Source organism: Enterobacter cloacae complex sp. IR5412 (genome assembly GCF_049237385.1).
Lineage (GTDB): Bacteria > Pseudomonadota > Gammaproteobacteria > Enterobacterales > Enterobacteriaceae > Enterobacter > Enterobacter intestinihominis.
Window position 1 is genome coordinate 1 of sequence record NZ_JBMKHQ010000009.1, and the last position, 56,140, is coordinate 56,140.

Consider the following 56,140-nt stretch of genomic DNA (forward strand, 5'->3'; position numbering starts at 1 on the left):
AGCGCCGATGGTAGTGTGGGGTCTCCCCATGTGAGAGTAGGGAACTGCCAGGCATCAATCAGGAAGAACCCCGTACCGGAAGGTGCGGGGTTTTTTGCTTTGTGCGTGGAAAAACATGCCGGATGGCGGCTTCCCGTTATCTGGCCTGCGGGTTTTGTAGGCCCGGTAAGCGCAGCGCCACCGGGCAATGCCGGCCGCACGACCTCATCGGGAAGAGATACAGGAATAAAATTTAGGTAAGGTTTTGATAAGCGCAGAAAAGCAAAAACCCAGCCATAGGCTGGGTTCTTTAAATAGTGGTGCCCGGACTCGGAATCGAACCAAGGACACGGGGATTTTCAATCCCCTGCTCTACCGACTGAGCTATCCGGGCAACGGAGCGCATTAAACCGCAATCGCGCGCGATCGTCAACATTATTTCGGGAAAAGCTGTTCAACTGCTTAAGTTTGCGGCAATCTGTCCGTTTGTGCGCTGAAAATGCACAAATCTTCCAGACAGTTCAGGCAAGATGTGACAATGCTGACGGTAAGAGGAGGGCAGTATGGCAAACGACTGGCTTGAGCTGCGTCAGCATGCAGAAACAGGTATTGAGACAATTAAGGCGCATTTCGAAGGACACGCCTTTGATCCCCACTGGCATGATAGCTATCTGGTCGGAATAACCCTTTCCGGTACGCAGCAGTTCCACTGTCGCCGTGAACGCCACCGTAGCCAGCCGGGCGATGCTTTTTTACTTGAGCCTGGTGAAATTCATGACGGTGATGCACCGGTAGAGGGTGGCTTTACTTATCTGACCTTTTATCTGGATGAACACTGGCTCACCCGTACGCTTCAAGGGCTGTATGACTCTACTCCCGGGAGTTACACCCTCCACTTTGCCCAAACGCTGACGCGAGAGCCTCAGCTGGTGCGCGCTATCGGTGATACATTTGCCTCGCTGCATAACGATGAGATGAAGATCGTACAACAGAGCACAATGGATAACCTGCTCACTAAGATTACAGCCCACTGCCACTGGCGGAAGAAACTCCCGTCGCAGTTACAAAGCTCCGCTGTGGCGCATCGTGCCCGCGACTATCTCTATGCGCATATCGGCGAGAACGTGGGGCTGTCAGACCTTGCGCGGGAGACGGGGACGGATCGCTTTACGCTCACCCGCTGCTTTAAGCGCGAATTTCACCTTGCGCCGCACGCCTGGCTTATCCAGCTGCGCCTGGCAAAGGCCCGACAGATGCTGGCGTATGGGGAACTGCCTGTTGATGTGGCGACGGCAGTAGGTTTTGCCGATCAAAGCCATCTTGGTCGCTGGTTCCAGCGGGCGTACCGTATTTCTCCGGCACACTACCGTCGGTTGTGCACAAACCTTCCAGACGTTTCCAGAAAATAACGGCACATTCATGGCTCTACTAAAAGGAGCCACCTGTGAATTTAATACCCTTCCTGCTGTTTGCATTTGTCGCCTCGATTACGCCGGGGCCAACCAATATTTTGGTACTGGCTAACAGTCAGCACTTTGGCGTAAAAAATACGATTCCTGCGATCCTGGGCGGGTGTATTGCCGCCAGCGCTATTGTTCTGGTTTCAGGCGCTGGGGCAGGAGAAGTGTTACGCCAGTATCCGCTGATACGTCAGGTGATGAGCTGGGCGGGCGTGCTGTGGCTTTCCTGGATGAGCTGGCAGCTGTTTAGCGCCCCGGCCGCGAATCTCTCCTCCAGGCGTCATGTTCGATTTACCGCGCGGGCGGCGGCGTTATTACAGGTTGTAAACCCAAAAACCTGGATGATGGCGCTGGCCGTCGTCAGCCTGTTTGCTCCGGCAAGCGACCATGCATTACGGGATATTTCGCTGATGGCGCTATGGTTTCTGGCGATCTCAGTGGTCTGTTTGTTGTGCTGGGCGTGGCTGGGGAAGGCGGTGAATCGGATTTTCCGCACCACCGTGGCGATGGTGCGATTTCAACGTGCAATGGCGCTGTGTTTGTTTATTTCCGCCTGGACGGGAATGCTGGCTTAGGTCAGTGCACCACCCATACGACACTGCGCAAACCGCAAAATATCTTCCGCCAGACGGTGCGCCGTATCCACATCCGCCTGGCTACGGTTCACCAGCATGCGGCTCAGGCAACCTTCCAGCACCAGCTCCATCTGCTTCGCGACCATTGCCGGATCATCCACTTCAAGTGTGGTCAGCAGCTCGTGTGTGAACTCGTGCGCGGCTCGTTTTTGCTGATCTGCCAGCTGATGGATGGGGTGTCCGGGATCGGGGAAGTAGGTGCAGGCGGCGATAAACAGACAGCCTGGGTAACGGTTGTTGGTGACACACTCCGTCAGTGCGGTATAGCGTGCCAGCAGCTTTTGCTCGGTGGTCAGCTCTTCATTCAGCATCAGTTGCCTGCGCCAGATATCCACCTGCTGGCTGAGATAGCGCAGGGCATCATACAGCAGCGCCTCTTTATCCGGCCAGAAGCGCTTAAGTTCATCCAGAGGGTAATCGATACGGTCGGCTACCATCTCAAGCGTGGTGCTGGCGATCCCTTGAATCTCAAGTAATTGCAGGGCTTGTCCCAGTACGTCTTCGCGTTGCACGGTTATCTCCTCCGCTATTCCCAACGGTTTGTCCCGTCTAAAGTGTTGTTTACGGTTGGCGATTGCGCAAATGCGCGTTGAATGCCGTCGCGTCCATAAACCCGGTTACACGCTGCGTCAGCTGTTCTTCCCCCTGTTCATTGAAGAACAGGATGGTAGGCAGCCCGAGAACGTTAAGTTGCTTCAGCAGAGCCTTATCCTGCGCGCTGTTGGCGGTAACGTTCGCCTGGAGCAGAACGGTATCGCTCAGCGCATGTTGTACCTGCGGATCGCTGAAGGTGTATTTTTCAAACTCTTTGCAGGCCACGCACCAGTCGGCATAGAGATCGAGCATGACCGGTTTGCCTTTCGCCTGCACCAGGGCGCGGTTAAGGTCATCCACGTTTTTAATCTGTATAAAATTCAGATGAGCCTGCGTCTGATCTGTCGGGGTGCCAAACGCCCAGTCCTGTAACGGACGGACGCTCACTAGCGCGGCCGCCAGCAGAAGGATCTGTAGCAGGCGCATCCACGGTTTCTTCGCACCCAGACTCACGATAAATGCCCAGCTGAAGAAGGCCACGCCGAGCATAGCCCACAGACGCGTACCCCACACATCACCGATGATGCGTTCCAGCAGGAAGACCGGTAGCGCCAGAATGACAAAACCAAACGCGGTTTTCACTGTCTCCATCCACGGGCCGCTCTTCGGCAGCAGACGATTGCCAAATACCGTCACAAGGATCAGCGGCAGACCCATGCCGAGCGCGTAAAGGTACAGCGTGCCGCCGCCGAGCCAAAGGTTGCCGCTCTGGGCAATGTATAACAGGATGGCGCTCAGCGGCGCGGTGGTGCAAGGGGAGCAAATCAGCCCGGCGATGGCACCCATGGCGAACACGCCGCCCGCAGAGCCCCCCTGCTGACGGTTGCTCATTAGCGTCAGACGGGTTTGCAGGGAAGAGGGCAGTTGCAGAGTGAACAGGCCAAACATCGACAGCGCCAGCAGAATAAACACTGCTGACAGTCCGATAAGCACATAGGGGTGCTGAAGGGCGGCCTGGAACTGCAACCCGGCAGCGGCGACCACGAGGCCGAGCGCCGTATAGGTTAACGCCATGCCCTGCACATAGATAAAGGCCAGCAACAGCGCGCGGGCGGTGGAAAGGCGTTGCTTACCACCCAGCACGATGCCAGAGATAAGCGGGTACATAGGCAGTACGCAGGGCGTAAAGGCGATGCCGATACCAATCAATAACGCCCAAAGCGCTGAGAACGGAAGGTCTGAAGCGGCTTCGCCTTCACCCCTCACACTGGCCATTTCCCCTGAGGGGAGAGGGGAGGCCGCCGCTTTCACTTCGCTAAGCGGAACGACCTTTGTTTCAGGGGGATAGCAGAAGCCCGCATCGGCGCAGCCCTGATACGTCACCGTCAGGGTAGCGCCTTTATCCGCCTGATTCACCGTGACGGGCACGCTTAAGCGCTGGCGATAAATTTCACTTTTACCGTAGAACTCGTCCTCGTGCCATTCGCCAGCGGGCATCTGCAATGCGCCGACGTCAGCCTTTGCCGGCGTGATGCTGACCTGCTTGCGATAGAGGTAATAACCCTCTTTCACCTGCCAGGTGAGGCTGAGATCGTGCTGGTTTTGCTGAAAGTCGAAAACGAATGCCTGGTCGGCAGGAATAAAGTTCGAACGGCCGGGCGCGTCAAACAACCCGGCAAAAACTGACGTGCTGCACAGCAGCAGGATCAGCGTAAAGAAGCGTTGAGCCATGAGAGATAATCGTTATCGCCGTGGACCACTGGCAGCACCAGCAGCTCCGGGGTTTGGTAAGGATGATGAGACTTGAGGCAGTCGAGGAGCGCCTGCTGGTTGGTCAGATTGGTTTTGAGCAACATCTGGACTTCGTACTCTTGCTCCAGCTTGCCTTCCCAGTAATAAAGGGAGGTGGCGCCGGGAAGTAGCGTGACGCAGGCAGCCAGTTTTTCGGCCAGCACTTTGGCGGCGAGATCCTGGGCAGAAGCTTCATCAGGGGCGGTACACAGTACAACAACAGCATCAGGCGTGCTCACGAGTCGACCTCCTCATCACGAAAGTCTTCACTATATCACGCCATGTGATTGGTCATTAATGAAACGGGCCGCAGCGCGGCCCGTTTTTAACTATTTTTACAACGGCTAACCGTTTACAGCACAATGCCGCCGATGATAAAGCCGAGGACCACGCAGAGCGTAATCGCCACCACGCCCGGGATGAGGAACGCGTGGTTAAACACGTATTTACCGATACGGGTCGAGCCGGTGTCATCCATCTCAACCGCGGCCAGCAGGGTTGGGTAGGTTGGCAGCACGAACAGGGCGGAAACCGCCGCGAAAGAGGCAATCGCCGTCAGCGGCGTCACGCCCAGCATCAGTGCCGCAGGCATTAGCGCTTTGGTGGTCGCAGCCTGGGAGTACAGCAGCGTTGCGGCAAAGAACAGCACCACCGCCAGTAGCCACGGATAGTTGTGCAGCAGGTCGCCTGCAACTGTCTGGATATCGCTGATGTGCGCTTTCACGAAGGTGTCACCGAGCCACGCCACACCCAGCACGCACACGCAGGCGCTCATACCGGATTTGAAGGTGCTGGCGTTCAGCACTTCGCTGGTGTCGATTTTACAGGTGATACTGATCAGCGTCGCGATGGTCAGCATAAATACCACAATCGCTTCGTTACGCGGCAGAACCGGGTTCTGGATCAGACCTACCGTATCGCTGATGGCGGTCGCGTAGAACATCACGGCGACGATACCAATCAGGAACAGCAGCACGGAGCGTTTTGCATGCGGCTTCAGCTCAAAGACCTGGCTACCGCGCAGGCTCACTTCACCTTTTGCCAGACGCTCCTGGTAAACCGGATCGTCTTTCAGCTCGGCGCCGAGGAAGTTACACAGCACGGCAGTGATCATTACCGCAATCAGCGTGACCGGAATACAGATCGCCAGCAGCGTCAGATAACTTACGCCCATCGGCTCGAGAATACCCGCGAAAAAGACCACTGCCGCGGAAATGGGCGAGGCGGTGATCGCAATCTGGGAGGCGACTACAGCAATAGAAAGAGGGCGAGACGGGCGAATACCCTGCTCTTTCGCCACTTCGGTGATGACCGGCAGCGTGGAGAAAGCGGTATGGCCAGTACCGGCGAGAATGGTCATAAACCAGGTCACCAGTGGGGCAAGGAAGGTGATGTATTTTGGATGACGACGCAGCATACGCTCCGCCAGGCTCACCAGGTAGTCCATACCGCCAGCGACCTGCATGGCCGCAATGGCAGCGATAACCGCCATGATGATTTCGATAACGTCAAAAGGGATTGCGCCGGGTTTAATCTGAAAGATCAGGGTAAGTACGAGCACGCCGAGACCGCCGGCAAAGCCGATGCCGATACCCCCGAGTCGTGCGCCCAAATAAATCGCCAACAGGACGATGACGAGTTCTGCTCCAAACATAAAGACCTGCCTTGCTTATTAACAAGTTGATATTGAATTGTTGTGTTTTGGTAACGGCCATAAAGAAAAAAGGCACGTCACAAGTGACGTGCCTTTCGGAAGCTTAGCCTGAACGGTTACTGTTCGCTTTCATCGGTATATCGTTTCGCTTTATATGCCGGGTGCATCAGGTTCTGGGCGGAGAAGATATCGTCCAGTTCGGCTTCGGTCAACAATCCTCGCTCGAGAACCACCTCGCGCACGCTCTTACCGGTTTCGGCACAAATCTTCCCGACGATATCGCCGTTGTGGTGGCCGATGAACGGGTTGAGGTAGGTGACGATGCCGATGGAGTTATAGACGTAGCCTTCACACACTTCTTTATTCGCGGTGATGCCGTTAATGCATTTTTCCAGCAGGTTGTAGCAGGCGTTGGTCAGAATGTGGATAGATTCAAACATCGCCTGGCCAATCACCGGCTCCATTACGTTCAGCTGGAGCTGACCGGCTTCGGAGGCCATGGTGACGGTCGTATCGTTACCAATCACCTTGAAGCAAACCTGGTTCACCACTTCTGGCACCACCGGGTTCACTTTAGCTGGCATGATGGATGAACCCGCCTGCAACTCTGGCAGGTTGATTTCATTCAGGCCAGCGCGCGGACCGGAGGAGAGCAGGCGCAGGTCGTTACAGATTTTGGACAGTTTCACCGCCAGACGTTTCAATGCGCTGTGCACCATCACGTAGGCGCCGCAGTCTGAGGTGGCTTCAATCAGGTCTTCTGCAGGCACAACCGGCAGGTTGGACACTTCAGCCAGCTTCTGTACCGCCAGCTGCTGATAGCCATCCGGGGTGTTCAGGCGTGTACCGATGGCGGTAGCGCCCAGGTTCACTTCCAGCAGCAGTTCGGACGTGCGCAGCAGGTTTTTGGTCTCTTCGTTCAACAGCACGTTAAACGCGTGGAACTCCTGGCCGAGGGTCATTGGCACCGCGTCCTGCAGCTGGGTACGACCCATTTTCAGGATGTCCTGGAACTCAACGGCTTTACGCTGGAAGCCATCACCCAGCTGATTAATCGCGTCGACCAGTTTGACGACAGAGGCATACACCGCGATGCGGAAGCCGGTTGGGTAGGCGTCGTTGGTGGACTGACATTTGTTAACGTGGTCGTTCGGGTTCAGGTACTGGTATTCACCTTTCTGATGACCCATCAGCTCCAGGCCGATGTTTGCCAGCACTTCGTTGGTGTTCATGTTGACGGAGGTGCCTGCGCCGCCCTGAAAGACGTCAACCGGGAACTGATCCATGCATTTGCCGTTGTTCAGCACTTCATCGCACGCGGCGATAATCGCATTTGCAGCGCTTTTAGGAATGGTTTGCAGCTCTTTGTTTGCCAGAGCCGCGGCTTTTTTTACCATCACCATGCCACGCACAAATTCAGGGATGTCGCTGATTTTGCTGTTGCTGATGTAGAAGTTTTCAATCGCTCTCAGAGTGTGAACACCATAGTAGGCATCCGCTGGAACTTCCCTGGTACCCAACAAATCTTCTTCGATACGAATGTTGTTTAACATGTGAACCTTCTTTTCAAGCTGCCGATGGATTGTACTAAACACACAGTAGATATGTGGTTTTGAATATTTTATGACCGACGATTATTCCCTCAATCGGCCAGATGTTCGAGATCATATGCTGATGATAGCGAATTGCCGTAAGCTGGATCACTTATTATCGACCCGATTTCATGATAATTATTAATCTGTGAAATATGTCACCGCTTTAATATTTCCAGAAAAAATATCCGTGCAAACCGATTGAATTTTGGCTAACCGTCACCATTTCTTATCTACGCGCTTCGCGAACACATTCAGTCAGGGGCCAGAAGGCACCTGCCACACAGGAGATGCCAGTGCGCTGGATACCATTTATTGCTTTCTTTCTTTATGTTTACATTGAGATTTCGATTTTCATCCAGGTTGCCCATGTGCTGGGCGTCCTGCTGACGCTGATTCTGGTGATCTTCACCTCCGTCATCGGCATGTCGCTGGTGCGCAATCAGGGTTTCAAAAATTTCCTGTTAATGCAGCAGAAGATGGCCGCAGGTGAAAGCCCGGCCGCCGAGATGATCAAAAGCGTGTCGCTGATTATTGCTGGCCTGCTGCTGATCCTGCCGGGCTTCTTTACAGACTTCCTCGGCCTGCTGTTGCTGTTGCCGCCGGTGCAGAAGCATCTGACCATGAAGCTGCTGCCGCATCTGCGTTTCAGCCGTATGCCAGGCGGTGGTTTCAGCACCGGCCCAGGCGATACCTTTGAAGGGGAATATCAGCGTAAGGATGAGCAGCGCGACCGGTTAGATCATAAAGACGATCGGTAAGTTTCTTGCCCGGTGGCGCTCGCTCACCGGGCCTGCGGATTTTGCCGCTTCGGTAAAAACACCCACAGCCCCGCCAGCATGACGATGGCGTACACACTCTTCCATCCCACCATCGCCAGCAGCAGCAGGCACAGGACACACCCGATAGCCGCCAGCGCCTTAAAGCGTCCTTTCAGTAGCCGACAGCCCGCCAGCATGCACAACAGATAGATCATGATGAAAATACCGTTGGCGTAGATAATCAGCGCGTCAAGGTTGATGTCGAGGAGATAAATGGCCAGGGAACTCACCACGCAGCAGCCCAGTACGGTATTCAGCGCATTCACCGGAAGCTGACGCTTTGACAGGCGTGAGAGGGGGCTATCCGGTTTATAAAGTGCCTGAGACCACACCAGCCGGGCGAAGCTCTGAATATAGATGTTGAGGCTGGCAAAGCAGGCGAGATAGCCAATCACGCAGGCTACCCACAGGGCTTTAACGCCAAACAGCTGCACCACGATGCCCGGCAGCGACGCGGCGGCGGCTTTCTCTTCACCGAACGCGTTGAAGTGCAGCACCAGTACGGTACAGGCCCAGTACACGGTGCCCGCCAGCAGCAGGCCAATCATCAGGGCGCGGGGAAAATCACGCTCGGGCTGTTTAAACTCGGATGCCAGATGAGCGAACGCCTCCAGACCGACGAAACACCAGAACATGACGGATAGTGCAGCGAAAAGCTGTGTGTGGTCGATGTCATTAATCGCGGGGAAAGGAATATCCGCCACCGTAATGTCACCCGCAAACCAGATGGCGACGATCAGCGCGACGATTAACACGGCGACCAGCGTTTGCAGGTTGGCGCTGGAACTGGCCCCGCGTGAGCCAACCCACCAGATAATCGCCAGCGTGCCGAGTTCAGCCAGCAGCAGCTGTTCATCGTGCCAGCCAAACAGCGCCTGTCCGAAGCCGGTTGCGATATGCAGGGCTGCCGGAAGGCCAACGGGTATCACCGACAAAAATAGCCAGCCGGTGACGCGTTCCATTCGCGGCCCAAACGCCATGCCGACAAAATGCGCTACGCCGCCTGCGCTCGGGAAGTGCCGCCCGAGTATGGCAAAGACAATCGCCACCGGAAACACCAGCACGATCAGCACCGGCCATGCCCAAAGACTGTTATTGCCGGCAACCAGCGCCGCCAGCGCGGGAACCGCAAAAACGCCCGTGCCTAACAAAGACGTTGAGAGTAAGCCAATGCCCTGAGCCAGCCCCAACTCCTGCCTGAGTCCACTCATTTACCTCGTCCCGCCACCATCAAAAGAGAGTGGATGGTAACACTTTCGCAAATTTTTTTTCGATTACCCCTTGAAGGGGTAAAAAGCTATCCCCATCTCTCAGGGCACTAGCCGGAAAACCGCATGCGGACCGGCGTCATCCATAACTGATAATGACTTTCTCAAAGGAGAGCTATCAATGAGTATTCGTCCGTTACATGATCGTGTGATCGTCAAACGTAAAGAAGTTGAAACCAAGTCTGCTGGCGGCATCGTTCTGACCGGTTCAGCAGCAGCAAAATCAACGCGTGGCGAAATCATCGCTGTCGGTAAGGGCCGCATCCTGGAAAACGGAACTGTGCAGCCACTGGACGTTAAAGTTGGTGACATCGTCATTTTCAACGATGGCTACGGCGTGAAATCCGAGAAGATCGACAATGAAGAAGTGTTGATCATGTCCGAGAGCGACATTCTGGCAATTGTTGAAGCGTAATTAACGCACGAAACTGTACGAATTTGAGGAAATAAGAACATGGCAGCTAAAGACGTAAAATTCGGTAACGACGCTCGTGTAAAAATGCTCCGCGGCGTAAACGTACTGGCAGACGCAGTGAAAGTCACTCTGGGCCCGAAAGGCCGTAACGTCGTGCTGGACAAATCCTTCGGCGCGCCAACCATCACTAAAGATGGTGTTTCTGTTGCACGTGAAATCGAGCTGGAAGACAAGTTCGAAAACATGGGCGCACAGATGGTGAAAGAAGTTGCCTCTAAAGCGAACGACGCTGCTGGTGACGGTACCACCACCGCGACCGTACTGGCGCAGGCGATCATCACCGAAGGCCTGAAAGCCGTTGCTGCGGGCATGAACCCAATGGATCTGAAACGTGGTATCGACAAAGCTGTCGCCTCTGCTGTTGAAGAGCTGAAAGCGCTGTCCGTACCGTGCTCTGACTCTAAAGCCATTGCTCAGGTTGGTACTATCTCCGCTAACTCCGACGAAACCGTAGGTAAACTGATCGCTGAAGCGATGGATAAAGTCGGTAAAGAAGGCGTGATCACCGTTGAAGACGGTACTGGTCTGGAAGACGAACTGGATGTGGTTGAAGGTATGCAGTTCGACCGCGGTTACCTGTCCCCATACTTCATCAACAAGCCAGAAACTGGCGCTGTTGAGCTGGAAAGCCCGTTCATCCTGCTGGCTGACAAGAAAATCTCCAACATCCGCGAAATGTTGCCAGTGCTGGAAGCCGTTGCGAAAGCAGGCAAGCCGCTGGTAATCATTGCTGAAGACGTTGAAGGCGAAGCGCTGGCGACTCTGGTGGTTAACACCATGCGTGGCATCGTGAAAGTGGCAGCGGTTAAAGCACCTGGCTTCGGCGATCGTCGTAAGGCGATGCTGCAGGATATCGCTACCCTGACCGGCGGTACCGTGATCTCTGAAGAGATTGGTATGGAGCTGGAAAAAGCGACCCTGGAAGACCTGGGCCAGGCGAAACGCGTTGTGATCAACAAAGACACTACCACCATCATCGACGGTGTGGGTGAAGAAGCCGCTATTCAGGGCCGTGTTGGTCAGATCCGTAAGCAGATCGAAGAAGCAACTTCCGATTACGACCGTGAAAAACTGCAGGAGCGCGTAGCGAAACTGGCAGGCGGCGTTGCGGTAATCAAAGTTGGTGCTGCGACCGAAGTTGAAATGAAAGAGAAGAAAGCACGCGTTGACGATGCCCTGCATGCGACACGTGCTGCGGTAGAAGAAGGCGTAGTTGCTGGTGGTGGTGTCGCGCTGGTGCGTGTAGCCGCTAAACTGGCTGGCCTGACCGCTCAGAACGAAGACCAGAACGTAGGTATCAAAGTTGCGCTTCGCGCAATGGAAGCCCCTCTGCGTCAGATCGTGTCCAACGCCGGTGAAGAGCCATCAGTAGTTGCGAACAACGTGAAAGCGGGCGAAGGTAACTACGGTTACAACGCAGCAACTGAAGAATACGGCAACATGATCGACTTCGGTATCCTGGACCCAACTAAAGTTACCCGTTCTGCTCTGCAGTACGCGGCATCTGTAGCTGGCCTGATGATCACGACCGAATGCATGGTAACCGACATGCCTAAAGGCGACGCGCCTGACTTAGGTGCTGCTGGTGGTATGGGCGGCATGGGTGGCATGGGCGGCATGATGTAATCATGTTGTTCTGAACCTCTCAGAATGAACCCCGGGCAGCGATGCCCGGGGTTTTTTATTGCCCGTCGAGCCGTTACTCAAACAAGATGTGCATGGCGGAAGAGATGCGGTTCCAGCACTGAAAAATCCATTTTTATCTCCTCAGAAGAGTAGCTGCATCACCCACATCGAGAGCAGGGCGTTGATGACGCAGACAGCGATGATGTGCGGGTAATATTTCGGGTTCACGCCCGCGGTGCCGAGGCAGCGGCCCGTGTTTTGCACCGGATTGCCCATCAGGTAGATGGCGGGCAGCAGGATGGTGGCATCATGGCCGCTGAGCGTGCCGGCGACGACCAGGCTGGCGCAAACCCCCACGCCGCCGCCCATGCTCATCACCGAGGCCAGAAGTACCGTTGCCGCCGCACCCGGAAGCCCCCACAGGGCCATGATGGGCTCGCATACCCTGCCGACAATATCCAGCAGGCCGGTCACCTTAAGCGCCTGAATGATGACAAACGCCATGACCACGTTCGGCAGCAGGCTGGTGGTGGCGATGGTAAAGCCGCGGCGGGCGCCATCGATAAACAAGTCCATGATATTTTTACGCGTCTGGGCGATCATTTTTCCTCCTGAACGCGACGAACTTCCATGTGGGCGATCCACAGTCGCAGGAAGTTCGCGCCAACGAATTTGAACACCAGAATGACCGCCAGCGGCGCGATCACCGGGACGGTAATAAAGGTAAAAAGTGCGGCACCGGAAGAAAAATAGTTGGTAATAATGGCGCTACCGCTGGTCTGGAAGGTGGCGAAAATGGCGCGTTCATGGTCAGTAATCGCCCCTTCGTCGGTCAACTCTTTGGTCATCCCTGCGGCTGCATCGGTATTTTGCAGGTTGGCGATAAGCGCCAGAGAGCAGATGCCCGGCACGCCGAGCAGCGGGCGCAGAATGGGCGTCATGAGCTGTTGTGCGGCGCGCAGCCCGCCCAGCCCCTCGGTAACGGCAATGATCCCGAGCGATAAAATGACTGAGGGCGCCAGTTCAAGGGCAAACAAAAAACCGTCTTTCGCTCCTGTGCCACCCTCGCCGCGAAACGTTAGGGCGCCGTTCACCGGTCCAAAGCTGCCGTTCAGAACGGTAAAATCCAGCACGCGCCACCATTCAGTACTTTTGGCGAAAAAACCTGAGAAAAATACGATGGTGAGCACGAACGCCAGATAGCCCACCCAGGTTACTTTTCCTCTCCTGAGGATGATGCACTCATGAAACCCCCTTTTTTTTAGTCCCGTACAAAAGTTGTACGTCGCATCACTAAAAACGATCGGGGGCTAAAACACGATATCCCAAAGGTTATTATCAGAATTCATTTAAGATGTCGGAGGAGTGCCAGCGGAATCTGGCTCGCAGAAATGCTCAGCATTTTTCTTTTGGTCATCTTTTTAGTATAAGGTTTACACGCGGACAACTACTGTCCAGCTTATTGAAAACGAGGAATAACATGCGCATAAAAGTCTGTGCAGGGATTGTAGGTGCAGCATTGCTGCTGGCGGGTTGTAGCACCAGCAATGAGCTGACGGCAGCGGGCCAGAGCGTTCGCTTTGTGGAAGATAAGCCGGGCAGCGAATGCCAGCTGTTAGGCACCGCCTCTGGCGAGCAAAGCAACTGGATGTCAGGGCAGCACGGCGAGGAGGGCGGCTCTATGCGCGGTGCGGCCAATGCCCTGCGTAATCAGGCTGCGGCAATGGGCGGCAACGTGATTTACGGGGTGAGCAGCCCGACGCAGGGTATGCTGTCCAGCTTTGTGCCAACCGCCAGCCAGATGAACGGCCAGGTCTATAAGTGCCCGAACTGATATAACATTTTGATGGCGCTGCCGCTTTACCTGTAGGCAGGTAAGCGTAGCGCCACCTGCTTTTTTTACTGCTGCCGCAGCTGCAAATCCAGCGGCGTCTTACTCGGCTCTCCGCCAATCTCACGTGCCAGCTTCGGCACCATATAACCTGAAACCAGCGTTAACAGCTCGCGCATAATCTTCCGGGCCTCTTCATCCGTCACCATGAAGTGCGCCGCGCCCTGGACGCGATCCAGAACATGCAGGTAATAGGGCATTACGCCCGCATCAAATAAGGCATTGCTGAGATCGGCCAACACGTGGGCGCTGTCGTTCACGCCGCGCAGTAATACGCTCTGGTTGAGCAGCGTCACGCCTGCCATTCGCAAACGCGTCATCGCCGCACGAAAGTCCGCGTCAATTTCATTTGCATGGTTGATATGGTTTACCAGCAGCACTTGTAAACGGGACTGCTCCAGGCGCGTGACCAGGGCGTCGGTGATACGCGCCGGGATGACGATCGGTAAACGGCTGTGAATGCGCAGACGCTTAATGTGCGGGATGGTCTCAAGTTGAGTCAGCAGCCAGTCCAGCTCATGATCTTTTGCCATCAGCGGGTCGCCGCCGGAAAAGATGATTTCATCCAGTTCCGGATGCGCTGCGATGTAGTCCAGCGCCACCTGCCAGTTGCGCTTATTGCCCTGGTTTTCGGCGTACGGGAAGTGGCGACGGAAGCAATAGCGGCAATTTACCGCGCACCCGCCCTTAACCAGCAGCAGGGCACGATTGCGGTATTTATGCAGTAAACCCGGTACAACACTGTTCTGCTCTTCCAGCGGATCGGTGCTGTATCCGGGGGCGGTAATAAACTCATCCTGAGAGGTCAGCGTTTGTTTTAATAATGGATCATCAGGGTTACCCTTTTCCATTCGGGCAACAAACGCGCGGGGAACGCGCAGGGCGAAAAGGCGCTTCGCCTCACGGCCTGCACGCAACGCTTCGTGCTGTTCGAGGTCTAAAAGACGCAGCAATTCATCAGGACTGGTGATTACATCGGCAAGTTGCGATAACCAATCTTCTCTGGACGGGGTGTTTAGGGTTACAATATGCGCCATTTTGTGGCTTAGCTACCAGTTAACAAATTTAGAGGGCCTTATGGCAACGTACTATAGCAACGATTTTCGTGCTGGTCTTAAAATCATGATGGACGGCGAACCGTACGCGGTTGAAGCCAGCGAATTCGTTAAACCAGGTAAAGGCCAGGCATTTGCGCGCGTTAAGCTGCGCCGCCTGCTGACCGGTACCCGTGTTGAGAAAACCTTCAAATCTACTGACTCCGCTGAAGGCGCTGATGTTGTCGATATGAACCTGACTTACCTGTACAACGACGGTGAGTTCTGGCACTTCATGAACAACGAAACCTTCGAGCAGCTGTCTGCGGACGCGAAAGCGATTGGCGACAACGCCAAGTGGCTGCTGGATCAGGCTGAGTGCATCGTGACCCTGTGGAACGGTCAGCCTATCGCGGTTACGCCGCCGAACTTCGTTGAGCTGGAAATCGTTGAAACCGATCCAGGTCTGAAAGGTGATACCGCAGGTACTGGCGGCAAGCCTGCCACCCTGTCTACCGGCGCTGTGGTGAAAGTGCCACTGTTCGTACAGATCGGTGAAGTGATCAAAGTGGATACCCGCTCCGGCGAATACGTATCCCGCGTGAAGTAATTTACGTCATGATTAAAGGCGCAGCGCCCGCTGCGCCTGATTTTGCAGGCAGGGAAGATGAAACGTACCGTTAAAATTCTGCTTCTGTTAGCGCTCTCCAGCGCAATTCTCTCCGGCTGCAACACCGCGCGTGGCGTGGGTGAAGATATCCAGGATCTCGGCCATATCATTTCCCATGCGGCCAGCTAATTCCGTCTAATTTTCCTAAAAATTCTTCCTTTTCCGTCAAACGGCAAGATTTTGTCTATTCTTAAGTTGCTATACACAAAATAACTTTGGCTATAAAAGGAAGATATTATGGTTAAGAAAACAATTGCAGCGATCTTTTCTGTTCTGGTGCTTTCTTCGGTACTGACTGCATGTAACACCACCCGTGGCGTAGGGGAAGATATCTCCGACGGTGGTAGCGCGATTTCTGGCGCAGCAACTAAAGCTCAGAACTAATGTAAGCGACGGTACGGCAAGTTATTACACCGTACCGTCAATTCTCCACTTCCTGTAGCGATAAAAACGGCGAGTAGCGCGTATCCATATGCAGCTTCATGCGGATATTGCGTTTGTACGTATATACCGTTTTTCCGTTAATGCGAAGATTGCTGGCAATTTTCTGGTTGCTCGCACCATCCATCCACAAGGTCAGAACTCTTTCTTCCTGACGCGTCAGCAACGGTGCCGCCATTTTCGGTAGCTCCGCGCTCGCGCATGACGTTAGCGCGTCGTTTATCACCGCCGCCAGTGCTTCCAGATCGGTATTTTTGGAGAGCGAAGACCATATCGGGAACTGCGCCAGATAATCAGTCATCTCCTGCTCCTGCCCTGATTGCAGCATAATAAAAGGCAGTGTTTCGCTGGCAATTAGCAGGGAGGAAAGCTGCTGAAAATGGTGTAAATCCTGCCGGAAGCCAGATAAATCAGCGATGACCAGCGCAGGTTTCCATTGCAGGATATGCTCTCTGGCGAGGAAAAGATTATTTACCCCGGTTACGACGAAATGACCCGAAAACAGGTCTGAATGATTGACCCAGGCTTCAAATCCCGCGCGGGTGAAGTGACAACGGTCAATCAAAAGAATTTTGAACATAAAATTTTCGCAGTCGGCTAGTGGTTTGGCTTCCTGCCATCAGAAAGCCTATCATCATAGAGAAGTCGGATGAGTCATAAATGCCTGAACTACGTGCCTTACTGAGGCTATTTCTTGCTTTAAGGTGTTCAGCAGAAAAAGTTTGAAAAAAAATTCCACGCTAACCAAAATATAAGGCGCAACTTCTGCCTTGCGGGACGACCCGTAAGCGCTTCACTCATCGGGGACGGCCCCAACTTGTCTTTAAGTTAAGGAGCCTGAAATGTCCTGGATCGTTCTTGTTATTGCTGGTTTGCTCGAAGTGGTATGGGCAATTGGTCTGAAATACACCCACGGTTTTACCCGCCTGACGCCCAGCGTCATCACTATCGCCGCAATGATTGTCAGTATCGTCATGCTTTCATGGGCGATGCGAACCTTACCGGTCGGCACAGCTTACGCTGTCTGGACGGGAATTGGCGCAGTAGGGGCTGCCATTACCGGCATTCTGCTGCTGGGGGAGTCTGCGAGTCTGGCGCGCATCGCCAGCCTCGCGTTGATTGTCGCGGGTATCATCGGGTTAAAACTCAGTACGCACTAATGCGGCTGTTTTACCCAGATTAACTTCGTCACATCAAACCCTTGCCGGGTCGCTATGTCCAGCATCTGCTGTTTCAATTCCGCCGAGATCGTTGGCGTGCGTGAGAGGAGCCACAGATAGTTGCGATCCGGCCCACAGACCAGCGCGTGGCGGTACTCTCTGTCCAGCGCAATGACGTTATACCCGCCGTAGTATGGGCCGATGAAAGAGGCTTTCATGGCCGCGCGGTTAGATGCGCCGGTGAAATAGGCCTGACCAACTGACTGCTGCCACATCTGGCGATCCGGGTTATAGCCGCGGTTAATGACCCGGATCCCGCCGTTATCCATCGCGCTGTAGCTGACCGTGACTTTTTCTAAGCCCCGTTCGAACTGATGGTCCAGTCGGGCGATTTCATACCAGGTGCCGAGGAAGCGCTGTGCGTCGAAATTACTGACTACTGTGACGCCAGGCGGAGGAGTAGGAGAACTGCAAGCAACCACTAAAAACGCGGCTGTTACTGCGGCAATAACAGGCAGAATGCGCATAGGAGTTTCCTTACTGTTTTTTGTTAAGTGTAGATGACAGCAGGGAAAATGCGGGAGATTGTGCAGGGTGTTTTGCCGGGTGGCGGCTTCGCCTTACCCGGCCTACAAAGTTCATGCGTTGTGTAGACCGGGTAAGCGCAGCGCCACCCGCAATGTTTTACTGTAGCGCGTCGAGGATATGGTATGCCGCCTCAACGCGTGCCGGGTTCGGATAGCTTTTATTCGCGAGCATCACAATACCGATCTGCTTTTCAGGAATAAAGGCCACGTAGCTGCCAAACCCGCCAGTAGAGCCCGTTTTATGGACCCAGGACGCTTTGACCGGGGGAGCCGGTGGATTCACTTCTGCCACGGGCAGCGGTGCCAGCGCCACCTTACTGTCGCTGCCCTCGATCACCGTGTTGGCCTCCACGGGCCAGTTGAGCATCTCCCAGCCCAGACCCTGATACATTGACCCGATACGCCAGTAGCGCGACTGCGCCAGCGCGATGCCCTGCTTAAGTGAGGCATCAGCAACGTTCTCCGGCGCCATATTTGCCATGACCCAGTTCGCCATATCCTGCACGTTGGTTTTCACGCCATAGGCTTGTGCATCCAGCATTCCCGGCGAAACGCGCACCGCTTTACCGTCACGATAGCCCCAGGCGTAATGCGCCTCTTCCGCTTTCGGAACGTTAATCCAGGTATGGTCCAGCTTGAGCGGCTTAAGGACTCGCGTCGTCATGGCCTGCTCATAGGGCATGCCGGAAGGTTTGACCGCCAGCGCGCCAAAAAGACCGATACTGGCGTTGGCGTAAAGACGCGTTGTGCCAGGCTTCCACTGCGGCTGCCAGTTTTGATAAAAGCGCAGCAGGGCGGCATTATCCGTGACCTCATCCGGTACCTGTAGCGGCAGGCCGCCAGCGGTGTAGGTTGCGAGATCCAGCATACGAATCCCCTGCCACTGCTTGCCCGTTAGCTGTGGCCAGTATCTGGTCACCGGATCGTCCAGCGAAATTTCACCGCGAGCAATGGCATCCCCTCCTAAAACCCCGGTGAAGGTTTTACTTATAGAACCCAGCTCGAACAGAGTCTGAGGCGTAACGGGTTTGCTGGCCGCGATATCGGCTTTGCCAAACGTATAATAGTGCGGTTTACCCTGATAAATAACGGCCACCGCCATGCCTGGAATCGACTGGGCTTTCATCAGCGGGGTAACCGTATTCGCGACCACCTCCGCCAGCTGTTTTTCTGACACTGGCGCGGCGAGAGCAGAGCAAGAGATGCCGAGCAGCAGGGCGCAGCAAAGAGATTTTTTCATCATCAGTAATCTTCCGTAATAGCGAGTCAAGGGGATGTCCGGGCCCGTCAGACAGGCGTAGTCTGTTGGATTTGACTGTGCCTGACAAACGGTTAAATTTAGCATTAGCTGTTAATTTTTCTAACGGAAGAGACCATGACGCGAAGCTATCTCCCCCTCAATTCGCTTCGAGCCTTTGAAGCCGCCGCGAGACATCTCAGCTTTACGCATGCGGCCATTGAGCTGAACGTGACCCATTCAGCCATTAGCCAGCATGTGAAAACGCTGGAGCAGCACCTGAACTGTCAGCTGTTCGTTCGTGTGTCGCGCGGGCTGATGTTGACTACCGAGGGAGAAAACTTACTGCCGGTACTGAATGATTCGTTCGATCGTATAGCCGGAATGCTGGATCGCTTCGCTAACCATCGTGCGCAGGAGAAGCTGAAAATCGGCGTGGTGGGTACGTTTGCCATCGGGGTTTTATTCTCACAGCTGGACGATTTTCGCCGTGGCTATCCGCACATCGATCTTCAGCTTTCCACCCATAACAACCGCGTTGATCCGGCTGCCGAAGGGCTTGACTATACGATCCGCTACGGTGGCGGGGCGTGGCATGGCACCGAGGCTGAATTTCTTTGTCATGCGCCGCTCGCGCCGCTGTGTACGCCCGATATCGCCACCAGTCTGCACTGTCCGGCCGACATCCTCAGGTTTACGCTGCTGCGCTCCTACCGACGCGACGAGTGGACCGCGTGGATGCAGGCGGCCGGCGAGCACCCCCCTTCGCCAACGCACCGTGTGATGGTATTTGATTCGTCCGTGACCATGCTGGAGGCCGCTCAGGCAGGGGTAGGTATTGCCATTGCGCCTGTCGATATGTTTACCCATCTGTTAGCCAGCGAGCGCATTGTGCAGCCCTTTGCAACGCAAATTGAGCTCGGCAGTTACTGGCTGACCCGATTGCAGTCCCGGGCAGAAACGCCTGCCATGCGCGAATTTTCCCGGTGGCTGGTGGAGAAGATGAAAAAGTAAAAAGCCCGCCGGATGGCGGGCCTGTTCAGTCAGATGGTAACCACGGCAATCAACGTGACGACCGTCAGAATGGTTGCCAGACCGTAGAAGACCCATTTACCGCTTGGCACATGGATTTTCAGATCGTGCATCGCATGGTGGATACGGTGCAGACCACACCACAGCGGCAGGACGATCATCAGGAAGATGAACACCCGGCCAATAAAGCTGCTCGCAAAGGCCAGTACGCGCTCATAGCTCAGCGCATCGCCCGGAAACAGCCCCAGCGGCAGCATAATACCGACCAGCAGGATAATGACCGGGGCAATAATGGCGCTCCACATGCCGCCTGCGCCAAACAGCCCCCAGAAGACCGGCTCATCTGAACGTTTTGGATTTGGATTGATCACAGTAGTCTCCTTACCAGAACAGTGCGACAAACAGAATGACCACAGAGACAACGGCCGTCACTGCCCAGAGCCCTTTAATAACCGGCTCTGGCCCCATTTTTTCGCCTTTTACAATGATGTTCGCTGCTTTTGGCGCCAGTTCAAACCAGGTTTTGGTATGCAGTAGCGCGGCTGCGAGCACAATCAGATTCAGAACCACGATGATTGGGTTTTGCAGGAAACCCACAAAACTGGCCCAGGCTTCCGGGCCGTGCTTGAGGGCATACACCCCGTACATCAGTTCGAGGCTGAACCAGACCGCGGGAACAGCCGTGCCTTCACGCAGCATATAGAAGCGATAAAACGGCAGTTTTTTCCACCAGGTGGACGGCATTGGTCGCACGTAGGCTTTGCGTTTAGTCGTCATCATGCACTCCTTAGCGTGGTTTCAGGGTAGCGATAAGAAAGTCTTTCGAGCTTTCCACTTTTCCCTGCTGAATAGCGGCGGCCGGGTCGACATGCTTCGGACAGACTTCGGAGCAGTAACCGACAAACGTGCAGGTCCAGACCCCGTTCTGGCCGTTAAGCTGTGCCATACGTTCTTTTTTGCCGTGGTCGCGGCTGTCCTCGTTATAGCGGTGCGCCAGAGTAATGGCGGCCGGGCCGATAAACTCAGGGTTCAGGCCAAACTGTGGACAGGCGGCGTAGCACAGGCCGCAGTTGATGCAGCCGGAAAACTGATGGTATTTCGCCATCTGCGCGGGCGTCTGGGTGTTTGGCCCCTGATCCGGCGTGCGCGGGTTGCCGATGATGTACGGCTTAATCGCTTCGAGGCTTTCGATAAAGTGGGTCATGTCGACCACCAGATCGCGCTCAATCGGGAAGTTGCCCAGCGCTTCAACCTTGATGCCCTTGGTGTAATCACGCAGGAAAGTTTTACACGCCAGCTTCGGCACTTTGTTGACCATCATGCCGCAGGAGCCGCAGATTGCCATGCGGCAGGACCAGCGGTAGCTCAGGTCCGGGGCCAGGTTATCTTTGATATAGCCGAGCGCATCCAGCAGGGAGGTTTGCTCGTCGTAAGGGACTTCATAGAAAGCGCTGTGCGGCGCGGCGTCCACTTCCGGGTTGTAGCGCACCACTTCAACTTTCAGTTTTTGCATCTCAGCCATTCGCCTTCTCCTTCTTATCGGCGGCTTCTGCTTCTGCACCGTACACGCGTTTCGCCGGTGGCAGCGTAGTGATTTTCACGTCGCTGTAGTCCAGCCGGGTGGTACCATCCGCATCGCGCCAGGCGAGAGTATGTTTAAGGAAATTGATGTCGTCACGTTCGGTGCAGCCCTCATCCAGACGCTGGTGCGCGCCGCGGGACTCTTTACGCGCCAGGGCAGAATGGGCCATACACTCTGCGACGTTCAGGCCGTGGCCCAGTTCAATGGTATAGAGCAGGTCGGTATTGAAGACGCTGGAGGTGTCGGTGATGCGCACGCGCTTGAAGCGTTCCTGGAGTTCCGCCAGCTTGTCGACGGTTTTCTGCATCAGCTCTGGCGTACGGTAGATCCCGCAGCCTTCTTCCATCGACAGCCCCATTTCGTCGCGGATCTTCGACCAGTTTTCGTTACCTTCCTGGTTCACCAGGCCTTTCAGGCGTTTTTCGATGTCTGCAACCTGCGCATCCAGCGCCGCGCTGTTAGCTTCACCTGCCGTTGCGGCACGCTCCATCGCGCGTTCGCCCGCCATGCGACCAAAGACCACCAGCTCAGCCAGCGAGTTCGAGCCCAGACGGTTTGCGCCGTGCAGACCGACGGAGGAACACTCACCCACCGCAAACAGCCCTTTGATGCGGGTTTCGCACTGCTGGTCGGTTTCGATACCGCCCATGGTGTAGTGCGCGGTTGGACGCACCGGGATCGGCTCTTTCACCGGGTCGACGCCCACATAGGCTTTCGCCAGCTCGCAGATAAACGGCAGACGCTCCAGCAGTTTCTTCTCGCCGAGATGACGGAGGTCGAGATGCACCACGTCGCCGCGCGGCGTTGAGATGGTATTGCCTTTGCGCCACTCATGCCAGAAAGCCTGAGAGACTTTGTCGCGTGGGCCGAGTTCCATGTATTTGTTTTTCGGCTCGCCAAGCGGGGTTTCCGGACCCATGCCGTAATCCTGCAAATAGCGATAGCCGTTTTTGTTGACCAGAATACCGCCTTCGCCGCGGCAGCCTTCCGTCATCAGAATACCGGAGCCCGGCAGGCCGGTTGGGTGATACTGGACGAACTCCATATCACGCAGCGGGACGCCGTGGCTGAGCGCCATGCCCATACCGTCACCGGTGACGATGCCGCCGTTGGTGTTGTAGCGGTATACGCGGCCCGCACCGCCCGTTGCCATCACCACCGCCTTAGCGCGGATCTGGACGAGCGTGCCTTCCATCATGTTCATTGCTACCAGTCCGTGCGCATGACCGTCGTCGACCAGAATGTCGAGAACGAAATGTTCGTCAAAGCGCTGGATTTGTGGGAACTGGAGGGAGGTCTGGAACAGGGTGTGCAGCATGTGGAAGCCGGTCTTATCGGCGGCAAACCAGGTGCGTTCGATCTTCATGCCACCGAAGCGGCGGACGTTGACGCTCCCGTCCGGACGGCGGCTCCAAGGACATCCCCACTGTTCCAGCTGGGTCATTTCCGTTGGGCAATGGTGCACGAAGTAATCAACGACATCCTGTTCGCAAAGCCAGTCGCCCCCTGCAACCGTGTCGTGGAAATGGTATTCGAAGCTGTCATGATCCTGCGCGACGGCGGCGGATCCTCCTTCTGCGGCTACCGTGTGGCTGCGCATCGGATAGACTTTTGAAATCAATGCGATTTTGGCGTTCGGATTGGCTTGTGCCGCAGCAATTGCAGCGCGTAATCCAGCCCCGCCAGCGCCTATTACGGCAAGATCGGCTTGAAAAGTTTGCACGACATTCCTCCAGATTTTGGTTTTCCCGCAACGTGATGAGCTAAAGGACGTTCACCTGCCCGAACGGACGATTGCGGAAGCGATTCCACTGCTCCTTTATGGGTAAAACAGTATAACCGCGTAGAAGTGAGGGAAATTTGACGTGTTCGATTTTTTTGCTGTTCTGTGCGGTGATTTATCATCGTGATTAATGAATGACGTCACAGTATTTCTCTGTGCAATGAAAAGGGGCTTTTACTGTGCAAAATTTGTCTCTGCCCCGGCTTGCGAGTAGACTTCGTGCCCTTGTCTGAAAACGGAGAAATAACTCATGAGCGAAACGGCCACCTGGCAGCCGAGCGCATCCATTCCAAACCTGCTAAAGCGCGCAGCAATTATGGCGGAGATCCGCCGCTTCTTTGCGGATCGCGGTGTCCTGGAGGTGGAAACGCCGTGCATGAGTCAGGCGACGGTCACGGATATTCATCTGGTCCCGTTTGAAACCCGTTTTGTTGGCCCAGGCCACTCTCAGGGCATGAATCTGTATCTGATGACCAGCCCGGAATACCATATGAAGCGTCTGCTGGCGGCCGGGTGTGGTCCGGTCTATCAGCTGTGCCGTAGCTTCCGTAATGAAGAGATGGGCCGACACCATAATCCGGAATTCACTATGCTGGAGTGGTACCGCCCGCACTACGACATGTATCGTCTGATGAACGAAGTCGACGATCTGCTCCAACAGGTGCTGGATTGCGCGGAAGCTGAAACGCTCTCCTATCAGCAGGCCTTCCAGCGTCATCTGGAAATTGATCCGCTGTCGGCTGATAAAACACAGCTGCGTGAAGTGGCGGCAAAACTGGATTTGAGCAACGTGGCGGATAACGAAGAGGATCGCGACACGCTGCTGCAACTGCTGTTCACCTTTGGTGTTGAACCGCAGATTGGCAAAGATCGTCCGACGTTTGTCTATCACTTCCCGGCCAGCCAGGCTTCACTGGCGCAGATCAGCACCGAAGATCACCGCGTGGCGGAGCGCTTTGAGGTGTACTTTAAAGGCATCGAGCTGGCGAACGGTTTCCATGAGCTGACCGACGCGCGCGAACAGCAACAGCGTTTCGAGCAGGATAACCGCAAGCGCAACGCGCGCGGTCTGCCGCAGCAGCCGATTGACACCAACCTGCTGGAAGCGCTTAAAGCCGGTTTGCCGGACTGCTCCGGCGTGGCGCTGGGTGTGGATCGCCTGGTCATGCTGGCGCTGGGCGCAGAACAACTGGGCGATGTGATTGCCTTTACGGTCGATCGCGCATAAAGGATTGCCGGGTGGCGCTGTCGCTTACCCGGCCTACTTGGTCATTTAACTTTGCCACATTAAAAACTACTATCTTCTCTATGCACGGGTCTTTTTCTTAATTTGACTCGGATAGCCACAATATTTGTCTGGTCATCTGCTACCATCCGCGCAGTTTAATTCCGTTTCGGATGGTTATATGTCTCACTCACTCAAAAAAATGACCCTTACCGGGCTCATCCTGATGATTTTTACGTCAGTTTTTGGCTTTGCCAATAGCCCGTCCGCGTTTTATCTGATGGGCTACAGCGCGACGCCGTTTTATATCGTTTCCGCGCTGTTCTTCTTTATTCCGTTTGCGCTAATGATGGCGGAGATGGGGTCGGCGTACAGGAAAGAAGAAGGCGGCATCTATTCGTGGATGAACAACAGCGTCGGTCCGCGTTATGCGTTTATCGGTACGTTCATGTGGTTTTCATCCTATGTCGTCTGGATGGTCAGCACGGCGGCCAAGGTCTGGGTGCCGTTCTCAACGTTTCTCTTCGGTGCGGATAAAACGCAGGTCTGGTCTCTGGCGGGGCTGAGTTCCACACAGGTGGTCGGTATTCTGGCGGTGTGCTGGATGGTGGTTGTCACGCTGGTGGCCTCGAAAGGCATCAACAAAATTGCCCGTATCACTGCCGTTGGCGGAATTTCCGTGATGTGCCTGAACCTGGTGCTGCTGCTGGTCAGTATCGCTATTCTGTGCCTGAACGGCGGGCATTTCGCACAGGAAGTCAACTTCGTTTCATCGCCTAATCCGGGTTACCAGTCCGGGCTGGCCATGCTCTCCTTCGTGGTGTTTGCCATCTTTGCTTACGGTGGAATTGAAGCCGTGGGCGGGCTGGTCGATAAAACCGAAAACCCGGAAAAGAACTTCGCCAAAGGCATTATCTTTGCCGCCATCGTCATTTCCATTGGCTACTCGCTGGCGATTTTCCTCTGGGGCGTCAGCACCAACTGGCAGCAGGTACTGAGCAATAACACCACCAACCTCGGCAACATTACCTACGTGTTGATGAAAAGCCTGGGGGTGACGCTGGGCAACGCCATGGATCTCGCGCCGGAAACGTCGGCCACCCTGGGGATCTGGTTTGCGCGGATTACCGGTTTGTCGATGTTCCTCGCCTATACTGGCGCGTTCTTCACGCTGATCTACTCGCCGCTGAAAGCGATTATTCAGGGGACGCCAAAGGCGCTGTGGCCTGCACGTATGACGCAGCTGAACGCTGCCGGTATGCCTGCCAACGCAATGTGGATGCAGTGCATGCTGGTGTGCGTGTTCATTCTGCTGGTGTCCTTCGGCGGCGATACCGCGTCGGCGTTCTATAACAAGCTGACCCTGATGGCAAACGTATCGATGACGCTTCCGTACCTATTCCTGGCGCTGGCGTTCCCGTTCTTTAAGGCGAAGCGGGATCTGGAGCGACCGTTTGTGATCTTCAAAACCCGCGTGGCGACGCTGCTGGCGACCACTGTTGTGGTGCTGGTCGTCGCGTTCGCCAACATCTTTACCGTCATTCAGCCCGTGGTTGAGGCAAATGACTGGAGCAGCACGCTGTGGATGGTTGGCGGACCGATCTTCTTCTCGCTGCTGGCAATGGGGATTTATGAGAACTACCGCCGCCGCATGATGACCTGCGTGACAGAAGTGGCATAGCGGATGAAAAAACCCCTCCCGGAAGGGAGGGGGAAATGGATTATAAACTTCCCGCCGGGCGCGAACGCGCCGCAGACGTCAACGTTCTTCCCGTCTTACGTCCGTCCAGCGTTTCCAGACGCATCTGGAAAGGTGGGAACGGCATATCAATTCCGTGCTCGCGGAAGCCAGCCAGGATCAGCTGGTGGATCTCATGGCGCAGCGGCATACGGTGTCCCATCTCGGCGGCGTAGATACGCAGCTCGAAAATCTGGATCCCCTGCTGCAAATCAACCAGGAAGACTTCCGGCGGCGGGTTGTCGATTACCAGCGAACAGCGTTCAGCAGCCGTATACAGGATCTGCGTCACCTCTTCGCTGTTGGCATCCGACGGAGCGGGTACGGTCAGCACCACACGCGTGACGGAGTCAGACAGCGACCAGTTGATAAACTGCTCGGTGATAAACGCTTTGTTCGGAACGATGATCTCTTTACGGTCCCAGTCGCTGATGGTGGTGGCGCGGGTGTTGATCCTGGTGACGCTGCCGGTCAGATCGCGGATGGTCACCGTATCGCCAATTCGAATCGGCTTTTCAAACAGAATGATCAGACCCGAGACGAAGTTGGCAAAGATCTCCTGTAAACCAAAGCCCAGGCCTACGGTCAGGGCGGCAACCAGCCATTGCAGTTTTGACCATTCGATACCAATCATCGAGAAGCCAACCAGCCCACCAAACAGCATGATTAAATACTTGGTAATGGTGGTGATCGCATAGCCTGTGCCGGGGGTTAAATCCAGATGCTGCAACAGCGCCAGCTCCAGCAGGGCAGGGAAGTTACGGATCAGCTGCGTGGTGATAATGAGTACCAGAATCGCAATCAGCACGGCCCCTAAGGTGATGGGCTCCAGGCTTTCGACCCCCTGCACCGTCGACGTCACATCCCACAAAGAGATGTTCTCCAGGAAGCCAAACGCAGAGTGGATTTCCGACCACAGGAAGATCACCGACAGCAGGGCAACCAGCATCAGAATTGAGCGTACCAGCCGCAGGGACTGGGTACTGATCGCATCGAGATCCAGTTCGACGTCATCGGCGTCTGAAGTCCCTTCGGTGCTGTTGACGTGGTTCGGCTCTTCCTCACCCCGCGCGCGCTGGGCCAGTATTTCTGCGCGACGATGTTTGGCACGGTCAAACGCCAGACGACGACGCTGGATCAGCATGCCGCGGCGAATAACATGGTAGACCACCAGCAGCAGGAACCAGATAGCTACTGACGTTTCCAGTCGTGCGAGCAGCGCCTGCGATGTGGCGAGATAACCGACAGCCGCCGCCAGCATCGCCGCCAGCGGCGCGCTAAGCAGCAGGTTCCACAGCAGACGGTTAAACATGTTATCGCCACTGCCGGACTTGTCGAGATAGAGCGGGATCCCGGCGCGCTTCAGGCTGAGCGTCACTACCGCTAATGCCCCGCAGATCAGCATAAAGCACAGCCGTCCCAGCGAGCCGGAGAACTCCCGGTCATTGAGATTATCGAACATGATCAGCGCCATAATCAGCGGCACAATCAGCCCGATGCTCATCAGGTAATAGCGCATCGCCCGCGCCACGCGATTACGCGGCCAGCCAAAGTGAGCGATGAACAGACCATTTGGCCGCGCAAACGTGGCGCAAATCATCACCACCCACAGCAGCGGAACGGTGGCGGTCACGCCATCGCCAATTGCGACGGCAAGCGGATAGGGCCAGGCTTCACGCAGGCCGTATCCGAGCGTCATCCACAGCACCGGCAGCGGAGACGCGACCAGAATTGACCAGAACACTGTACGCAGCGTCAGCCAGAAGTGATCCTGTGTCACTTTCCCCACACGGGCGCTGGAGCGCTCAAGGAAACGGGTGAAGTGGCGACGGGAATAAATACTGAAACCCACCAGAATCAGTGCCCCCAGCAGCGGGAAGATGGTCTCCTTACTGGTGAGCATCATCACGCTGGCGAGACCCAGCTGGCTGAAGGTGTCCAGCGAAATGAGGCGGCGCAGATCCTGCACGATCTCGATCGGCCAGGCGAAGGTCATCGGCCGCACGTCGGAGGTCCAGAACAGGTAACGGTGCGTGGCTTCGTTGACCTCTTTCAGCGCGTCCTCCAGCTGGCTGTTTGAGACTTTCAGCTTGGTGAGTTCGAGGATCAGCGTATCGCCCCCCTGCAACAGGGAATTGAGCAGTTCGCGTTGGGTGCGCAGCTGCGCTTCCAGAATACGGCTTTGCTCGCCGGTGAGCGGCTGTCCGTCAGCCTGACGGATCTGGCGGATTTGCGGCTGCTTATTAAGAAGGTCTTCATAATGAAGACGCTGAACGCGCAGCTGCGCCATCTCCGTATCAAGCTGCTGCGGTTTTGGCATCTCTGGCAGACGAGCCACCTGTGCGCGTAACGCTTCGCCCAACAGGTTAGATGAGCCAAGCCACTGGGACTGTTCACGCAGCGTGTTGAGAGCCTGACGAACCTGGAGGGTTTGATTAGTGGCCTGACGCTGCTGCGAGGCCACCAAATCCATGCGCTGCGCCTGCTGATTCAGCGCGGCAGAAAGCTCGCGGTTAACCTTAAACTGGGCGACGATGCTGTCGGGCAGGTTAGCGCTGTTTTCGGCCAACAACTCGGTGCTTTCCAGCGCACGTTCAGCTTCACGCTGACGCTGGCTGTTGAGTTGATTTCTCAGCGCCTGGAGATACGCATCCAGCTGTTCGCTCTGCTTCTGCGCCAGTTCCGAACGCATCCGCGACAGCTCCTGGCGGTTGTTAGCAGAAAGCTGTGCCAGCTCCAGTTCATCAACCAGCGCTTTAAGTCTGGCGGATTCGGCCTGTAGCCCAAGATTTTGGGCCTGATTCTGCGGGGTGTTGCCGGTCTGTGTCCCAATGCGGCGTTCCACTTCATTTAACTGACGGCGGGCATCGGTTTGCTGCTGTGGAAGCTGGCTGAGAGAGTCGGCAATTTCACGCGCCCGTTCCTGCTCCTGCTGTGCCAGACGGCTTTTTTCCAGCAGCTGGCTGCTGACTTGCAGGATCTCCTGATTCAGCGCCTCGGACGTCATCCCTGCGGGTACCTGACGTGGTTCATCACGCAGGCTGTTTAACTGCGAGCGCAGGGTCTGAGAGAGTTTGGGGAAGTTGTCGATAACCTGCTGATATTGCTGGGCGCGCTCAAGAGAACCCTTTCGTTCCTCAAGTGCGTTCAGTGCAGACTGGAGCGACTCAACGGCCTCCGGCTGAGCGGGTTTCGCCGCTTTTGCCTGCTCCAGCTCCTGGGTTATCTGTTTGGCGTCGGGGGCCGTCGCTGCGTACGCCCCCATGCTGAGGCACCAGGCCATCAGTAATACGATAATCGGGCGCACGTCAGCGATCCTTCTGTTGTTAACCTTCGTCTTTTTTGTCGTCAACCAGCGGGCTGGCATCGTGCTCGGCTTTGATCTCTTCTTCCGGCAACGGGGCTGGCGCAACGTCTGGCGTTGCAAAGACCTCCGTCGATACTGCCAGAGGCTGGCCGAGTTTGGTCACGGACAGGCTTTCCAGCTCGTCGACAAGGTTAACTTTGCCCGGTGCGAACAGGTTGATTACCGTTGAGCCCAGCTTGAAGCGGCCCATCTCCTGACCTTTCAGCAGGGCCACAGAACCTTCTTCTTCCCCGGCAGGCCAGGTCCAGCGCTTGATCACGCCTTCGCGTGGCGGCGTAATGGTGCCTGCCCAGACGGTTTCGATGCTGCCCACAATGGTAGCACCTACCAGAATCTGCGCCATTGGGCCAAATTCAGTATCAAACAGGCAGATGACGCGCTCGTTACGGGCAAACAGGTTAGGGACGTTTTGCGCCGTCAGGTGGTTTACAGAGAACAGATCCCCCGGCACGTAGATCATCTCGCGCAGGATGCCGTTACACGGCATATGAACGCGGTGGTAGTCGCGCGGGGAGAGATAGGTGGTCGCGAAAGTCCCGTTGCGGAACAGATCCGCCATTATGTAGTTACCGGCCAGCAGCGCTTCCAGGCTGTAGTTATGGCCTTTCGCCTGCAAAATTTTGTCGTCTTCAATTTTACCCAGCTGGCTGATCACGCCGTCAGCAGGCATCACCAGCACGTTCGGGTCGGTATTCAGCGGGCGCACTTCGTCGCGCAGCGGACGCACAAAAAATTCGTTGAAGGTGCGGTAGCTTGCCGTATCCGGCTTCTGCGCTTCTTTCATGTCGACCTTGTAGTATTTCACGAACAGGTCGATGACCAGTTTGGTCAGCCAGCCCGCTCGTTTGCTCGCGCCCCAGCCCGCCAGGCGAGTGAGCCACAGTTTAGGCAGAATGTATTGAAGCGAAAGTTTAAATGAGTTTAACAAGGTAGCCTCCAGGCCATTGTTTTGTCGTTCCTGATCCGGCAGTACGCTGCCGGAACCTGAAAAAAGGGGACGATTTTAGCGACGCTTAGCTTAGTTGTCAGTTATCAGAATCAGAAAAGTTTTTACGCGTTTTTACCTGGTCCATGCTTTCGAGAATACGATGGTAATTTTCGAAACGGGTTTCCGCTATTTCACCGTTCTCCACCGCTTCGCGGATGGCGCAGCCCGGATCGTTGTCATGTTTACAGTCGCGGTATTTGCAAGCGCCTATATAGTCATGGAATTCGACAAATCCGTTAAAGATTTGTTCCGGCTCGAGATGCCAGAGACCAAATTCACGCACACCCGGGGAGTCAATCACATCGCCGCCGTGCGGGAAGTGATAGAGACGTGAGGCGGTGGTGGTGTGCTGGCCCAGCCCGGAGACGTCCGACACATCGTTGGTCAGGATTTCTTGCTGAAGGCCGAGCAGGTTGTTAAGCAGGCTCGATTTACCCACGCCAGACTGCCCTGCAAAGATACTGATGCGGTCGGTCAGCGCATCTTCTAACGGCTTCAGGCCATCTTTGGTGCGGCTGGAAACCATCAAAACGCGATAACCAATATTGCGATAGATATCCATCTGCTCATTCACAAAGGCCATGGCCTCGTCATCCAGCAGATCGATTTTATTCAGCACGATGAGCGGCTCAACCTGTAGCGTTTCGCAGGCCACCAGATAACGGTCAATAATGTTGAGCGAAAGTTCGGGTAAAATCGCCGAAACGATCACGATCTGGTTGATATTGGCGGCAATGGGCTTTACGCCGTCGTAGAAATCAGGACGGGTCAGAACCGACGTGCGTTCATGCACGGCTTCAACGATACCTTTAACCGTTACCCCTTCCGCAGCCGCTTTGCCTGGACGCCAGACCACGCGGTCACCGGTCACCAGGGAACGGATGGTGCGACGGATATTGCAACGGTGGATGTCCCCGTCGGCAGACTCGACATCGGCATGCATACCGAAGCGGCTAATCACCACGCCTTCCGTCGCTTCGCCAAACAGGTTGTCGTCGTAATCGGGCTTCTCCGTAGTGGTTTTAAGACGGCGCTGGTGATTTGCATTCACGCGGCGCTGCTGCCCTTTGGAGAGTTTATTTTTACTCAATCGCGCTGGCTCCTGGTCGCCCATAGCGGGCAAAACCTCTATGATACACTCTAATTAATACTAGTTAACCTGCTACTGCCGGTTAAGCGAGAAGGGTGGAAAATAACATGAGCGCGGACGAAAACAACCTGATTTGGATCGATCTGGAGATGACCGGCCTGGATCCCGAGCGCGATCGCATTATTGAGATCGCCACACTGGTCACCGATGCCAACCTCAATATTCTGGCGGAAGGCCCAACGATTGCCGTGCACCAGTCCGATGACCAGCTTGCGCTGATGGATGAGTGGAACGTGCGTACCCATACTGGCAGCGGGCTGGTGGAACGCGTGAAGGCCAGCACTCTGGGCGACCGCGAAGCGGAGCTGGCGACGATTGAGTTTCTGAAGCAGTGGGTGCCGGCAGGAAAATCGCCTATCTGTGGCAACAGCATTGGTCAGGATCGTCGTTTCCTGTTTAAGTACATGCCGGAGCTGGAGTCCTACTTCCACTACCGCTATCTGGATGTGAGCACCTTAAAAGAGCTGGCCCGCCGCTGGAAACCGGAAATTCTCGACGGCTTCACAAAGCAGGGGACGCACCAGGCAATGGACGACATCCGTGAGTCTGTTGCGGAGCTGGCGTACTATCGCGAAAACTTTATTAAGCTTTGATTTTGCGATCCGGCGCCTTGCGTGGCCGGGTTTTTGTCGCTAAATTGTTCAGCTTGCCGATTAAATAAGCACTTGAACTGAATTTCAAAAAAATCGCTTTGAGGGGGGTTGCAGCTAAACGGATTTCTCGTATAATGCGCCTCCCGTAACGACAGAGAATTACACGTTACGACAGCAACAAAAGCAGTACAGATTTGCGGGAATAGCTCAGTTGGTAGAGCACGACCTTGCCAAGGTCGGGGTCGCGAGTTCGAGTCTCGTTTCCCGCTCCAAAATTTGAAAAGTATCGCAAGATACGCCAGCACCAGAACACCCAAGCGGGAATAGCTCAGTTGGTAGAGCACGACCTTGCCAAGGTCGGGGTCGCGAGTTCGAGTCTCGTTTCCCGCTCCAAAATTTGAAAGTATCGCAAGATACGCACAGCACCAGAATACCCAAGCGGGAATAGCTCAGTTGGTAGAGCACGACCTTGCCAAGGTCGGGGTCGCGAGTTCGAGTCTCGTTTCCCGCTCCAAATTCTTCTTCTTTCCTAAATTATCCACAGCGAAATGCTTCGTTGGGGACGTTTTCTATTGTATCTGAAACACTCTTGTAAACAGAGTTATCCACAGAAACTGTGATAAATCCCAGTTGTGCAAAATGTTAGCAGGGTGAATAATATCTTCGTAATTAACTGTAATCTATGAAGAAAATTTGATTTCAAAATGTTATTGAGATCACTTGACCTGTTTGCTAAACCTTATTGCGCCTGAATTCTTATTTTTATTCACAGCCTGTGAATATATCACACATCCCGTGGCAGCCCTTTTTCAATCACCCTGACCAGGCGCTGTTTCTTCGGTAATTGTACTTCAACCACGCCGGCATTTCGCTTCTCAATTTGCTGCGCAATCGCCCATTCTATGTGCTCATCAAGAAGTGGGTGCTCACCTCTGCGGCTTTCGAGCGCCTGAAGATTGGCTTCATCCCATGGGGCATTACCCAGCGCAACGGCCACATTACGCAGCCAGCGCAGGTGGCCGATACGACGTATGGCGGAACCTTCCGTCACCTTCAGGAACCAGGCTTCGCTCCAGGCGAACAGTTCGATCAGCTGCGGGGCATGTAACGCCTTGCGGGGACTGAAGTCTTCTTCGTCCGTCAACTGTGAATAGCGGTTCCACGGACAAATCAGCTGGCAGTCATCACAGCCGTAGATGCGGTTGCCAATAAGCGGACGAAATTCCTCTGGAATAGCACCTTCCAGCTCGATGGTGAGATAAGAGATACAGCGGCGCGCATCAACGGTATAGGGTTCAACGATAGCGCCCGTTGGGCAGATGGTCATACAGGCCACGCAGCGGCCACACCCTTCTTCCACCGGACCGTCTACCGGCAGGGGTAAATCAATCAACAGTTCACCCAGGAAAAAGAATGAGCCCGCGTCGCGGCTTAAGATAAGTGAGTGCTTACCTGTCCAGCCAAGCCCGGCTTTTTCGGCGATCGGGCGCTCAAGAATAGGCGCAGAATCGACAAAGGGTCTAAAATTCAGCGAAACACAGTGCTGCTGAATGGTTTCCCCGAGCTTTTTTAGACGGTTGCGCAGAAGTTTATGGTAATCACGTCCCAGAGCGTATCGGCTGACGTAACCCAGCGAAGGATTTTTTAGCGTGCGCGCAAAGGCCGCGTTAGCGGGCAGATAGTTCATGCGTACGCTAATGACGCGCAGCGTACCCGGCAACAGCTCGTGGGGGCGGGCACGCATCATACCGTGGCGCGCCATCCACTCCATCTCGCCGTGGTATTGTTTATCCAGCCATGCCTGTAGCTTAGGCTCGCTGGCAGAGAGGTCGGTATCGGTAATACCGACCTTCTGGAAGCCCAGTTCAGCACCCCACTGTTTTATTTTCTGCGCTAATTCATTGAGATCGAGGGGCTGTGACATGACGGACCATACTGTGAAGAAAAACCCCGCAAGTATACCACATTCCATCTGGCATGCGGATGACCTCCGTCGGGCCGAAAAAGAGGCCGCAGACAGCCTCGGCGTTACCCTTTATGAACTGATGCAGCGCGCGGGCGAGGCGGCGTTTAACGTGGCGCGCACGGCTTATCCGGATGCCTCGCACTACCTGATTCTGTGCGGGCACGGCAATAACGGTGGCGATGGCTATGTGGTGGCTCGTCTTGCGGTGGCGGCGGGGCTGCGCGTCACCCTGCTGGCGCTGGAGAGCGACAAGCCGCTACCGGAAGAGGCTGGCATGGCGAGAGAGGCCTGGCTGAATGCGGGGGGCATTATTCATGCGCCTGATATTATCTGGCCCGAGGATGTCGACGTGATTGTTGATGGTCTGCTGGGGACGGGGCTGATGCGCGCGCCTCGCGATGACGTCGCCGCGCTGATTACCCACGCTAATGCGCACCCCGCCCCTGTGGTGGCGCTGGATATTCCCTCCGGCCTGATGGCGCAAACCGGCGCGACGCCGGGCGTGTCGATTGAGGCTGCGCACACCGTGACCTTTATCGCCCTGAAGCCGGGTTTGCTTACCGGTAAAGCGCGGGATGTCGTGGGGACGTTACATCACAACGCACTGGGGCTGGAAAACTGGCTGGCTGGACAGGATACCCACATCACCCGCTTTGATGCCTCCCTGCTTGCTCAGTGGCTGCCTCCGCGCCGCCCCACATCCCATAAGGGTGATCATGGCCGGCTGCTGATTATCGGTGGCGATCATGGCACGGCAGGTGCGATTCGCATGACAGGAGAGGCCGCGTTGCGCAGCGGTGCCGGATTAGTACGCGTGCTGACCCGCAGCGAAAACATTCCGCCGATTATTACCGCGCGGCCGGAGCTGATGGTCCACGAGCTTGCCCCACAGGCGATTGAAGAGGGTCTTGAGTGGGCGGACGTGGTAGTCATTGGTCCGGGCCTGGGTCAGCAGGAGTGGGGTAAACAGGCCCTGCAAAAGGCCGAGAATTTTCGTAAGCCGATGCTCTGGGATGCCGACGCGCTTAACCTTCTGGCAATAAACCCGGATAAGCGTCACAATCGCACTCTGACGCCACACCCCGGCGAAGCCGCACGGCTGCTTAACTGTAGCGTGGCAGAAATTGAAAGCGATCGCTTACTTTCAGCCCAACGTCTGGTAAAACGTTACGGAGGTGTTGTCGTTTTGAAAGGGGCGGGGACCGTTATCGCCAGCGATGATGCGATGGGCATCGTTGATGCCGGTAATGCAGGCATGGCGAGCGGCGGCATGGGTGATGTGCTCTCTGGCATCATTGGCGCATTGCTCGGACAGAAACTACCCCTTTATGATGCAGCCTGTGCTGGCTGCGTGGCCCACGGTGCGGCGGCTGACAGGCTGGCTGCTCGTTACGGAACGCGCGGTATGCTGGCCACCGATCTTTTTTGCACGCTGCGGCGTGTTGTTAACCCGGATGTGATTGACGTAGAAAATGACTAATCGAGCGATTCCTTTACCTGATGAACAAGCCACTTTAGATCTCGGCAAGCGCGTGGCGCAGGCCTGTCAGGGGGCGACCGTCATTTATCTGTATGGTGATTTAGGCGCGGGTAAAACAACCTTCAGCCGTGGTTTTTTGCAGGCGTTAGGCCATAACGGGAACGTAAAAAGCCCGACTTATACGCTAGTAGAACCGTACACGCTTGAAAATATCATGGTGTACCACTTTGATTTATATCGTCTTGCGGATCCTGAGGAGCTGGAATTTATGGGGATCCGCGATTACTTTGCCAACGACGCCATTTGCCTGGTGGAGTGGCCGCAACAAGGTGCGGGTGTGCTGCCTGACCCGGATGTCGAAATTCACTTGGATTATCAGGCACAAGGGCGTGAGGCGCGCATCAGTGCGGTTTCCTCATCAGGCTGTTCCTTACTGGCGCGTTTAGCCGGTTGAGCGTAGGGATAACGGGATGATTAATCGCGTTAAAGGTTGGATTTTGGCAGCCACGGTTCTGCTGTGCGCGCAGGCCGGTGCGGCCAGCCTCTCGGATATTCAGGTGTCGAATGGCGATAGCCAGGCCCGCATTACCTTCAGCTTTATGGGCGATCCTGAATATGCTTTCTCACAAATCGACAGCCGCAGCGTGGCGCTCGATATTAAACAGTCCGGGGTGATTCAGGGGCTGCCGCTCCAGTTCAGCGGCAACAATCTGGTGAAAAGCATCCGTTCGGGGACGCCGAAGGATGCGCAGTCTCTGCGTCTGGTGGTCGATCTTACCGAAAAGGGCAAAACGAAGGCGGTTAAGCAGCAAAACGGCGCCAGTTATAAGGTGGTTTTTACCATTAATGCTGATGTTCCGCCGCCGCCACCGCCTGCACCTGTGGTAGCAAAACGCGTAGAATCGCCGGTTTATACCCCAAGGCCGTCTGAGCCAGCCCGTAATCCGTTTAAATCACAAAATGACCGACTTACCGCCGTGACCAGCAGCAACACGGTGACGCGTCCGGCGGTCAGCGCGCGGCGAACGCCGGTCAGTGGCGACAAAGTGATTATCGCCATCGACGCCGGACACGGCGGGCAAGATCCTGGCGCGATTGGCCCGGGCGGCACGCGGGAGAAAAACGTCACTATCGCCATTGCCCGTAAGCTGCGTGCGCTTCTGAATGACGATCCGATGTTCAAAGGGGTCATGACCCGCGACGGAGATTACTTTATTTCAGTGATGGGACGCTCGGATGTGGCGCGTAAGCAAAACGCCAACTTCCTGGTATCGATTCACGCGGATGCTGCGCCGAACCGTAACGCCACCGGCGCGTCGGTATGGGTACTGTCGAACCGTCGTGCCAACAGTGAAATGGCGAACTGGCTTGAAGAGCACGAGAAGCAGTCTGAACTGTTAGGCGGGGCAGGCGATGTGCTGGCAAACAGCCAGGCCGATCCGTATCTCAGCCAGGCGGTACTGGATTTACAGTTCGGTCATTCTCAGCGCGTCGGGTATGATGTCGCCACTAACGTACTCAACCAGCTGCAAAGCGTCGGATCGCTGCATAAGCGTCGTCCGGAACATGCGAGCCTCGGTGTCCTGCGTTCGCCGGATATTCCGTCGATTCTGGTAGAGACGGGTTTTATCAGTAATCACGGTGAAGAGCGTTTACTGGGAAGCGACAGCTATCAGCAGCAAATTGCTGAAGCGATTTATAACGGTCTGCGTAAATACTTTGACGCGCATCCGCTTCAGTCTGCGCCGCAGGGCGGGGCAGCCCAGACGGCAAGCGCCGCGCTGCCGGGTGAGATGACCGCGACTAATTAAGGAGAGTTCATGCCGATTCAGGTTCTACCGCCGCAGCTCGCGAACCAAATCGCCGCCGGTGAGGTGGTGGAACGCCCTGCATCGGTGGTGAAAGAGCTGGTGGAAAACAGCCTCGATGCAGGGGCGACCCGCATTGATATCGATATTGAACGCGGGGGCGCAAAGCTTATCCGCATTCGTGATAACGGCTGTGGCATCAAAAAGGACGAGCTGGCGCTGGCGCTGGCGCGTCATGCCACCAGTAAAATTGCGTCACTTGACGATCTGGAAGCGATTATCAGCCTGGGTTTTCGCGGCGAAGCGCTGGCCAGTATCAGCTCCGTTTCCCGCTTAACGTTGACCTCCCGCACGGCCGACCAGCATGAAGCCTGGCAGGCCTACGCGGAAGGGCGCGATATGGACGTCACGGTTAAACCAGCGGCGCACCCGGTAGGCACCACGCTTGAAGTGCTGGATCTTTTCTATAACACGCCCGCCCGGCGCAAGTTTATGCGAACCGAGAAGACCGAATTCGGACATATCGACGAGATCATCCGCCGCATCGCGCTGGCACGCTTTGATGTCACTCTTAACCTCAGTCATAACGGTAAGGTGATGCGTCAGTACCGGGCAGTGGCGGAAGGCGGGCAAAAGGAGCGTCGGCTGGGCGCCATCTGCGGCACGCCGTTCCTGGAAAAAGCGCTGGCCATTGAGTGGCAGCATGGCGATTTGGCCCTGCGCGGCTGGGTTGCCGATCCGAACGCCAGTAGCGCCGCGTTTGCTGAGATTCAGTACTGCTACGTCAACGGTCGCATGATGCGCGACCGCCTGATTAACCACGCCATTCGCCAGGCCTGTGAAGATAAGCTCGGCGCCGATCAACAGCCCGCCTTTGTGCTTTATCTGGAGATCGACCCGCATCAGGTTGACGTTAACGTGCACCCCGCCAAGCACGAGGTGCGTTTCCACCAGTCGCGTCTGGTGCATGATTTTATCTATCAGGGCGTCGTTAGCGTTTTGCAGAAGCAGGCTGAGCCAACGCTGCCGCTGGAAAACGACGTTCCTGCACCGCGATCGCTGCCAGAAAATCGCGTGGCGGCCGGACGTAACCATTTCGCTGAACCCGCAGTCGCGCGCGAACCAGTGGCTCCGCGTTTTTCGTCAGCGGGAAGCGCACCGCGCCCGACGGGCGCCAACTACCCAAATGCCCAGCCGGGGTATCAAAAGCAGCAAGGTGCGTTATACCGTAAATTGCTGGACACCCCAGCCGTGGAACGGAAAGAACATATTGAGGTATCGCCGTCTTCCCTTGACGGACATAGCCAGAGTTTTGGCCGGGTATTGACGATTGTCGCCCCGGACATGGCACTGCTTGAACGTGAGGGGAAATTGATGCTGCTGGCGTTGCCGGTAGCGGAACGCTGGCTTAAACAGGCGCAACTGACGCCAGGGGAAAACGCCGCCTGCGCTCAGCCGTTACTGATCCCGGTTCGGTTGAAAATAAACCATGAAGAAACAGGGGTTTTGCAGCGTGCCCAGGCGCTTCTTGCCGAAATGGGGATTGAAATCGTACTGGACGCGCAGCATGTGACAATTCGCGCAGTGCCTTTACCCTTACGCCAACAAAATTTACAAAACTTGATTCCTGAACTGATAGGCTACCTGGCGCAACAAACGACGTTTGATGCCGCCGATACCGCGCAGTGGATCGCCCGCCATCTGGCCAGCGAACATTCGCCGTGGAGTATGGCGCAGGCGATTACCGTTCTGGCAGAGGTGGAACGCCTCTGTCCACAGCTAGTGAAAGCGCCGCCAGGTGGTTTGTTACAACCTGTTGATTTAAAAACGGCGATGACCGCCCTGAAACATGACTGATGTAAGTAAGGCGAGCCTGCCAAAGGCGATTTTTTTAATGGGGCCAACGGCCTCCGGTAAAACGGCGTTAGCCATTGAGTTACGTAAAGTTTTGCCAGTAGAGTTGATTAGCGTTGATTCAGCCCTCATTTACCGAGGAATGGACATCGGCACGGCGAAGCCCAACGTAGACGAACTGCGTGCGGCACCGCACCGTTTACTGGATATTCTCGACCCGGCACAGGCTTACTCCGCAGCAGATTTTCGCCGCGACGCCTTAGCTGAGATGGCCGAGATTACCGCCGCGGGACGCATACCGCTGTTAGTTGGCGGCACGATGCTCTACTTTAAGGCGCTGCTGGAGGGGTTATCGCCTCTGCCATCGGCCGATCCGGAAGTGAGAGCGAAGATTGAGCGGCAGGCGGCAGAGCAGGGGTGGGACGTTTTGCACAGGCAACTGGAAGAGATTGACCCGGTTGCCGCAGCGCGGATCCACCCAAACGATCCGCAAAGGCTTTCCCGGGCACTGGAAGTTTTTTTCATTTCGGGTAAAACTTTAACGGAACTGACGCAAACGTCAGGAGACGCTCTGCCGTATCAGGTGCATCAGTTCGCCATCGCCCCGGCGAGCCGTGAACTGCTCCATCAACGAATTGAGCAGCGTTTTCATCAGATGTTGGCTTCAGATTTTGAAGCAGAAGTGCGGGCGCTTTTTGCCCGTGGAGATTTGCATACGGACATGCCTTCCATTCGTTGTGTGGGATACCGCCAGATGTGGTCGTATCTTGAAGGCGAGATTTCATACGATGAAATGGTTTATCGAGGTGTTTGCGCCACGAGACAGTTAGCGAAGCGCCAGATCACCTGGTTGCGCGGTTGGGAGGGGGTTCACTGGTTAGACAGTGAAAAACCACAACAGGCGTTAAACGAAGTGATTGAGGTTATTGGTGATATCGCTGACTGAATGTGTACAATTAAGCCGTATCGTGCGCAATTTTTCAGAATCGCAAGGTTCTAAGTACAAAACAAGCATATAAGGAAAAGATAGAATGGCTAAGGGGCAATCTTTACAAGATCCGTTCCTGAACGCATTGCGTCGGGAGCGTGTTCCAGTTTCTATTTATTTGGTGAATGGTATTAAGCTGCAAGGTCAGATTGAGTCTTTCGATCAGTTCGTGATCCTGTTGAAAAACACGGTCAGCCAGATGGTCTATAAGCACGCGATTTCTACTGTTGTTCCGTCCCGTCCGGTATCTCATCACAGCAATAACACTGGCGGCGGCACTGGCAGTAACTACCATCATGGCAGCAACGCGCAGGGTTCATCTGCTCCTGCGCAGGACAGCGAAGAAACCGAATAAGGTTTTGGGCTGTTTTCCACACGGGGAGCCAGGGATCCTGCGTTCCCCGCTGATCTTTTTAGAGAGGTTTACGCTTGTTTGACCGTTATGACGCCGGTGAGCAGGCGGTGCTGGTACACATCTATTTTTCGCAAGACAAAGATATGGAAGACCTCCAGGAGTTTGAATCTCTGGTCTCTTCCGCCGGTGTCGAAGCAATGCAGGTGATTACCGGTAGCCGTAAAGCGCCGCACCCGAAGTACTTTGTTGGTGAAGGTAAAGCAGTTGAAATTGCGGATGCCGTAAAAGCAACCGGCGCATCAGTCGTGCTGTTTGATCATGCGCTGTCTCCGGCTCAGGAACGTAACCTGGAAGCTCTCTGCGAATGTCGTGTTATCGATCGCACGGGGTTGATCTTAGATATTTTTGCTCAGCGTGCGCGTACCCACGAGGGTAAGTTGCAGGTTGAGCTGGCGCAGTTGCGCCATCTGGCGACGCGTCTGGTGCGTGGCTGGACACACCTTGAAAGACAAAAAGGCGGGATTGGTTTACGTGGCCCGGGTGAAACCCAGCTCGAAACCGACCGTCGTTTGCTGCGTGGCCGTATAACCCAGATCCTTTCTCGTCTGGAGCGTGTCGAGAAACAGCGCGAACAGGGGCGTCGGGCGCGAACCAAAGCCGACATCCCAACGGTGTCGCTGGTGGGCTATACCAACGCCGGTAAATCCACCCTGTTTAACCAGATAACCGAGGCCCAGGTGTATGCCGCAGACCAGCTGTTTGCGACCCTGGATCCTACGTTGCGCCGTATTGACGTCGCAGACGTCGGTGAAACGGTACTGGCGGATACCGTAGGGTTTATCCGCCATCTGCCGCACGATCTGGTGGCGGCGTTTAAAGCGACGTTGCAGGAGACGCGTCAGGCGACCCTGCTGCTGCACGTGATTGATGCGGCTGACGTACGCGTGCAGGAGAACATCGACGCGGTGAATGTGGTGCTCGAAGAGATTGACGCCCACGAAATTCCCACCCTGTTGGTGATGAACAAGATCGATATGCTGGACGATTTCGAACCGCGTATCGACCGAGATGAAGAGAACAAACCAATTCGGGTCTGGCTATCTGCTCAGGCCGGGATTGGTGTGCCACTGCTTTTCCAGGCTTTGACAGAACGTCTTTCCGGTGAGGTAGCTCAGCACACGCTGCGACTGCCGCCACAGGAAGGCAGGCTGCGTAGCCGGTTTTATCAGCTTCAGGCGATAGAAAAAGAGTGGATGGAGGATGACGGCAGCGTGGGGATGCAGGTGCGTATGCCGATCGTTGACTGGCGTCGCCTCTGTAAACAAGAACCTGCGCTGGCGGACTATATCGTCTGATCAGAAAGGGGAAGCCTGAAAAATTCGCCCTTGCATAACAAATATGGAGCATATACATGGCGTGGAATCAGCCCGGTAATAACGGACAAGACCGCGACCCGTGGGGAAGCAGCAATAATCAAGGCGGCAACTCTGGGGGAAATGGCAACAAAGGTGGTCGCGAGCAGGGGCCGCCGGATCTGGATGATATCTTCCGCAAACTGAGCAAAAAGCTTGGTGGCCTTGGCGGAGGAAAAGGTTCTGGCTCGGGTGGCAACTCCACTCAGAGTCCGCGCCCGCCTATGGGTGGCCGCGTAGTAAGCATTGTGGCCGCGGCGGTAGTCATCATCTGGGCAGCCAGCGGGTTCTACACCATTAAAGAAGCAGAGCGCGGCGTGGTAACCCGTTTCGGTAAGTTCAGCCATCTGGTTGAGCCGGGCCTGAACTGGAAACCGACCTTCATTGATAACGTGACCGCAGTGAACGTGGAGTCCGTCCGTGAACTGGCGGCGTCTGGCGTGATGTTGACCTCTGACGAAAACGTGGTGCGCGTTGAGATGAACGTCCAGTACCGCGTGACCGATCCTGAGCGTTATCTGTTTAGCGTGACCAGCGCGGATGACAGCCTGCGTCAGGCGACCGACAGCGCCCTGCGTGGCGTGATCGGTAAATACACCATGGACCGTATCCTGACCGAAGGTCGTACCGTTATTCGTAGCGATACCCAGCGCGAGCTGGAAGAGACCATCCGTCCGTACAACATGGGTATCACCCTGCTGGACGTCAACTTCCAGGCTGCGCGTCCGCCGGAAGAGGTGAAAGCGGCGTTTGACGATGCGATTGCCGCGCGTGAAAACGAACAGCAGTACATCCGTGAAGCGGAAGCGTATACCAACGAAGTTCAGCCGCGTGCAAACGGTCAGGCGCAGCGTATTCTGGAAGAAGCGCGCGCGTATAAGACCCAGACCATCCTGGAAGCACAGGGTGAAGTGGCTCGCTTCGCGAAGATCCTTCCGGAATATAAAGCCGCGCCGGAAATTACCCGTGAGCGTCTCTATATCGAGACCATGGAAAAAGTGCTGAGCCATACGCGTAAAGTGCTGGTTAACGACAACAAAGGCGGAAACCTGATGGTCCTGCCGCTGGATCAGATGCTTAAAGGCGGTTCTGCACCGGCAGCAAAAGACAACAGCGGAGCCAACAACCTGCTGCGTCTGCCGCCAGCCTCGTCTGGTAGCTCCAGCGCGAACACAACGCCTTCTTCGAACGATGGTGACATTATGGACCAACGCCGTGCTAACGCGCAGCGTAACGACTACCAGCGTCAGGGGGAATAAGGATGCGTAAGTCAGTTATTGCGATCATCATCATCGCACTGGTCGTGCTCTACACCTCCATCTTTGTGGTGAAAGAGGGCGAACGTGGGATCAAGTTCCAGTTTAGCAGCGTCGTGCGTGACGGCGACAAGCGTCCGGTGATCTACGAGCCGGGTCTGCACTTCAAGGTGCCTTTCATTCAGTCAGTCAAAACGCTCGACGCACGTATCCAGACCATGGATAACCAGGCCGACCGTTTCGTGACTAAAGAGAAGAAAGACCTGATCGTTGATTCCTACATCAAATGGCGTATCAGCGACTTCAGCCGCTACTTCCTGGCAACCGGCGGTGGTGACGTTTCTCAGGCAGAAGTGCTGCTGAAACGTAAGTTCTCTGACCGTCTGCGTTCTGAAATTGGTCGTCTGGATGTAAAAGACATCGTGACCGACTCCCGAGGTCGTCTGACCCTGGAAGTGCGTGATGCGTTGAACTCAGGTACAGCGGGTACCGAAGACGAAGTGGAAACACCGGCAGCGGATGACGCGATTGCCAAAGCGGCTGAACGCGTTCAGGCTGAAACCAACGGTAAAGTACCGGTGATCAACCCGAACAGTATGGCTGCACTGGGTATCGAAGTGGTTGACGTGCGTATCAAGCAGATCAACCTGCCAGCGGAGGTGTCCGAGGCGATCTACAACCGTATGCGCGCCGAGCGTGAAGCGGTAGCCCGTCGTCACCGTTCACAGGGTCAGGAAGAGGCCGAGAAACTGCGTGCCGCAGCGGACTACGAAGTGACCAAGACGCTGGCGGAATCTGAGCGTCAGGGCCGTATCCTGCGTGGTGAAGGCGATGCCGAAGCCGCGAAGCTGTTTGCCGATGCCTTCAGCCAGGATCCCGACTTCTACGCCTTTATCCGTAGCCTGCGTGCTTACGAGAATAGCTTCCAGAGCAACCAGGATGTGATGGTACTCAGCCCGGACAGCGATTTCTTCCGTTATATGAAGACGCCGACTAACGCAACGCGATAAACTCAGGCTCGTTTGAGTATTCAAACCACCGCTCTTCACGGAGCGGTGGTTTTCTTTTATAAGGATGAAAAATGAATTCAACGATCTGGCTCGCACTGGCTTTGGTTTTGGTGCTGGAAGGCCTCGGCCCGATGCTCTATCCACGCGCATGGCGACGGATGATCGCGACCATGAGCCAACTTCCGGACAATATTTTGCGTCGTTTTGGTGGTGGACTTGTGGTTGCCGGTATCGTTATCTACTACATGTTGAGGAAAACGATTGGCTGATCAAAAACTAACCGCAATCGGCATATTTTAGGGTCAAAAAGTGCTGTATATCTGAAAAAGCGATGGTAGAATCCATTTTTAAGCAAACGGTGATTTTGAAAAAAATGGGTAACAACGTCGTCGTACTGGGCACCCAATGGGGTGACGAAGGTAAAGGGAAGATTGTCGATCTTCTGACTGAACGGGCTAAATATGTTGTACGCTACCAGGGCGGTCACAACGCAGGCCATACTCTCGTAATCAACGGTGAAAAAACCGTCCTCCATCTTATTCCATCAGGCATTCTTCGCGAAAACGTCACCAGCATCATCGGTAACGGCGTTGTGCTGTCTCCAGCTGCGCTGATGAAAGAGATGAAAGGTCTGGAAGACCGTGGTATCCCTGTTCGTGAGCGTCTGCTGCTCTCCGAAGCCTGCCCGCTGATCCTGGACTATCATGTGGCGCTGGACGTGGCGCGTGAAAAAGCGCGTGGCGCGAAAGCGATCGGCACTACCGGTCGTGGCATCGGCCCGGCATACGAAGATAAAGTGGCTCGTCGCGGTCTGCGCGTGGGCGACCTCTTCGACAAAGCGACCTTCGCTGAAAAACTGAAAGAAGTGATGGAATATCACAACTTCCAGCTGGTGAATTTCTATAAAGCCGAAGCCGTTGACTACCAGAAAGTGCTGGATGACGTCATGGCGATTGCTGACATTCTGACCGGCATGGTTGTTGATGTGTCCGATCTGCTGGACCAGGCGCGCAAGCGTGGCGATTTCGTCATGTTTGAAGGTGCGCAGGGTACCCTGCTGGACATCGACCACGGTACCTATCCGTATGTAACGTCCTCTAACACCACCGCGGGTGGCGTGGCAACCGGCTCCGGCCTGGGCCCACGTTATGTGGATTACGTTCTGGGCATCATCAAAGCGTACTCCACTCGCGTGGGTGCAGGTCCATTCCCGACCGAGCTGTTTGATGAAACCGGCGAGTTCCTCTGCAAGCAGGGTAACGAGTTTGGCGCAACCACCGGTCGTCGTCGTCGTACCGGCTGGCTGGACGCCGTTGCCGTGCGTCGTGCTGTGCAGATCAACTCCCTGTCTGGCTTCTGCCTGACCAAGCTGGACGTACTGGACGGCCTGAAAGAAGTGAAAATCTGCGTGGGCTACCGTCTGCCAGATGGTCGCGAAGTGACTACCACTCCGCTGGCCGCTGACGACTGGGAAGGCATTGAGCCAATCTACGAAACCATGCCGGGCTGGTCTGAGACCACCTTCGGTGTGAAAGAACGTAGTGGCCTGCCAAAAGCTGCGCTGGACTACATTAAGCGTATTGAAGAACTGACCGAAGTGCCGATCGATATTATTTCTACCGGCCCGGATCGTACTGAAACGATGATCCTGCGCGACCCGTTCGACGCATAATCTTCGTGACTGCTGGCCTGCGGGGAAACCCGCAGGCCAGATAAGCGCAGCGCCATCCGGCGACCGCTCCTGGATCTCCGCTTTTTCGCCCCGTCTGTCAAATAAATTAGCCGCTAACTATCTGGCTGGTTTATCATCATTAATGAATATCTCTGCGGTTTGACCGCGTTTTCCCTTTTTCCTGAGGTTGATGTGCAGTTAACAAGTTTCACCGATTACGGCTTACGCGCGCTGATTTACATGGCGTCGTTACCCGATGGGAAGATGACCAGCATCTCTGAAGTCACAGAGGTGTACGGTGTGTCCCGTAATCATATGGTCAAAATAATCAATCAACTTAGTCGTGCCGGATACGTTGCTGCCGTCCGCGGGAAGAATGGAGGGATCCGTCTCGGTAAACCGGCACTGAGTATCCGTATCGGCGATGTGGTACGTGAACTGGAGCCGCTATCTCTGGTGAACTGTAGCAGTGCGTTTTGCCACATTACGCCCGCTTGCCGCCTGAAACAGGCGCTTTCAAAGGCCGTGCAAAGTTTTCTCAAGGAACTGGATAACTACACGCTGGCCGATTTGGTTGAAGAGAATCAACCGCTTTATAAATTATTGCTGGTGGAATGAAGAAAATTTCCACCGGAGCTGACAACGGAGGAACCGACATGTCACAAGATCCTTTCCAGGAACGCGAAGCCGAAAAATACGCGAATCCTATCCCCAGCCGCGAGTTCATCATTGAACACTTAACAAAACGCGAAAAACCCGCCAATCGTGAAGAACTTGCCGTTGAATTAAACATTGAGGGTGAAGAGCAAATTGAAGCCCTTCGCCGCCGCCTGCGCGCCATGGAGCGCGACGGCCAGCTGGTCTTTACTCGTCGCCAGTGCTACGCGCTGCCAGAACGCCTCGATCTGCTGAAAGGCACCGTTATTGGTCATCGCGATGGCTTCGGCTTCCTGCGCGTGGAAGGCCGTAAAGACGACCTGTACCTCTCATCCGAACAGATGAAGATGTGTATTCACGGCGACCAGATCCTGGCGCAGCCGCTGGGTGCAGATCGTAAAGGCCGCCGCGAAGCGCGCGTGGTCCGCGTGCTGGTGCCGAAAACCAGCCAGATTGTAGGCCGTTACTTTACCGATGCGGGCGTAGGCTTTGTGGTGCCGGACGATAGCCGTCTGAGCTTCGACATTCTCATCCCGCCTGAAGAGGTGATGGGCGCACGCATGGGCTTTGTGGTAGTGGTTGAACTTACCCAGCGCCCGACCCGCCGTACCAAAGCGGTAGGTAAAATCGTCGAAGTGCTGGGCGATAACATGGGCACCGGCATGGCCGTTGATATGGCGCTGCGCACCCATGAAATTCCTTACGTCTGGCCGAAAGCGGTTGAAGACCAGATCGAAAACCTGCGTGAAGAAGTGCCGGAAGAGTCCAAAGCAGGCCGCGTGGATCTGCGCGATCTGCCGCTGGTCACCATTGATGGTGAAGACGCCCGCGACTTCGATGATGCCGTGTACTGTGAGAAAAAACGCGGTGGTGGCTGGCGTCTGTGGGTGGCTATCGCGGATGTGAGTTATTACGTACGTCCACACACGCCGCTGGATAACGAAGCGCGCAGCCGCGGTACGTCGGTCTACTTCCCGTCGCAGGTTGTACCGATGCTGCCAGAAGTGCTCTCGAACGGCCTGTGTTCCCTCAACCCGCAGGTGGACCGCCTGTGTATGGTCTGCGAAATGACCATCTCCAGCAAGGGACGTCTGACGGGCTATAAGTTCTACGAAGCGGTGATGAGTTCTCATGCGCGCCTGACCTATACCAAGGTCTGGCATATGTTGCAGGGCGATCAGGATCTTCGCGAACAGTACGCGCCGCTGGTCAAACACATCGAAGAGCTGCACAACCTCTACAAAACGCTGGATCAGGCGCGCGAAGAGCGCGGTGGGATCTCGTTTGAGAGTGAAGAGGCGAAATTCATCTTTAACGCTGAGCGTCGTATCGAGCGAATCGAGCAGACTCAGCGTAACGATGCGCACAAGCTGATTGAAGAGTGTATGATCCTGGCGAACATCTCGGCGGCACGTTTCGTTGAGAAAGCCAAAGAGCCTGCTCTGTTCCGTATTCACGATAAGCCAACCACGGAAGCCGTAACCTCGTTCCGTTCCGTGCTGGCCGAACTCGGCCTGGAACTGCCTGGCGGCAATAAGCCTGAGCCACGCGATTATGCCGAGCTGCTGGAATCCATCAGCGATCGTCCTGACGCGGAAATGCTGCAAACCATGCTGCTGCGTTCCATGAAGCAGGCGATTTACGATCCGGAAAACCGGGGCCACTTTGGTCTGGCGTTACAGTCGTATGCGCACTTTACCTCGCCGATTCGCCGTTATCCGGATCTGTCCCTGCACCGTGCGATCAAGTATCTGCTGGCGCACGAGCAAGGTCACAAAGGCAATACGACCGAAACCGGTGGGTATCACTACTCCATGGAAGAGATGCTGCAACTGGGCCAGCACTGTTCCATGACCGAGCGTCGTGCGGATGAAGCAACGCGCGACGTGGCGGACTGGCTGAAGTGTGACTTTATGCTGGATCAGGTGGGTAACGTCTTTAAAGGTGTGATTGCCAGCGTCACCGGCTTTGGCTTCTTCGTACGTCTGGATGAGCTGTTTATCGACGGTCTGGTGCACGTTTCCAGCCTTGATAACGATTACTACCGCTTCGACCAGGTCGGACAACGTCTGATCGGTGAATCCGGCGGTCAGACCTACCGTCTGGGCGATCGGGTGGAAGTGAAGGTAGAAGCCGTGAATATGGACGACCGTAAAATCGACTTCAGCCTCATCTCCAGCGAACGGGCTCCGCGTAACGTCGGGAAAACCGAGCGTGAGAAAGCGAAAAAAGGCGGCAACGGTAAAGCGGGCGGCAAGCGACGTCAGGCAGGTAAAAGAGTTAACTTTGAGCCAGACAGCGCCTTCCGTGGCGAGAAGCAGCAGAAGCCCAAGGCGGCGAAAAAAGACGCTCGTAAAGCGAAAAAACCGTCGACCAAGACCCAAAAAATAGCGGCCGCAACCAAAGCGAAGCGCGCGGCGAAGAAACAGCAGGCGGAGTAATTTCCCCTCACCCTGACCCTCTCCCCAACGGGGAGAGGGACAATATTTATTACGAGAACCATCAATGAGTGAAATGATTTACGGCATCCACGCGGTGCAGGCCCTGCTGGAGCGCGCGCCGGAGCGTTTTCAGGAAGTTTTTATTCTGAAAGGGCGTGAAGACAAACGTCTGATGCCGCTGATCCACGCGCTGGAAGCGCAGGGCGTCGTGATCCAGCTGGCGAACCGTCAGTATCTGGATGAGAAAAGCGAAGGTGCTGTACACCAGGGCATTATCGCGCGCGTGAAGCCGGGCCGTCAGTATCAGGAGAACGATCTGCCGGATCTGATCGCTGAGCTGGATAACCCGTTCTTCCTGATCCTCGATGGCGTAACCGACCCGCACAACCTGGGCGCGTGCCTGCGTAGCGCCGATGCAGCAGGCGTGCATGCGGTGATTGTGCCAAGAGATCGTTCCGCGCAGCTTAACGCTACCGCTAAAAAAGTGGCCTGCGGCGCGGCGGAAAACGTTCCGCTGATCCGTGTGACTAACCTGGCGCGCACCATGCGTCTGTTGCAGGAAGAAAATATCTGGATCGTCGGCACAGCCGGTGAAGCGGATCACACCCTGTATCAGAGCAAAATGACCGGCCGTATGGCGCTGGTGATGGGGGCAGAAGGTGAAGGCATGCGTCGCCTGACCCGCGAGCACTGCGATGAGCTGATCAGCATCCCGATGGCGGGCAGCGTATCGTCCCTGAACGTTTCTGTTGCGACGGGTATCTGCCTGTTTGAAGCGGTGCGTCAGCGCGGGTAGCCTGTTGTGCCGGGTGGCGGCTTCGCCTTACCCGGCCTACAAAAGCATGGTACCGTAGGCCCGGTAAGCGCAGCGCCACCGGGCAACAATCTCACTCCTCTAACGACCGCAAATGGTCATCCTTTCTCAGCGTCATCAGCGCGAAAATACTCACCACCGCCGTTGCCATCACGTAGTACGCCGGAATATCCAGATTGCCCGTCTCTTTAATCAGCCCGGTAATGATCAGCCCCGCACAGCCCGAGAAGATCGCATTCGACAGAGAATAGGCCAGCCCCAGCCCGGTATAACGCACGCGCGTCGGGAACATCTCAGACAGCATTGCCGGCCCCGGCCCTGCCAGCATCCCAACCAAACCCCCCGCAATCAACACCACAATCGCTTTGACAGCCAACGTGCTGGACTCCGCCTGCAAAATTTTCAGCAGCGGCAGGGCGAGGATCAGCAGGAGCACGGTGGCGATAATCATCACCGTCCGCCGCCCGATCCTGTCGCTCAGTATGCCCGACGGAATGATCGTGAGCGCAAACCCAATGTTAGAAATCACCGCAATCAGCAGCGCCTGGTTAAAACCGGTGTGCAGTGCAGATTGCAGATAGGTCGGCATAATCACCAGATAGGTATAACCCGCCGCAGACCAGACCATCACGCGACCAATGCCCATCAGAATGGTTTTGAACGTGGCGGCGGTGCTGGCCTGAGTAACAACCGGTTTTTCCCGTTGCTGCACAAAGCTCGGTGTCTCTTCCATGCTTACCCGCAACCATAGCGCGACCGCACCCATCGGCAACGCCAGGAAGAACGGAATGCGCCAGCCCCAGTCGTGCAAGGCTTCAGGGGAGAGAAGGGTAGAGAGCAACGCGACAATGCCTGCGCCTGCTAACAGCCCGAGCGCCACGGTGAAGGACTGCCATGCCCCGTAAAGACCGCGCTTGCCGCGCGGGGCGAACTCCGTCATCAACGAGACCGCGCCGCCATACTCACCGCCCGCGAACAGTCCTTGCAGAATACGCAGAAGTGTAACGATCAGCGGCGCGGCAATCCCGATACTGGCGTAGACCGGCACAATACCGATGGCAGCGGTGGCGAGCGTCATCAATACCAGCACAATAATCAGCGTCGGTTTACGGCCAATCCTGTCGCCAATGCGGCCAAAGACCACCGCACCCAGCGGGCGGAAGAAGAAAGCGATGGCGAATGAGGCCCAGGTGAGGATCAGGCTGGTGAGCTCCGCTTCCCCCTCAAGCTGGAAGAAGTTTCTGGCAATCACCGTTGCCAGAAAACCATAGACCGCAAATTCATACCACTCGATGAAATTACCGATGGAGCCTGCAATTAATGCACGCTTGTGCGCAGCCTGTTGCATAACGATCCTCACAAAAACGGGGTAAGAATAAATTATTCAGCATTAGTGAAGTAAGGAAATAGTTTATTCTTATGTTCTGTGAGCTATTTCACGAATGATATCAACACGATCGTCATCGTGTGACCCCCCTCCCATGCAGCGTGCATGCCCTCTGTCCATACTTATCTTTATTGCCAATGAAAGGAGGGAGACAGCATGCACTGGCAGACACATACCGTTTTTAATCAACCTGCACCGCTATCGAACAGCAACCTTTTTCTCTCTGATTGCGCCCTGCGCGATGCGGTAGCGCGCGAAGGGGCTGAGTGGGATGTGGATCTTCTTGCCAGCATCGGCCAGCAGTTGGGTACGGCAGAGTCGCTGGAGCTGGGCAGACTGGCGAACGTTAATCCGCCGGAGCTGCTGCGTTATGACGCCACGGGAGCGAGGCTGGATGACGTCCGCTTTCATCCGGCATGGCATCTTCTGATGCAGGGGCTTTGCGCCAACCGGGTGCACAACCTGGCGTGGGAGGAGGAGGCGCGGAAAGGATCGTTCGTCGCCAGGGCCGCGCGTTTCGTACTTCATGCTCAGGTGGAGGCGGGAACGCTTTGCCCGGTGACCATGACCTTTGCGGCTACGCCGCTGTTGCAACAGTCGCTGCCCAAACCGTTTCATGAGTGGTTAACGCCGCTAATGAGCGATCGCTACGACCCCCATCTCGCGCCGGGGGCGCAAAAGCGCGGCCTGCTGATCGGCATGGGGATGACGGAAAAGCAGGGCGGTTCGGACGTACTCAGTAATACTACCAAAGCAGAGAAATGCAGCGATGGCCGTTACCGGCTGGTGGGGCACAAATGGTTTTTCTCCGTGCCGCAGAGCGATGCGCATCTGGTGCTAGCGCAGGCGAAGGGCGGGTTGTCCTGCTTTTTTGTCCCGCGTTTCTTACCCGACGGGCAACGTAATGCCGTGCGCCTTGAGCGTCTGAAGGACAAGCTCGGCAACCGCTCAAATGCCAGCAGTGAGGCTGAATTTCTTGATGCTTCCGGCTGGCTGCTGGGCGAAGAGGGGGAAGGCGTCCGGCAAATTCTGAAGATGGGCGGGCTGACGCGCTTTGACTGCGCGCTGGGCAGTCACGGACTGATGCGCCGTGCGCTCTCGGTGGCGCTTTATCATGCCCATCAGCGGCAGACCTTCGGCAAAAATCTGATCGACCAGCCGTTAATGCGCGACGTGCTAAGCCGTATGGCGCTGGTGCTGGAGGGACACACGGCACTGCTGTTCCGACTCGCCCGGGCGTGGGACAACCGCAACGACCCACAGGAAGCCGCATGGGCGCGGCTTTTCACTCCGGCGGCAAAATACAGCGTCTGCAAAGCGGGCATACCGTTTGTGGCAGAGGCAATGGAGGTGCTGGGCGGTGCAGGCTATTGCGAAGAGAGTGAGCTTCCGCGGTTGTACCGTGAAATGCCCGTCAACAGCATCTGGGAAGGCTCTGGCAATATTATGTGCCTGGATGTACTGCGCGTGCTGGCGAAGCAGCCGGGCATTCTCGACCTGCTCGCCGATGATTTCGCGCAGGTCAAAGGTCAGGACAGGCACTTCGATCGCAGCTGGCGTCAGCTACAGCAGAAGCTGCGGAAACCGCAGGAAGCGCAGGGCAGGGAGATCGCGCAGCAGCTCTTTTTACTCGGGGCCGGAAGTCAAATGCTGCGGCACGCATCGCCGCCCGTGGCGCAGGCGTGGTGCCGCATGATGCTGGATACCCGGGGCGGCACGCTGATGAGCGAGCAGGTGCAAAACGACCTGCTGCTGCGCGCCACGGGCCGGGTCGGTTAAGCCTTCAGCTGGAACAGGCTCACCAGCCGGGTGAGATGTGAACCCTTCTCGCGCAGCGTCTGTGCTGTCTGCTCGCTGCGTGAGATGCGATCGGCATTGATGTGCGATGCCTCACCGATGTGCGTCATCGCCAGATTCACCTGGCCAATTCCCGCCGACTGCTCGCGGGAGGCGTGGTTGATCTCGGTGACAAGCTGGCTGATGTTATCGATATGAACAATGATGGCATCCATCGCCAGACGCGTCTGCTCAGACAGCGCATGGCCTTCGCTCACCTTGTTCAGCGTATCCCCAATCAGCTGTTCAATCTCTTTTACCGCGTTGGCGCTGCGTGCGGCCAGGGCGCGTACCTCTTGCGCCACCACTGCGAAACCTTTCCCGTGCTCGCCCGCCCGCGCCGCCTCAACCGCCGCATTGAGCGCCAGGATATTGGTCTGGAAAGCGATGGACTCAATCACGCGGGTGATGTCTTCAATGCGTTTCGATGCATCGCGAATATCATCCATGGTGGAGACTGCGTGGGTCACCGTCTCTCCACCCTGATGCACCGCGCGCGAGGTTTCACCCACCAGCTGCTGCGTTTGCTCCATGTTGGCGGCATTTTGCTGCACGGTGGCGGCTAATTGCTCCATGCTGGCGGAGGTCTCCTCAACGCTGCTGGCCTGCTTGTTGATCTGTTCAGAGATCTCGCCGGTGTCTGAAGCCAGCGCGTTAGTCCCCAGATGGATCTCGCTTGCGGCCTCGCGGACCTGCAACACAATTTTTTGCAGGCCTTCCCCGATCCCGTTGATGGCGTCAATCAGCTGGCCGACTTCATCCTGGCGGGTAACCGGCAGGCTGGCGCGCAGATCGCCTGCGGCATACTGCCGGGCAAGCGCGATCACCTCGCGCAGTGGGCGGGTTAGCATCCGGCGAATGAGGATAACGAACAGGCCCGCGAAGAGAGCGGATAGCACCACGCCCGCCATCAGGAAGCGATCGCGCAGTGTGGTGACGCTTGAAAGCAGTACGGCTTTATCCACTTCACCCACGATGGTCCAGTTCCAGCCCGGCAGCGGCGTGTAGGCAACTTTGAGCGTACGGCCATCCGCGCTCACGCGTTCCAGCGTGCCGGCTTTATCACTCAGAAGCTGCTGCTGTGTCGCCGTGTCCCAGTTAGGCAGTTTGCCCTCTTCGCTGGCATGGAACAGATACTGTCCGCGCGTTTTGCCGCTACTGCGATCCAGTACAAAGAAGTGACCGCTCTCGCCCAGACGACGGTTAAGGATTTTCTCGCGCATGACGTTCCACGAATGGGTGATGTCCACGCCGACAAAGATAATCCCGATAACCTGGCCTTCCGCATTCTTAACAGGCTGGTACTGCGTGATATAGCGCTTGCCGAACAGCAGCGCGAGGCCACGATAGACCTCCCCTTTAGTGACGGCGGCAAATGCCGGGCTGGTGGTATCAAGAACGGTTCCGATGGCGCGGTCGCCATTCTCTTTGCGCAGCGACGTCGCCACGCGGACAAAATCGTTACCGCTGCGGACAAACAGCGTCGAGATGGCTCCCGTTCGGCTCAGGAAGTCATCAGAAAGCGTATTGTTTTCATGCAACTCCGTTTCGCCGCCTTTCAGCAAAGGAACGGTAAGCCCATTTATGGTCCGGCTCTGGCTGCTGTCGCTGTTTAATGGCTGTGGCAAAAAGGTGGTGAACAGACGGGTATAGCTTTCAACCTCTTCGCTCAGGCTGGTGTTGAACATCTCTACCATATCCACCATGCCGGTGGACTGGTTATGCAGGTCTTCAACCGCAAGATCTTCAAGCTGCTGGCTGGCGTTGTGGCTCAACAGGAAAGTGAACAGCAAAAAAAGCGTAGCGACACTTACACCTGTTAGCAGCGATAGCTTCGTGCCCAGTCCTGCCCGGCGGAAAAAGGTGATCATATATTGCTCATTATTGAAAAGTGATGGCTGTTCAACGGCAGAGCGGAGAGAACGTTTATCTGTTTAATGTAACTGAATGTTACGTGTTTGTTTTTATTGAGTTTCGGGAGAGATAAAAAATTTGCAAAAGTGAAAAGCCACTAAAATTAAGTGGCTTTTATCGGAGGGGATTATGCATAAAGAATAGCCTGCACGCGCCAGTGATTAACATGGTTATCTTCCTGCATCTGGACGATGCGATACCAGGATGCGCCCTGTTCATCGGCCTTCAGGGCGACGACACGTTCAACGTCTTGCGGACTCCCCGTGATATTATTGACGGAGATCTGACCAATCTCATTCAGGCCCGTGACGCAATCCGCGCTGGCAAATTCAGCCGACTGCGCCGTGGTGCTCAGCAGGCCCGCTGAAAGCAATAGCGTCGTTAAAGCAAGGGTTCGTTTCATCGTCAGCTCCTTTTCACGTGTCTCCGGTATCCGCCGGGCAATCCTTCGCGAATAAACTCATTTCCATTGTTGCTGGCATGGAGTTTATTGTGGACAGGAAAATGTCTACGGACGCAAAGCAGTGTAAAGGTCGTTCAAATGATGATGCTCACTTACGGTACAAAATGCCTTGTGCATACCACTGTCCCGTAATAATGGTTTCATCAATCATCGTGATGACGTAATAATCTGCTTTTGCGGCAACGGCCTGTGCTTCAATTGCGTCTTCTGCATCATCCGGTGAACCGCGAACCATCGCGGATACGGTTCCCAGGCGTTGTAATCCTTCCGTCTGATTACGACGAATTTCCTGAGGATGATCGGTAACCGGCGGTGCCGGTTCTGGCGTACCCTGCAATACGGAACATCCGCTGAGCAGTGAGACCAGCAATAAAGCGGTAAGCCTGCGCATAAACCTGTCTCTTTTCCTGATAGCCATAGTGTAGTGGTCTGCGAATTTAGTTTTGGGGGAATGTTCCCGAAGTGTTATCTGGGACGTAGATTTCGAATGAAAATATCGTGAAACCGTAATCCA

General features: G+C 55.6%; 53 protein-coding genes and 4 tRNA genes. 32 read left to right on the forward strand and 25 right to left on the reverse strand.

Going from position 1 to position 56,140, the window contains the following annotated elements; genetic code table 11:
- Nucleotides 1-297 precede the first annotated feature (297 nt).
- Nucleotides 298-373, reverse strand: a tRNA-Phe gene (locus ACOTX2_RS16195).
- A gap of 169 nt (nucleotides 374-542) precedes the next feature.
- Here ACOTX2_RS16195 and ACOTX2_RS16200 point away from each other — a divergent pair.
- Both ACOTX2_RS16200 and ACOTX2_RS16205 read left to right on the forward strand, forming a co-directional pair.
- Complete coding sequence (locus tag ACOTX2_RS16200; protein ID WP_023299117.1) at nucleotides 543-1,388, forward strand: AraC family transcriptional regulator; 846 nt, start codon at nucleotides 543-545, stop codon at nucleotides 1,386-1,388.
- A gap of 35 nt (nucleotides 1,389-1,423) precedes the next feature.
- Nucleotides 1,424-2,014, forward strand: coding sequence for a LysE family translocator (locus tag ACOTX2_RS16205; protein ID WP_023299118.1), 591 nt, complete (start codon nucleotides 1,424-1,426; stop codon nucleotides 2,012-2,014).
- On the opposite strand, the gene ACOTX2_RS16210 is transcribed toward ACOTX2_RS16205, so the two are convergent.
- The 5 genes from ACOTX2_RS16210 to aspA form a co-directional block, all read right to left on the reverse strand.
- Nucleotides 2,011-2,586: a transcriptional regulator gene (locus tag ACOTX2_RS16210; RefSeq protein WP_022646797.1), complete on the reverse strand. Its 576-nt coding sequence runs from the start codon at nucleotides 2,584-2,586 to the stop codon at nucleotides 2,011-2,013. The two genes, ACOTX2_RS16205 and ACOTX2_RS16210, sit on opposite strands and share 4 nt — an antisense overlap.
- Nucleotides 2,587-2,635: 49 nt before the next feature.
- Nucleotides 2,636-4,339, reverse strand: coding sequence for a protein-disulfide reductase DsbD (locus tag ACOTX2_RS16215; RefSeq protein ID WP_045620950.1), 1,704 nt, complete (start codon nucleotides 4,337-4,339; stop codon nucleotides 2,636-2,638).
- A complete protein-coding gene (cutA, locus tag ACOTX2_RS16220; RefSeq protein ID WP_063148045.1) occupies nucleotides 4,315-4,638 on the reverse strand; it encodes a divalent cation tolerance protein CutA in 324 nt (107 codons plus the stop codon). The genes ACOTX2_RS16215 and cutA overlap by 25 nt, the downstream gene beginning before the upstream one ends.
- Nucleotides 4,639-4,751: 113 nt before the next feature.
- On the reverse strand, nucleotides 4,752-6,053 hold the full coding sequence (locus ACOTX2_RS16225; protein WP_008502949.1) for an anaerobic C4-dicarboxylate transporter: 1,302 nt from the start codon (nucleotides 6,051-6,053) through the stop codon (nucleotides 4,752-4,754).
- A 116-nt stretch (nucleotides 6,054-6,169) separates the two neighbouring features.
- Nucleotides 6,170-7,606: an aspartate ammonia-lyase gene (gene aspA / locus ACOTX2_RS16230; protein ID WP_063148046.1), complete on the reverse strand. Its 1,437-nt coding sequence runs from the start codon at nucleotides 7,604-7,606 to the stop codon at nucleotides 6,170-6,172.
- Between the two features lie 335 nt (nucleotides 7,607-7,941).
- Between aspA and ACOTX2_RS16235 the strand changes: the two genes are divergently transcribed.
- Nucleotides 7,942-8,406, forward strand: coding sequence for an FxsA family protein (locus tag ACOTX2_RS16235; protein WP_003855925.1), 465 nt, complete (start codon nucleotides 7,942-7,944; stop codon nucleotides 8,404-8,406).
- Nucleotides 8,407-8,429: 23 nt separating this feature from the next.
- Here ACOTX2_RS16235 and yjeH read toward each other — a convergent pair whose 3' ends face one another.
- Nucleotides 8,430-9,677, reverse strand: a complete 1,248-nt coding sequence (yjeH, locus tag ACOTX2_RS16240) for an L-methionine/branched-chain amino acid transporter (RefSeq protein WP_023299120.1) — start codon at nucleotides 9,675-9,677, stop codon at nucleotides 8,430-8,432.
- A 178-nt stretch (nucleotides 9,678-9,855) separates the two neighbouring features.
- Here yjeH and ACOTX2_RS16245 point away from each other — a divergent pair, with 178 nt between their 5' ends.
- Together ACOTX2_RS16245 and groL are read left to right on the forward strand one after the other, a co-directional pair.
- Nucleotides 9,856-10,149 (forward strand): co-chaperone GroES, encoded by a 294-nt coding sequence (locus tag ACOTX2_RS16245; RefSeq protein WP_003855929.1) that lies wholly within the window; start codon nucleotides 9,856-9,858, stop codon nucleotides 10,147-10,149.
- Between the two features lie 39 nt (nucleotides 10,150-10,188).
- The gene (gene groL, locus ACOTX2_RS16250; protein WP_006810416.1) at nucleotides 10,189-11,835 is read left to right on the forward strand and encodes a chaperonin GroEL; all 1,647 of its coding nucleotides are present in this window, start codon (nucleotides 10,189-10,191) and stop codon (nucleotides 11,833-11,835) included.
- Nucleotides 11,836-11,976: 141 nt separating this feature from the next.
- On the opposite strand, the gene ACOTX2_RS16255 is transcribed toward groL, so the two are convergent.
- Both ACOTX2_RS16255 and ACOTX2_RS16260 read right to left on the reverse strand, forming a co-directional pair.
- Nucleotides 11,977-12,438 (reverse strand): YjiG family protein, encoded by a 462-nt coding sequence (locus ACOTX2_RS16255; RefSeq protein WP_022646800.1) that lies wholly within the window; start codon nucleotides 12,436-12,438, stop codon nucleotides 11,977-11,979.
- A complete protein-coding gene (locus tag ACOTX2_RS16260) occupies nucleotides 12,435-13,043 on the reverse strand; it encodes a nucleoside recognition domain-containing protein (RefSeq protein ID WP_100148644.1) in 609 nt (202 codons plus the stop codon). Before ACOTX2_RS16260 ends, ACOTX2_RS16255 begins: the two co-directional genes overlap by 4 nt.
- Nucleotides 13,044-13,315: 272 nt before the next feature.
- Between ACOTX2_RS16260 and ACOTX2_RS16265 the strand changes: the two genes are divergently transcribed.
- Nucleotides 13,316-13,669 (forward strand): DUF4156 domain-containing protein, encoded by a 354-nt coding sequence (locus ACOTX2_RS16265; protein WP_022646802.1) that lies wholly within the window; start codon nucleotides 13,316-13,318, stop codon nucleotides 13,667-13,669.
- Between the two features lie 65 nt (nucleotides 13,670-13,734).
- On the opposite strand, the gene epmB is transcribed toward ACOTX2_RS16265, so the two are convergent.
- The gene (gene epmB / locus ACOTX2_RS16270; RefSeq protein ID WP_063148047.1) at nucleotides 13,735-14,763 is read right to left on the reverse strand and encodes an EF-P beta-lysylation protein EpmB; all 1,029 of its coding nucleotides are present in this window, start codon (nucleotides 14,761-14,763) and stop codon (nucleotides 13,735-13,737) included.
- Between the two features lie 40 nt (nucleotides 14,764-14,803).
- Here epmB and efp point away from each other — a divergent pair, with 40 nt between their 5' ends.
- The 3 genes from efp (at nucleotide 14,804) to ecnB (ending at nucleotide 15,814) form a co-directional block, all read left to right on the forward strand.
- Nucleotides 14,804-15,370: an elongation factor P gene (gene efp, locus ACOTX2_RS16275; RefSeq protein WP_003855940.1), complete on the forward strand. Its 567-nt coding sequence runs from the start codon at nucleotides 14,804-14,806 to the stop codon at nucleotides 15,368-15,370.
- Between the two features lie 57 nt (nucleotides 15,371-15,427).
- Entirely contained in the window at nucleotides 15,428-15,559 is a 132-nt protein-coding gene (locus ACOTX2_RS16280; protein ID WP_006810410.1) for an entericidin A/B family lipoprotein, read from the forward strand.
- A 108-nt stretch (nucleotides 15,560-15,667) separates the two neighbouring features.
- Nucleotides 15,668-15,814 carry a lipoprotein toxin entericidin B gene (gene ecnB, locus ACOTX2_RS16285; RefSeq protein WP_006178941.1) on the forward strand — a complete coding sequence of 49 codons (147 nt, stop codon included), beginning with the start codon at nucleotides 15,668-15,670 and terminating at the stop codon, nucleotides 15,812-15,814.
- A gap of 37 nt (nucleotides 15,815-15,851) precedes the next feature.
- On the opposite strand, the gene ACOTX2_RS16290 is transcribed toward ecnB, so the two are convergent.
- A complete protein-coding gene (locus ACOTX2_RS16290; RefSeq protein ID WP_023299123.1) occupies nucleotides 15,852-16,451 on the reverse strand; it encodes a helix-turn-helix transcriptional regulator in 600 nt (199 codons plus the stop codon).
- 262 nt (nucleotides 16,452-16,713) lie between these two features.
- Here ACOTX2_RS16290 and sugE point away from each other — a divergent pair, with 262 nt between their 5' ends.
- Nucleotides 16,714-17,031, forward strand: a complete 318-nt coding sequence (gene sugE, locus ACOTX2_RS16295; RefSeq protein ID WP_015572453.1) for a quaternary ammonium compound efflux SMR transporter SugE — start codon at nucleotides 16,714-16,716, stop codon at nucleotides 17,029-17,031.
- Here sugE and ACOTX2_RS16300 read toward each other — a convergent pair.
- The gene (locus ACOTX2_RS16300) at nucleotides 17,028-17,558 is read right to left on the reverse strand and encodes a lipocalin family protein (RefSeq protein ID WP_063148048.1); all 531 of its coding nucleotides are present in this window, start codon (nucleotides 17,556-17,558) and stop codon (nucleotides 17,028-17,030) included. The two genes, sugE and ACOTX2_RS16300, sit on opposite strands and share 4 nt — an antisense overlap.
- A 157-nt stretch (nucleotides 17,559-17,715) precedes the next feature.
- Entirely contained in the window at nucleotides 17,716-18,861 is a 1,146-nt protein-coding gene (gene blaACT, locus ACOTX2_RS16305; RefSeq protein WP_063148049.1) for an ACT family cephalosporin-hydrolyzing class C beta-lactamase, read from the reverse strand.
- A 132-nt stretch (nucleotides 18,862-18,993) separates the two neighbouring features.
- Here blaACT and ampR point away from each other — a divergent pair, with 132 nt between their 5' ends.
- Nucleotides 18,994-19,869, forward strand: coding sequence for a LysR family transcriptional regulator AmpR (gene ampR, locus ACOTX2_RS16310; RefSeq protein ID WP_048965660.1), 876 nt, complete (start codon nucleotides 18,994-18,996; stop codon nucleotides 19,867-19,869).
- 29 nt (nucleotides 19,870-19,898) lie between these two features.
- Here ampR and frdD read toward each other — a convergent pair whose 3' ends face one another.
- From frdD to frdA, 4 genes are read right to left on the reverse strand one after another with little or no spacing between them, the layout of a single operon-like run.
- Nucleotides 19,899-20,258 (reverse strand): fumarate reductase subunit FrdD, encoded by a 360-nt coding sequence (gene frdD, locus ACOTX2_RS16315; protein ID WP_000609653.1) that lies wholly within the window; start codon nucleotides 20,256-20,258, stop codon nucleotides 19,899-19,901.
- Between the two features lie 10 nt (nucleotides 20,259-20,268).
- Nucleotides 20,269-20,664, reverse strand: a complete 396-nt coding sequence (frdC, locus tag ACOTX2_RS16320) for a fumarate reductase subunit FrdC (RefSeq protein WP_003855953.1) — start codon at nucleotides 20,662-20,664, stop codon at nucleotides 20,269-20,271.
- Nucleotides 20,665-20,674: 10 nt separating this feature from the next.
- A complete protein-coding gene (locus ACOTX2_RS16325) occupies nucleotides 20,675-21,409 on the reverse strand; it encodes a succinate dehydrogenase/fumarate reductase iron-sulfur subunit (RefSeq protein ID WP_022646809.1) in 735 nt (244 codons plus the stop codon).
- Complete coding sequence (gene frdA, locus ACOTX2_RS16330) at nucleotides 21,402-23,192, reverse strand: fumarate reductase (quinol) flavoprotein subunit (protein ID WP_023299127.1); 1,791 nt, start codon at nucleotides 23,190-23,192, stop codon at nucleotides 21,402-21,404. Before frdA ends, ACOTX2_RS16325 begins: the two co-directional genes overlap by 8 nt.
- Nucleotides 23,193-23,502: 310 nt before the next feature.
- On the opposite strand from frdA, the gene epmA reads away from it, so the two are divergent.
- Together epmA and yjeM are read left to right on the forward strand one after the other, a co-directional pair.
- Complete coding sequence (epmA, locus tag ACOTX2_RS16335) at nucleotides 23,503-24,480, forward strand: elongation factor P--(R)-beta-lysine ligase (protein ID WP_003855960.1); 978 nt, start codon at nucleotides 23,503-23,505, stop codon at nucleotides 24,478-24,480.
- A 178-nt stretch (nucleotides 24,481-24,658) separates the two neighbouring features.
- Nucleotides 24,659-26,158, forward strand: coding sequence for a glutamate/gamma-aminobutyrate family transporter YjeM (gene yjeM / locus ACOTX2_RS16340; RefSeq protein ID WP_063148050.1), 1,500 nt, complete (start codon nucleotides 24,659-24,661; stop codon nucleotides 26,156-26,158).
- A gap of 40 nt (nucleotides 26,159-26,198) precedes the next feature.
- Here yjeM and mscM read toward each other — a convergent pair whose 3' ends face one another.
- From mscM to rsgA, 3 genes are all read right to left on the reverse strand, one after another.
- Complete coding sequence (gene mscM, locus ACOTX2_RS16345) at nucleotides 26,199-29,522, reverse strand: miniconductance mechanosensitive channel MscM (protein WP_022646812.1); 3,324 nt, start codon at nucleotides 29,520-29,522, stop codon at nucleotides 26,199-26,201.
- Nucleotides 29,523-29,541: 19 nt separating this feature from the next.
- Nucleotides 29,542-30,510: an archaetidylserine decarboxylase gene (gene asd, locus ACOTX2_RS16350; RefSeq protein ID WP_022646813.1), complete on the reverse strand. Its 969-nt coding sequence runs from the start codon at nucleotides 30,508-30,510 to the stop codon at nucleotides 29,542-29,544.
- Nucleotides 30,511-30,607: 97 nt separating this feature from the next.
- Nucleotides 30,608-31,660 (reverse strand): small ribosomal subunit biogenesis GTPase RsgA, encoded by a 1,053-nt coding sequence (rsgA, locus tag ACOTX2_RS16355; protein ID WP_072202591.1) that lies wholly within the window; start codon nucleotides 31,658-31,660, stop codon nucleotides 30,608-30,610.
- 107 nt (nucleotides 31,661-31,767) lie between these two features.
- On the opposite strand from rsgA, the gene orn reads away from it, so the two are divergent.
- The 4 genes from orn (at nucleotide 31,768) to ACOTX2_RS16375 (ending at nucleotide 32,827) form a co-directional block, all read left to right on the forward strand.
- Nucleotides 31,768-32,313: an oligoribonuclease gene (gene orn / locus ACOTX2_RS16360; RefSeq protein WP_038415130.1), complete on the forward strand. Its 546-nt coding sequence runs from the start codon at nucleotides 31,768-31,770 to the stop codon at nucleotides 32,311-32,313.
- Between the two features lie 196 nt (nucleotides 32,314-32,509).
- Nucleotides 32,510-32,585, forward strand: a tRNA-Gly gene (locus ACOTX2_RS16365).
- Nucleotides 32,586-32,630: 45 nt separating this feature from the next.
- Nucleotides 32,631-32,706, forward strand: a tRNA-Gly gene (locus ACOTX2_RS16370).
- A gap of 45 nt (nucleotides 32,707-32,751) precedes the next feature.
- Nucleotides 32,752-32,827 (forward strand) — tRNA-Gly (locus ACOTX2_RS16375).
- 270 nt (nucleotides 32,828-33,097) lie between these two features.
- On the opposite strand, the gene queG is transcribed toward ACOTX2_RS16375, so the two are convergent.
- Nucleotides 33,098-34,237: a tRNA epoxyqueuosine(34) reductase QueG gene (queG, locus tag ACOTX2_RS16380; protein ID WP_015572463.1), complete on the reverse strand. Its 1,140-nt coding sequence runs from the start codon at nucleotides 34,235-34,237 to the stop codon at nucleotides 33,098-33,100.
- On the opposite strand from queG, the gene nnr reads away from it, so the two are divergent.
- The 14 genes from nnr to rlmB all read left to right on the forward strand — a co-directional run bounded on the left by nnr (nucleotide 34,236) and on the right by rlmB (nucleotide 50,008).
- The gene (gene nnr / locus ACOTX2_RS16385; RefSeq protein ID WP_063148052.1) at nucleotides 34,236-35,759 is read left to right on the forward strand and encodes a bifunctional ADP-dependent NAD(P)H-hydrate dehydratase/NAD(P)H-hydrate epimerase; all 1,524 of its coding nucleotides are present in this window, start codon (nucleotides 34,236-34,238) and stop codon (nucleotides 35,757-35,759) included. The two genes, queG and nnr, sit on opposite strands and share 2 nt — an antisense overlap.
- Nucleotides 35,752-36,213 (forward strand): tRNA (adenosine(37)-N6)-threonylcarbamoyltransferase complex ATPase subunit type 1 TsaE, encoded by a 462-nt coding sequence (gene tsaE, locus ACOTX2_RS16390; RefSeq protein WP_003855970.1) that lies wholly within the window; start codon nucleotides 35,752-35,754, stop codon nucleotides 36,211-36,213. The genes nnr and tsaE overlap by 8 nt, the downstream gene beginning before the upstream one ends.
- A 16-nt stretch (nucleotides 36,214-36,229) precedes the next feature.
- Entirely contained in the window at nucleotides 36,230-37,570 is a 1,341-nt protein-coding gene (gene amiB / locus ACOTX2_RS16395; RefSeq protein ID WP_063148053.1) for an N-acetylmuramoyl-L-alanine amidase AmiB, read from the forward strand.
- A 9-nt stretch (nucleotides 37,571-37,579) separates the two neighbouring features.
- The gene (mutL, locus tag ACOTX2_RS16400; protein WP_048966072.1) at nucleotides 37,580-39,424 is read left to right on the forward strand and encodes a DNA mismatch repair endonuclease MutL; all 1,845 of its coding nucleotides are present in this window, start codon (nucleotides 37,580-37,582) and stop codon (nucleotides 39,422-39,424) included.
- Nucleotides 39,417-40,367 carry a tRNA (adenosine(37)-N6)-dimethylallyltransferase MiaA gene (gene miaA / locus ACOTX2_RS16405; protein WP_421625945.1) on the forward strand — a complete coding sequence of 317 codons (951 nt, stop codon included), beginning with the start codon at nucleotides 39,417-39,419 and terminating at the stop codon, nucleotides 40,365-40,367. Before mutL ends, miaA begins: the two co-directional genes overlap by 8 nt.
- Before the next feature lie 85 nt (nucleotides 40,368-40,452).
- Complete coding sequence (gene hfq, locus ACOTX2_RS16410; protein WP_023299134.1) at nucleotides 40,453-40,764, forward strand: RNA chaperone Hfq; 312 nt, start codon at nucleotides 40,453-40,455, stop codon at nucleotides 40,762-40,764.
- Between the two features lie 74 nt (nucleotides 40,765-40,838).
- Nucleotides 40,839-42,119 carry a ribosome rescue GTPase HflX gene (gene hflX / locus ACOTX2_RS16415; RefSeq protein ID WP_003855991.1) on the forward strand — a complete coding sequence of 427 codons (1,281 nt, stop codon included), beginning with the start codon at nucleotides 40,839-40,841 and terminating at the stop codon, nucleotides 42,117-42,119.
- 56 nt (nucleotides 42,120-42,175) lie between these two features.
- Entirely contained in the window at nucleotides 42,176-43,435 is a 1,260-nt protein-coding gene (hflK, locus tag ACOTX2_RS16420; RefSeq protein ID WP_022646820.1) for an FtsH protease activity modulator HflK, read from the forward strand.
- Between the two features lie 2 nt (nucleotides 43,436-43,437).
- Entirely contained in the window at nucleotides 43,438-44,442 is a 1,005-nt protein-coding gene (hflC, locus tag ACOTX2_RS16425) for a protease modulator HflC (protein WP_022646821.1), read from the forward strand.
- A gap of 71 nt (nucleotides 44,443-44,513) precedes the next feature.
- Nucleotides 44,514-44,711, forward strand: a complete 198-nt coding sequence (locus ACOTX2_RS16430; protein ID WP_003855996.1) for a DUF2065 domain-containing protein — start codon at nucleotides 44,514-44,516, stop codon at nucleotides 44,709-44,711.
- 104 nt (nucleotides 44,712-44,815) lie between these two features.
- The gene (locus ACOTX2_RS16435; protein WP_032621775.1) at nucleotides 44,816-46,114 is read left to right on the forward strand and encodes an adenylosuccinate synthase; all 1,299 of its coding nucleotides are present in this window, start codon (nucleotides 44,816-44,818) and stop codon (nucleotides 46,112-46,114) included.
- Between the two features lie 192 nt (nucleotides 46,115-46,306).
- Nucleotides 46,307-46,732, forward strand: coding sequence for a nitric oxide-sensing transcriptional repressor NsrR (nsrR, locus tag ACOTX2_RS16440; RefSeq protein ID WP_063148092.1), 426 nt, complete (start codon nucleotides 46,307-46,309; stop codon nucleotides 46,730-46,732).
- A gap of 38 nt (nucleotides 46,733-46,770) precedes the next feature.
- Nucleotides 46,771-49,212 (forward strand): ribonuclease R, encoded by a 2,442-nt coding sequence (rnr, locus tag ACOTX2_RS16445; protein WP_023299135.1) that lies wholly within the window; start codon nucleotides 46,771-46,773, stop codon nucleotides 49,210-49,212.
- Nucleotides 49,213-49,276: 64 nt separating this feature from the next.
- Complete coding sequence (rlmB, locus tag ACOTX2_RS16450; protein WP_003856001.1) at nucleotides 49,277-50,008, forward strand: 23S rRNA (guanosine(2251)-2'-O)-methyltransferase RlmB; 732 nt, start codon at nucleotides 49,277-49,279, stop codon at nucleotides 50,006-50,008.
- 91 nt (nucleotides 50,009-50,099) lie between these two features.
- Here rlmB and ACOTX2_RS16455 read toward each other — a convergent pair whose 3' ends face one another.
- A complete protein-coding gene (locus tag ACOTX2_RS16455) occupies nucleotides 50,100-51,374 on the reverse strand; it encodes an MFS transporter (protein WP_063148054.1) in 1,275 nt (424 codons plus the stop codon).
- Between the two features lie 195 nt (nucleotides 51,375-51,569).
- Between ACOTX2_RS16455 and ACOTX2_RS16460 the strand changes: the two genes are divergently transcribed.
- Nucleotides 51,570-53,192: an isovaleryl-CoA dehydrogenase gene (locus ACOTX2_RS16460; RefSeq protein ID WP_063148055.1), complete on the forward strand. Its 1,623-nt coding sequence runs from the start codon at nucleotides 51,570-51,572 to the stop codon at nucleotides 53,190-53,192.
- Here ACOTX2_RS16460 and ACOTX2_RS16465 read toward each other — a convergent pair.
- The 3 genes from ACOTX2_RS16465 to bsmA all read right to left on the reverse strand — a co-directional run bounded on the left by ACOTX2_RS16465 (nucleotide 53,189) and on the right by bsmA (nucleotide 56,044).
- Nucleotides 53,189-55,120, reverse strand: a complete 1,932-nt coding sequence (locus ACOTX2_RS16465) for a methyl-accepting chemotaxis protein (protein ID WP_023299139.1) — start codon at nucleotides 55,118-55,120, stop codon at nucleotides 53,189-53,191. The two genes, ACOTX2_RS16460 and ACOTX2_RS16465, sit on opposite strands and share 4 nt — an antisense overlap.
- Nucleotides 55,121-55,290: 170 nt before the next feature.
- Nucleotides 55,291-55,566 carry a DUF1471 family protease activator YjfN gene (yjfN, locus tag ACOTX2_RS16470; RefSeq protein WP_017694671.1) on the reverse strand — a complete coding sequence of 92 codons (276 nt, stop codon included), beginning with the start codon at nucleotides 55,564-55,566 and terminating at the stop codon, nucleotides 55,291-55,293.
- Nucleotides 55,567-55,714: 148 nt separating this feature from the next.
- Nucleotides 55,715-56,044, reverse strand: coding sequence for a biofilm peroxide resistance protein BsmA (gene bsmA, locus ACOTX2_RS16475; RefSeq protein WP_003856011.1), 330 nt, complete (start codon nucleotides 56,042-56,044; stop codon nucleotides 55,715-55,717).
- Nucleotides 56,045-56,140 lie beyond the last annotated feature (96 nt).

Bases quoted from the DNA above. Each gene is read 5' to 3' on its own strand.
- hfq (WP_023299134.1), top strand. From the start codon at position 40,453: ATGGCTAAGGGGCAATCTTTACAAGATCCGTTCCTGAACGCATTGCGT.
- ACOTX2_RS16215 (WP_045620950.1), bottom strand. From the start codon at position 4,339: ATGGCTCAACGCTTCTTTACGCTGATCCTGCTGCTGTGCAGCACGTCA.
- queG (WP_015572463.1), bottom strand. From the start codon at position 34,237: ATGTCACAGCCCCTCGATCTCAATGAATTAGCGCAGAAAATAAAACAG.
- ACOTX2_RS16455 (WP_063148054.1), bottom strand. From the start codon at position 51,374: ATGCAACAGGCTGCGCACAAGCGTGCATTAATTGCAGGCTCCATCGGT.
- epmB (WP_063148047.1), bottom strand. From the start codon at position 14,763: ATGGCGCATATTGTAACCCTAAACACCCCGTCCAGAGAAGATTGGTTA.
- ACOTX2_RS16430 (WP_003855996.1), top strand. From the start codon at position 44,514: ATGAATTCAACGATCTGGCTCGCACTGGCTTTGGTTTTGGTGCTGGAA.
- ACOTX2_RS16290 (WP_023299123.1), bottom strand. From the start codon at position 16,451: ATGTTCAAAATTCTTTTGATTGACCGTTGTCACTTCACCCGCGCGGGA.
- yjeH (WP_023299120.1), bottom strand. From the start codon at position 9,677: ATGAGTGGACTCAGGCAGGAGTTGGGGCTGGCTCAGGGCATTGGCTTA.
- epmA (WP_003855960.1), top strand. From the start codon at position 23,503: ATGAGCGAAACGGCCACCTGGCAGCCGAGCGCATCCATTCCAAACCTG.
- amiB (WP_063148053.1), top strand. From the start codon at position 36,230: ATGATTAATCGCGTTAAAGGTTGGATTTTGGCAGCCACGGTTCTGCTG.
- ACOTX2_RS16325 (WP_022646809.1), bottom strand. From the start codon at position 21,409: ATGGCTGAGATGCAAAAACTGAAAGTTGAAGTGGTGCGCTACAACCCG.
- mutL (WP_048966072.1), top strand. From the start codon at position 37,580: ATGCCGATTCAGGTTCTACCGCCGCAGCTCGCGAACCAAATCGCCGCC.
- ACOTX2_RS16435 (WP_032621775.1), top strand. From the start codon at position 44,816: ATGGGTAACAACGTCGTCGTACTGGGCACCCAATGGGGTGACGAAGGT.
- frdC (WP_003855953.1), bottom strand. From the start codon at position 20,664: ATGACGACTAAACGCAAAGCCTACGTGCGACCAATGCCGTCCACCTGG.
- ACOTX2_RS16460 (WP_063148055.1), top strand. From the start codon at position 51,570: ATGCACTGGCAGACACATACCGTTTTTAATCAACCTGCACCGCTATCG.
- ACOTX2_RS16265 (WP_022646802.1), top strand. From the start codon at position 13,316: ATGCGCATAAAAGTCTGTGCAGGGATTGTAGGTGCAGCATTGCTGCTG.
- ACOTX2_RS16245 (WP_003855929.1), top strand. From the start codon at position 9,856: ATGAGTATTCGTCCGTTACATGATCGTGTGATCGTCAAACGTAAAGAA.
- ACOTX2_RS16255 (WP_022646800.1), bottom strand. From the start codon at position 12,438: ATGATCGCCCAGACGCGTAAAAATATCATGGACTTGTTTATCGATGGC.
- hflC (WP_022646821.1), top strand. From the start codon at position 43,438: ATGCGTAAGTCAGTTATTGCGATCATCATCATCGCACTGGTCGTGCTC.
- nnr (WP_063148052.1), top strand. From the start codon at position 34,236: ATGACGGACCATACTGTGAAGAAAAACCCCGCAAGTATACCACATTCC.
- aspA (WP_063148046.1), bottom strand. From the start codon at position 7,606: ATGTTAAACAACATTCGTATCGAAGAAGATTTGTTGGGTACCAGGGAA.
- ecnB (WP_006178941.1), top strand. From the start codon at position 15,668: ATGGTTAAGAAAACAATTGCAGCGATCTTTTCTGTTCTGGTGCTTTCT.
- rlmB (WP_003856001.1), top strand. From the start codon at position 49,277: ATGAGTGAAATGATTTACGGCATCCACGCGGTGCAGGCCCTGCTGGAG.
- hflK (WP_022646820.1), top strand. From the start codon at position 42,176: ATGGCGTGGAATCAGCCCGGTAATAACGGACAAGACCGCGACCCGTGG.
- ACOTX2_RS16200 (WP_023299117.1), top strand. From the start codon at position 543: ATGGCAAACGACTGGCTTGAGCTGCGTCAGCATGCAGAAACAGGTATT.
- efp (WP_003855940.1), top strand. From the start codon at position 14,804: ATGGCAACGTACTATAGCAACGATTTTCGTGCTGGTCTTAAAATCATG.
- yjeM (WP_063148050.1), top strand. From the start codon at position 24,659: ATGTCTCACTCACTCAAAAAAATGACCCTTACCGGGCTCATCCTGATG.
- yjfN (WP_017694671.1), bottom strand. From the start codon at position 55,566: ATGAAACGAACCCTTGCTTTAACGACGCTATTGCTTTCAGCGGGCCTG.
- ACOTX2_RS16300 (WP_063148048.1), bottom strand. From the start codon at position 17,558: ATGCGCATTCTGCCTGTTATTGCCGCAGTAACAGCCGCGTTTTTAGTG.
- bsmA (WP_003856011.1), bottom strand. From the start codon at position 56,044: ATGGCTATCAGGAAAAGAGACAGGTTTATGCGCAGGCTTACCGCTTTA.
- blaACT (WP_063148049.1), bottom strand. From the start codon at position 18,861: ATGATGAAAAAATCTCTTTGCTGCGCCCTGCTGCTCGGCATCTCTTGC.
- tsaE (WP_003855970.1), top strand. From the start codon at position 35,752: ATGACTAATCGAGCGATTCCTTTACCTGATGAACAAGCCACTTTAGAT.
- ACOTX2_RS16280 (WP_006810410.1), top strand. From the start codon at position 15,428: ATGAAACGTACCGTTAAAATTCTGCTTCTGTTAGCGCTCTCCAGCGCA.
- miaA (WP_421625945.1), top strand. From the start codon at position 39,417: ATGACTGATGTAAGTAAGGCGAGCCTGCCAAAGGCGATTTTTTTAATG.
- sugE (WP_015572453.1), top strand. From the start codon at position 16,714: ATGTCCTGGATCGTTCTTGTTATTGCTGGTTTGCTCGAAGTGGTATGG.
- ampR (WP_048965660.1), top strand. From the start codon at position 18,994: ATGACGCGAAGCTATCTCCCCCTCAATTCGCTTCGAGCCTTTGAAGCC.
- ACOTX2_RS16465 (WP_023299139.1), bottom strand. From the start codon at position 55,120: ATGATCACCTTTTTCCGCCGGGCAGGACTGGGCACGAAGCTATCGCTG.
- ACOTX2_RS16225 (WP_008502949.1), bottom strand. From the start codon at position 6,053: ATGTTTGGAGCAGAACTCGTCATCGTCCTGTTGGCGATTTATTTGGGC.
- rnr (WP_023299135.1), top strand. From the start codon at position 46,771: ATGTCACAAGATCCTTTCCAGGAACGCGAAGCCGAAAAATACGCGAAT.
- groL (WP_006810416.1), top strand. From the start codon at position 10,189: ATGGCAGCTAAAGACGTAAAATTCGGTAACGACGCTCGTGTAAAAATG.
- orn (WP_038415130.1), top strand. From the start codon at position 31,768: ATGAGCGCGGACGAAAACAACCTGATTTGGATCGATCTGGAGATGACC.